45 protein-coding genes and 1 pseudogene (1 of these 46 only partly in view) are annotated in these 46060 nt (G+C 69.9%); 27 read left to right on the plus strand and 19 right to left on the minus strand.

What is annotated here, in order from left to right:
- The 3 genes in view from AQJ84_RS34470 to AQJ84_RS34480 are tightly spaced (at most 4 nt apart) and all read left to right on the plus strand, a layout consistent with a single transcriptional unit that may run on beyond the window.
- Nucleotides 1-413: the 3' portion of an adenylate kinase family protein gene (locus tag AQJ84_RS34470; protein ID WP_157874993.1), read on the plus strand. The gene continues 2080 nt to the left of window position 1, outside the view; the window shows 413 of its 2493 coding nt (coding positions 2081-2493); its start codon lies beyond the left edge, outside the window; it ends in the stop codon at nt 411-413.
- A gap of 4 nt (nt 414-417) precedes the next feature.
- Nucleotides 418-1716: a CHAT domain-containing protein gene (locus tag AQJ84_RS34475; protein ID WP_053192234.1), complete on the plus strand. Its 1299-nt coding sequence runs from the start codon at nt 418-420 to the stop codon at nt 1714-1716.
- The gene (locus tag AQJ84_RS34480; RefSeq protein WP_053192233.1) at nt 1713-2693 is read left to right on the plus strand and encodes a hypothetical protein; all 981 of its coding nucleotides are present in this window, start codon (nt 1713-1715) and stop codon (nt 2691-2693) included. Before AQJ84_RS34475 ends, AQJ84_RS34480 begins: the two co-directional genes overlap by 4 nt.
- A gap of 60 nt (nt 2694-2753) precedes the next feature.
- Here the strand turns inward: AQJ84_RS34480 and AQJ84_RS34485 are convergent, their stop codons facing one another.
- Complete coding sequence (locus AQJ84_RS34485; protein ID WP_051870204.1) at nt 2754-3041, minus strand: hypothetical protein; 288 nt, start codon at nt 3039-3041, stop codon at nt 2754-2756.
- Complete coding sequence (gene mca / locus AQJ84_RS34490) at nt 3034-3915, minus strand: mycothiol conjugate amidase Mca (RefSeq protein ID WP_078632338.1); 882 nt, start codon at nt 3913-3915, stop codon at nt 3034-3036. The genes AQJ84_RS34485 and mca overlap by 8 nt, the downstream gene beginning before the upstream one ends.
- A gap of 114 nt (nt 3916-4029) precedes the next feature.
- Here mca and AQJ84_RS34495 point away from each other — a divergent pair, with 114 nt between their 5' ends.
- Together AQJ84_RS34495 and greA are read left to right on the plus strand one after the other, a co-directional pair.
- Entirely contained in the window at nt 4030-4428 is a 399-nt protein-coding gene (locus AQJ84_RS34495; protein WP_030044120.1) for a DUF4307 domain-containing protein, read from the plus strand.
- Between the two features lie 187 nt (nt 4429-4615).
- Nucleotides 4616-5116 (plus strand): transcription elongation factor GreA, encoded by a 501-nt coding sequence (greA, locus tag AQJ84_RS34500; protein WP_030044121.1) that lies wholly within the window; start codon nt 4616-4618, stop codon nt 5114-5116.
- 58 nt (nt 5117-5174) lie between these two features.
- On the opposite strand, the gene AQJ84_RS34505 is transcribed toward greA, so the two are convergent.
- The 3 genes from AQJ84_RS34505 to ilvA all read right to left on the minus strand — a co-directional run bounded on the left by AQJ84_RS34505 (nt 5175) and on the right by ilvA (nt 8452).
- On the minus strand, nt 5175-6020 hold the full coding sequence (locus tag AQJ84_RS34505) for an ABC transporter permease (RefSeq protein WP_030044122.1): 846 nt from the start codon (nt 6018-6020) through the stop codon (nt 5175-5177).
- Nucleotides 6017-7027, minus strand: coding sequence for a daunorubicin resistance protein DrrA family ABC transporter ATP-binding protein (locus AQJ84_RS34510; RefSeq protein ID WP_030044123.1), 1011 nt, complete (start codon nt 7025-7027; stop codon nt 6017-6019). The genes AQJ84_RS34505 and AQJ84_RS34510 overlap by 4 nt, the downstream gene beginning before the upstream one ends.
- A 195-nt stretch (nt 7028-7222) precedes the next feature.
- On the minus strand, nt 7223-8452 hold the full coding sequence (gene ilvA, locus AQJ84_RS34515) for a threonine ammonia-lyase (RefSeq protein ID WP_030044124.1): 1230 nt from the start codon (nt 8450-8452) through the stop codon (nt 7223-7225).
- Nucleotides 8453-8615: 163 nt separating this feature from the next.
- Between ilvA and AQJ84_RS34520 the strand changes: the two genes are divergently transcribed.
- From AQJ84_RS34520 to AQJ84_RS34530, 3 genes are all read left to right on the plus strand, one after another.
- The gene (locus AQJ84_RS34520; RefSeq protein ID WP_030044125.1) at nt 8616-9122 is read left to right on the plus strand and encodes a MarR family winged helix-turn-helix transcriptional regulator; all 507 of its coding nucleotides are present in this window, start codon (nt 8616-8618) and stop codon (nt 9120-9122) included.
- A gap of 160 nt (nt 9123-9282) precedes the next feature.
- Nucleotides 9283-9786, plus strand: coding sequence for a sigma factor-like helix-turn-helix DNA-binding protein (locus AQJ84_RS34525; RefSeq protein ID WP_030044126.1), 504 nt, complete (start codon nt 9283-9285; stop codon nt 9784-9786).
- Between the two features lie 25 nt (nt 9787-9811).
- On the plus strand, nt 9812-10060 hold the full coding sequence (locus AQJ84_RS34530; RefSeq protein ID WP_030044127.1) for a hypothetical protein: 249 nt from the start codon (nt 9812-9814) through the stop codon (nt 10058-10060).
- Nucleotides 10061-10082: 22 nt separating this feature from the next.
- Here AQJ84_RS34530 and AQJ84_RS34535 read toward each other — a convergent pair whose 3' ends face one another.
- Nucleotides 10083-11237, minus strand: a complete 1155-nt coding sequence (locus tag AQJ84_RS34535) for a cystathionine gamma-synthase (RefSeq protein ID WP_053192230.1) — start codon at nt 11235-11237, stop codon at nt 10083-10085.
- A gap of 128 nt (nt 11238-11365) precedes the next feature.
- Here AQJ84_RS34535 and AQJ84_RS34540 point away from each other — a divergent pair, with 128 nt between their 5' ends.
- From AQJ84_RS34540 to AQJ84_RS34550, 3 genes are all read left to right on the plus strand, one after another.
- Nucleotides 11366-12484: a hypothetical protein gene (locus tag AQJ84_RS34540; protein WP_030044130.1), complete on the plus strand. Its 1119-nt coding sequence runs from the start codon at nt 11366-11368 to the stop codon at nt 12482-12484.
- Between the two features lie 404 nt (nt 12485-12888).
- Nucleotides 12889-14496: a M48 family metallopeptidase gene (locus tag AQJ84_RS34545; protein ID WP_053192228.1), complete on the plus strand. Its 1608-nt coding sequence runs from the start codon at nt 12889-12891 to the stop codon at nt 14494-14496.
- A 74-nt stretch (nt 14497-14570) separates the two neighbouring features.
- Nucleotides 14571-15683, plus strand: a complete 1113-nt coding sequence (locus AQJ84_RS34550) for a hypothetical protein (RefSeq protein ID WP_225877421.1) — start codon at nt 14571-14573, stop codon at nt 15681-15683.
- A 143-nt stretch (nt 15684-15826) separates the two neighbouring features.
- Here the strand turns inward: AQJ84_RS34550 and msrA are convergent, their stop codons facing one another.
- The gene (gene msrA, locus AQJ84_RS34555) at nt 15827-16339 is read right to left on the minus strand and encodes a peptide-methionine (S)-S-oxide reductase MsrA (RefSeq protein WP_030044134.1); all 513 of its coding nucleotides are present in this window, start codon (nt 16337-16339) and stop codon (nt 15827-15829) included.
- 320 nt (nt 16340-16659) lie between these two features.
- On the opposite strand from msrA, the gene AQJ84_RS34560 reads away from it, so the two are divergent.
- From AQJ84_RS34560 to AQJ84_RS34570, 5 genes are all read left to right on the plus strand, one after another.
- On the plus strand, nt 16660-17739 hold the full coding sequence (locus tag AQJ84_RS34560) for a toll/interleukin-1 receptor domain-containing protein (protein WP_051870205.1): 1080 nt from the start codon (nt 16660-16662) through the stop codon (nt 17737-17739).
- A gap of 31 nt (nt 17740-17770) precedes the next feature.
- Nucleotides 17771-18319, plus strand: a complete 549-nt coding sequence (locus AQJ84_RS43280) for an RNA polymerase sigma factor (RefSeq protein WP_128092370.1) — start codon at nt 17771-17773, stop codon at nt 18317-18319.
- A gap of 4 nt (nt 18320-18323) precedes the next feature.
- Nucleotides 18324-18893 carry a hypothetical protein gene (locus AQJ84_RS43285; protein ID WP_128092371.1) on the plus strand — a complete coding sequence of 190 codons (570 nt, stop codon included), beginning with the start codon at nt 18324-18326 and terminating at the stop codon, nt 18891-18893.
- A 9-nt stretch (nt 18894-18902) separates the two neighbouring features.
- Nucleotides 18903-20087, plus strand: a complete 1185-nt coding sequence (locus AQJ84_RS34565) for a hypothetical protein (RefSeq protein WP_051870206.1) — start codon at nt 18903-18905, stop codon at nt 20085-20087.
- Nucleotides 20088-20929: 842 nt separating this feature from the next.
- Nucleotides 20930-21622, plus strand: coding sequence for a DUF4389 domain-containing protein (locus AQJ84_RS34570; RefSeq protein ID WP_030044137.1), 693 nt, complete (start codon nt 20930-20932; stop codon nt 21620-21622).
- Between the two features lie 5 nt (nt 21623-21627).
- On the opposite strand, the gene AQJ84_RS34575 is transcribed toward AQJ84_RS34570, so the two are convergent.
- Nucleotides 21628-22485 carry an alpha/beta fold hydrolase gene (locus tag AQJ84_RS34575; RefSeq protein ID WP_030044138.1) on the minus strand — a complete coding sequence of 286 codons (858 nt, stop codon included), beginning with the start codon at nt 22483-22485 and terminating at the stop codon, nt 21628-21630.
- A 137-nt stretch (nt 22486-22622) separates the two neighbouring features.
- Between AQJ84_RS34575 and AQJ84_RS34580 the strand changes: the two genes are divergently transcribed.
- The 5 genes and pseudogenes from AQJ84_RS34580 to AQJ84_RS34600 all read left to right on the plus strand — a co-directional run bounded on the left by AQJ84_RS34580 (nt 22623) and on the right by AQJ84_RS34600 (nt 26224).
- On the plus strand, nt 22623-23219 hold the full coding sequence (locus AQJ84_RS34580) for a TetR/AcrR family transcriptional regulator (RefSeq protein ID WP_030044139.1): 597 nt from the start codon (nt 22623-22625) through the stop codon (nt 23217-23219).
- Between the two features lie 217 nt (nt 23220-23436).
- Nucleotides 23437-24207, plus strand: a complete 771-nt coding sequence (locus tag AQJ84_RS34585) for a hypothetical protein (RefSeq protein ID WP_157874992.1) — start codon at nt 23437-23439, stop codon at nt 24205-24207.
- Nucleotides 24208-24475: pseudogene (locus tag AQJ84_RS34590) on the plus strand (DUF4291 family protein); the annotation flags it as partial.
- Nucleotides 24476-24524: 49 nt separating this feature from the next.
- Nucleotides 24525-25631 (plus strand): EstA family serine hydrolase, encoded by a 1107-nt coding sequence (locus tag AQJ84_RS34595; RefSeq protein WP_030044141.1) that lies wholly within the window; start codon nt 24525-24527, stop codon nt 25629-25631.
- Nucleotides 25628-26224: a hypothetical protein gene (locus tag AQJ84_RS34600; RefSeq protein WP_053192224.1), complete on the plus strand. Its 597-nt coding sequence runs from the start codon at nt 25628-25630 to the stop codon at nt 26222-26224. The genes AQJ84_RS34595 and AQJ84_RS34600 overlap by 4 nt, the downstream gene beginning before the upstream one ends.
- A gap of 202 nt (nt 26225-26426) precedes the next feature.
- On the opposite strand, the gene AQJ84_RS34605 is transcribed toward AQJ84_RS34600, so the two are convergent.
- Entirely contained in the window at nt 26427-26810 is a 384-nt protein-coding gene (locus AQJ84_RS34605) for a VOC family protein (protein ID WP_030044143.1), read from the minus strand.
- Nucleotides 26811-26923: 113 nt separating this feature from the next.
- Between AQJ84_RS34605 and AQJ84_RS34610 the strand changes: the two genes are divergently transcribed.
- The 3 genes from AQJ84_RS34610 (at nt 26924) to AQJ84_RS34620 (ending at nt 30074) form a co-directional block, all read left to right on the plus strand.
- A complete protein-coding gene (locus AQJ84_RS34610; RefSeq protein WP_030044144.1) occupies nt 26924-27979 on the plus strand; it encodes an ABC transporter substrate-binding protein in 1056 nt (351 codons plus the stop codon).
- Complete coding sequence (locus AQJ84_RS34615) at nt 27976-28965, plus strand: FecCD family ABC transporter permease (protein ID WP_030044145.1); 990 nt, start codon at nt 27976-27978, stop codon at nt 28963-28965. Before AQJ84_RS34610 ends, AQJ84_RS34615 begins: the two co-directional genes overlap by 4 nt.
- Nucleotides 28966-29063: 98 nt before the next feature.
- Nucleotides 29064-30074 (plus strand): FecCD family ABC transporter permease, encoded by a 1011-nt coding sequence (locus tag AQJ84_RS34620; protein WP_051870208.1) that lies wholly within the window; start codon nt 29064-29066, stop codon nt 30072-30074.
- A gap of 141 nt (nt 30075-30215) precedes the next feature.
- Here the strand turns inward: AQJ84_RS34620 and AQJ84_RS34625 are convergent, their stop codons facing one another.
- Nucleotides 30216-31259, minus strand: coding sequence for an NAD(P)-dependent alcohol dehydrogenase (locus tag AQJ84_RS34625; RefSeq protein ID WP_030044147.1), 1044 nt, complete (start codon nt 31257-31259; stop codon nt 30216-30218).
- Nucleotides 31260-31428: 169 nt separating this feature from the next.
- Here AQJ84_RS34625 and AQJ84_RS34630 point away from each other — a divergent pair, with 169 nt between their 5' ends.
- Nucleotides 31429-32358, plus strand: a complete 930-nt coding sequence (locus AQJ84_RS34630) for a helix-turn-helix transcriptional regulator (RefSeq protein ID WP_030044148.1) — start codon at nt 31429-31431, stop codon at nt 32356-32358.
- Between the two features lie 178 nt (nt 32359-32536).
- Here the strand turns inward: AQJ84_RS34630 and AQJ84_RS34635 are convergent, their stop codons facing one another.
- The 7 genes from AQJ84_RS34635 to AQJ84_RS34665 form a co-directional block, all read right to left on the minus strand.
- A complete protein-coding gene (locus AQJ84_RS34635; protein WP_030044149.1) occupies nt 32537-33049 on the minus strand; it encodes a hypothetical protein in 513 nt (170 codons plus the stop codon).
- A gap of 63 nt (nt 33050-33112) precedes the next feature.
- Nucleotides 33113-33883 carry a group II truncated hemoglobin gene (locus AQJ84_RS34640; protein WP_030044150.1) on the minus strand — a complete coding sequence of 257 codons (771 nt, stop codon included), beginning with the start codon at nt 33881-33883 and terminating at the stop codon, nt 33113-33115.
- A 79-nt stretch (nt 33884-33962) separates the two neighbouring features.
- Nucleotides 33963-37277 carry a S8 family peptidase gene (locus AQJ84_RS34645; protein ID WP_030044151.1) on the minus strand — a complete coding sequence of 1105 codons (3315 nt, stop codon included), beginning with the start codon at nt 37275-37277 and terminating at the stop codon, nt 33963-33965.
- Nucleotides 37278-37517: 240 nt separating this feature from the next.
- Nucleotides 37518-38201, minus strand: coding sequence for an ABC transporter ATP-binding protein (locus AQJ84_RS34650; protein ID WP_030044152.1), 684 nt, complete (start codon nt 38199-38201; stop codon nt 37518-37520).
- A 44-nt stretch (nt 38202-38245) separates the two neighbouring features.
- The gene (locus AQJ84_RS34655; RefSeq protein WP_030044153.1) at nt 38246-39721 is read right to left on the minus strand and encodes an ABC transporter permease; all 1476 of its coding nucleotides are present in this window, start codon (nt 39719-39721) and stop codon (nt 38246-38248) included.
- A 141-nt stretch (nt 39722-39862) separates the two neighbouring features.
- Nucleotides 39863-41113: a L,D-transpeptidase gene (locus AQJ84_RS34660; RefSeq protein WP_030044154.1), complete on the minus strand. Its 1251-nt coding sequence runs from the start codon at nt 41111-41113 to the stop codon at nt 39863-39865.
- A gap of 220 nt (nt 41114-41333) precedes the next feature.
- Nucleotides 41334-41720: a hypothetical protein gene (locus AQJ84_RS34665; protein ID WP_051870209.1), complete on the minus strand. Its 387-nt coding sequence runs from the start codon at nt 41718-41720 to the stop codon at nt 41334-41336.
- 109 nt (nt 41721-41829) lie between these two features.
- Here AQJ84_RS34665 and AQJ84_RS34670 point away from each other — a divergent pair, with 109 nt between their 5' ends.
- Nucleotides 41830-42147: an LPXTG cell wall anchor domain-containing protein gene (locus AQJ84_RS34670; RefSeq protein ID WP_225877422.1), complete on the plus strand. Its 318-nt coding sequence runs from the start codon at nt 41830-41832 to the stop codon at nt 42145-42147.
- Nucleotides 42148-42189: 42 nt separating this feature from the next.
- Nucleotides 42190-42969 (plus strand): hypothetical protein, encoded by a 780-nt coding sequence (locus AQJ84_RS34675; RefSeq protein WP_030044157.1) that lies wholly within the window; start codon nt 42190-42192, stop codon nt 42967-42969.
- Nucleotides 42970-43026: 57 nt separating this feature from the next.
- On the opposite strand, the gene hutH is transcribed toward AQJ84_RS34675, so the two are convergent.
- Together hutH and AQJ84_RS34685 are read right to left on the minus strand one after the other, a co-directional pair.
- Complete coding sequence (gene hutH / locus AQJ84_RS34680) at nt 43027-44565, minus strand: histidine ammonia-lyase (RefSeq protein WP_030044158.1); 1539 nt, start codon at nt 44563-44565, stop codon at nt 43027-43029.
- Between the two features lie 82 nt (nt 44566-44647).
- A complete protein-coding gene (locus tag AQJ84_RS34685; protein WP_030044159.1) occupies nt 44648-45796 on the minus strand; it encodes a GGDEF domain-containing protein in 1149 nt (382 codons plus the stop codon).
- Nucleotides 45797-46060 lie beyond the last annotated feature (264 nt).

A 46060-nucleotide genomic window follows, 5' to 3' on the forward strand; every position in this document is an offset into this window, starting at 1 on the left:
GCCACCTCATCCTCGGGGCCGGCACCTACCCGTTCCACGAGGAGGCGCCCCAGCCCGCGGCCCACATCCGCCTCACGCTCCTCGACGACGCCCCCGTCCCCGACACGGCCGCCCGTATCGCGCTGCGCGTGGAGCCGGCGCCCGGGACGGACGCGCCCCTGCCCCGGCTGACCGCCCGCGCCACCCCGCTCACCCGCGCCGACATCGACCCGCCCCACTCCGTCCCGGTCCACGACACCGCCCTGTTCCTGCTCACGCCCCACGCACCCGGCCGGCACCGCGTCCGGTTCACGATCGAGGACGCCGTCTCCCTCACCGTCCTCCAGCAGGTGGAGACGGACATCGACGTCACGGGCCCCACCGGCGTCGCTCGCCTCGCCGCCCCGCAAGCCGAACCCGCCCGGAGGGCCTGAACCGGTGGCCCGTGAACTCCCCGTCCGTGTGGTCCAGGACCCGAGCCTCGGCTTCAGCCGGCTGCCGTCCGCCACCCCGCCGCCCGACCTGGTCGTCGGCTTCGACCTGTGGGGCGAGAACGGCATCCGGGCCCGGATGTACGGCCCGGCGCTGCCGACACTGCCGTACGAGCGGCAGATCCCGCTGGAGACGACACCGGGGGAGGTCCGTTTGCTGACGGCCCGGCTGCGCCGCCTGTGGAGGGAGGAGTTCGTCGGGCTGCAGCCACTCGACGCACAGGGCCGGCCCGCGCCCGGCCGCCCGGACTTCCCGTACGCCACGCTCGTCGACCTGACGGGCGAGCCGCGGCAGGAGTTGGTGGGCGCGGTGTCGGAGCTGACGAAGTACGGCGCCCACCTGCTCTTCGACGTCCTGCTCGGCAGGGGCGGCGGCGCCATCAAGCGTTTCCGCGAGGAACTCGTCACCGTGCTGCGCTGCGAACGGCCGCTGCGCGTGCGCTTCGACTCCGACTTCCCCATTCCCTGGCCGATGCTGTGTCTGCCGCCCGACTCCGGGGACGAGCCGGGGCCGGCCGGACTGTTCCACCGTTTCCTCGGGCACCGGCACCTCGTCGAGCACACGGGCAGCCACTACGCGGAGATCGGGGAGGACCAGGCCGGTCCGCCGCCTGCGGTGCCGTCCGTGAGCCTCAACCACGACACCGGGATCGACCGGCGCGGCCGGACCCGGGCCGCCGAGGTCGCCGAGGTCCTCGCCCGCGGCGGCACCCTGACCGAGCGCACGACGCGCCCGCAGCTGGAGCGGGCTCTCGCGGACGCCGGCCTCGACGAGCAGCTGATGTACTTCTGGTGCCACGGCCAGTTCCAGTCGGCCGACCCCGAACCGCCCCACCTCGTCGTGAGGCTGACCGACCAGCGCCCCATCGACGCCTACACCGTGCAGGCCCACCGCCCGCCCCGCCGCGCCTGCGTCCCGTTCCGGCCGTTCGTCCTGCTCAACGCCTGTTACGCGGGCCTGCCCGGCAACGCCGATCTCGCCTACCTCGGCCGCGCCCTCATCGAGACGGGCGCCCGGGGGGTCCTCGGTCCGCAGATAGAGATGCCTCAGGTGTTCGCGGCCGAGTACGCGCTGGAGTTCCTCACCCGCTATCTCGCCGGCGAAGGGACCGCGGGTGAGATCGCCCATGCCGTCGCCCGGCACTTCGCGGACGAACTGCACAACCCCCTGGGCTTCGCCTACGCCCTGCACTGCGGCATGGACGCCCGACTGGAACGAGCCGATCCCGCGGAGGCGCCCTCATGACCCGTGCCGATGTACGTGTCGTCGATCTCGGCTCGGACGGCCGGCTCCTGGAGGACACCGCCGGCGGTCTCCGCCCGGTCCCCGCGCACCGTCTCGCCGCCCACTTCGCCGAGGAGCTCGCCCCTCCGGCCTGGGCCACGGACCTGCTCGTCTACGTCCACGGCTGGCAGGCCACGCCGGACTCCGCGCTGACGGCCGTCCACCGGCTGCTCGCGCTGGCGGCGGCGCGATACGACGACACCCGCTACCCGCGGCTCCAGCCCTGGCGTCCGTGGACCGTGCTGATCCGCTGGCCCTCCCGCTCCCTGCCCTCCCTCGGCGGCTACCGCCGTATCCGCGACCGGGCGCACGTCATGGGCACGGACGGACACGCCGCGCGGGTCGTCGGGCGGCTGCTCGGTCACCTCGACGCTCACCGGGCCGATCCCGGGACGGCTCCGGTGCTGGCCAACCGGGACGGTCAGTACCTGCACCTGGTCGGGCACTCCTTCGGCTGCCGCTTCCTGTGCGAGGCCGTGCAGTGGGCGGCGGAGGAGGAGCCGCTGACGCTGGGGTGGAGCACGCCGGCGCCCCCGGGCCGGCCCTTCACCGTCGACTCGATGCTGCTGCTGCAGATGGCGGCCCCGCGTGACGTCTTCGCGACCGGGTTCCCCGCGCTGGCCCGGGCGCCCCTGCGCGGGCCGGTCGTCGCGACGTACTCGCAGCACGACCGGGCCACCGGCTTCTGGCATCTGCGGGCCGAGAAACGGGCGGGCGTCGGCTACGCGGGCATCGGTACCGCGCCCGCCCCGGTCTCCGCGATCCGGATGCTGCCGCCGGACACGCCGTACCCGCTGGCCACGCTCGACCACCGCTTCGTCAGTGTCGACGCGAGCGAGGTCTTCGTGCGCGGGAGCGGCCTGGCGGGCGCCCACTCGGACCATCTGCGGCCGGAGACCGCCCACCTGCTGCTGTCCCTGGCCGGCCACTGCCGGTGAGGAACCGCGTGGCCGGTCGCGCTGACCGCGGGCGGGCGGGCCCCGGTGGGGGCATCAGCCTCATTCGGCCTTGGAAGCGCCCTGGGAACCGGCGGCGGACTCGGCCCTGGAGCCGGCCGGGGCCTCGCCGGACCCGGCGGCGGCCGCGTCCGTGTCCGGTGCCTCCTTGAACTCGACCCTGCCCATGTGGCGGTTCATGGACTTCATCAGGGCCCACACGGCCAGGGCCATCGCCGCGAAGACGATGAAGCCGAGGACGCCGGGGGTGACCTTGTCCTCGTCGACCTCCTTGGCGAGGGTGGCGAGGTGCGTCATTGCCAGGCTTGCGCTTGCGCTCATGTCAGGCATTGTCGCGGATGCCCGCAAAGAGGTCGTCCTCGGGGAGGGAGGTATCGACGAGCGCCTTCGCGAGCTCGTACTCCTCGGTGGGCCAGACCTCCTTCTGGATCTCCATCGGGACGCGGAACCAGCCGCCGTCGGGGTCGATCTGCGTGGCGTGCGCGATCAGGGCCTTGTCGCGGATCTCGAAGAAGTCGGCGCACGGGATGTGCGTGGTCAGCGTGCGCTCGGTGCGCTCGAACTCGCTCCAGCGCTTGAGCCAGTCCGCGTACGGCGACTCCATGCCCCGCTCCAGCAGCGCGTTGTGCAGCGCCTCGGTGCGGGGACGGTTGAAGCCCTGGTTGTAGTAGAGCTTCTGCGGCTGGTACGCCGGTCCGAACTCGTCCTCCGGGTACTTCCCGGTGTCCGCCGCGCCCTCGAACGCCACCATCGAGATCTTGTGGGTCATGATGTGGTCGGGGTGCGGGTAGCCGCCGTTCTCGTCGTACGTCGTGATGACCTGCGGACGGAACGAGCGGATCTTCCGCACCAGCTCGCCGGCCGCGGTGTCGACGTCCTCCAGGGCGAAGCAGCCCTCGGGGAGCGGCGGCAGCGGGTCGCCCTCGGGGAGGCCGGAGTCGACGAAGCCGAGCCACTCCTGCTTCACGCCGAGGATCTCGCGGGCCTCGTCCATCTCCTTCTTGCGTACCTCGTGGATGTGCTCCTCGATGTACCTGTCGCCCTGCAACTTCGGATTGAGGATGGAACCGCGCTCCCCTCCCGTGCAGGTCACGACCAGCACGTCCACCCCCTCGGACACGTACTTCGCCATGGTGGCCGCGCCCTTGCTCGACTCGTCGTCGGGGTGGGCGTGCACGGCCATCAATCGCAGCTGGTCAGTCAAGACTCAATCCTCGTAAGTCGGCGCCCGGTGTGACCGGGTGCGATGGGCTGCTTCTATAGTGACCGAATCGGAGGGCCAATAATTCCGGGCCCCGGTCCCGCCGAGAGGACGATCATGAGTACGGCGAGCACGCGACTGCCCGAGGGCCGTTACGGCCGCTCCTCGGACGAACGCGCCGACCACAAGCTCAAGATCGTCGGTGCCGCCCTCGCCGCTCTGCTGCTCGCCCTCATCGGTTACTTCGCGTATCACTACGTCGGCCAGAACAAGATCAGCGCCGAGGTCATCACCTTCGAGCAGGGCAAGGACGCTGTGCGGGTGCACCTGGAGGTCCGCAAGGACTCCGGGGCCGACGGCTACTGCACGGTGCGCTCCCAGGCGGAGGACGGCGCCGAGGTGGGCCGGGCCGATTTCCACTTCGACGGCGACGCCACCCGCATCGACAAGGTCGTCACGCTCCGCACGACGGCCCCGGGCACGACGGCCGAGCTGCTCGGCTGTCACGCCGACTAGGACCTCCGTCGTAGTACGTAGACGCTCAGCAACCGAACGACGCTGACCTGCGGCGACGGAATTCTGAGGCTTATGTCCTCCCCCTTGGGCCGCTGAATTGTTAGGCTCGTGGTTTCGCCCTTCCGTGAAGGAACATTCTTCTGGGTAGGGCGATGCTTTGTATTCCCAGTACCTACGAGGAGCACCTGTGACCCAGACCAGCGAGAACGTCACCTGGCTGACCCAGGAGGCGTACAACCAGCTCAAGGCCGAGCTGGAGTACCTGTCTGGTCCTGCGCGCACGGAGATCGCCGCCAAGATCGCGGCCGCGCGCGAGGAGGGCGACCTGCGCGAGAACGGCGGGTACCACGCGGCCAAGGAGGAGCAGGGCAAGCAGGAGCTCCGCGTGCGCCAGCTGACCCAGCTCCTGGAGAACGCCAAGGTCGGTGAGGCGCCGGCCTCGGCCGACGGCACGGTGGCGCCCGGCATGGTCGTGACGATCGCCTTCGACGGCGACGAGGACGACACCGTGACCTTCCTGCTCGCCTCGCGCGAGTACGCGAGCGCCGATGTCGAGACGTACTCCCCGCAGTCCCCGCTGGGTTCCGGCGTGATCGGCCACAAGGTCGGCGAGGACGCGCAGTACGAGCTGCCCAACGGCAGGAAGGCCTCGGTGAAGATCCTCAAGGCCGAGCCCTACAGCGGCTGACCCAGCCCCCGCATGCCCTTGGCGAGCCCCCGGCGTCCCTCGGACGCCGGGGGCGTCGTCATGCCGTCGCCGATCGGTACTTGCGCACCGACAGGGTCCTGAAGATGACGATGATCAGGATCGAGTAGAGCAGGGAGGCCCAGACGGGGTGCTGCATCGGCCAGGCGTCGGAGGTCGAGACCCCCGGGTTGCCGAAGAGCACACGGCAGGCCTGGACGGTGGCGCTGAACGGGTTCCAGTCGGCGACATGGCGCAGCCAGGGCGTCATCCGGCTGGAGTCCACGAACGCGTTCGAGATGAAGGTGACCGGGAAGAGCCAGATCAGCCCGCCGGAGGTGGCCGCCTCGGGGGTGCGCACGGACAGGCCGATGAGCGCGCCGATCCAGGTGAACGCGTATCCCGCCAGGAGCAGCAGCCCGAAGGCTCCGAGCACCTCCACGGCGTTGGTGTGGGTCCGCCATCCGACCAGCAGGGCGACGACCGCCAGCACGAGCAGGGTGAGCGCGGTCTGCACCAGGTCGGCGAGCGTCCGCCCGGTCAGCACCGCGCCACGCGCCATGGGCAGTGAGCGGAACCGGTCGATGAGCCCCTTGTGCATGTCGTCGGCGATGCCCGCTCCGGCGCCCGCGGTGGCGAAGGTGACCGTCTGCGCGAAGATGCCCGCCATGAGGAACTCGCGGTAGACGGCGGGGTCGGTGGTGCCGCCGATGTTCATCGACCCGCCGAAGACATAGCTGAACAGCACCACGAACATGATCGGCTGGATGAGCCCGAAGATGACCATCTCCGGGATGCGGGACATCCTGATGAGGTTGCGCTTGGCGACGACCAGCGAGTCGCGGATGGACTGGGTGACGGGATTGCCGGGCGCCGTGATCCGCGCGGCGTCGGTGACGGCGCTCACTTGGCTGCCTCCTTCTTGTTCCGGCGGTCCTTGCCGTCCGCCGCGGCGCCGTTCTCCTCGTCCTTCGTCTCGGCGACATGGCCGGTCAGGGAGAGGAACACGTCGTCCAGGGTGGGGCGGCGCAGGCCGATGTCGTCTATCTCGATACCGCGGATGTCCAGTTCCCGGATGACCTCGGCGAGGAGCTTCGCGCCGCCGGTGACGGGCACGGTGAGCTTGCGGGTGTGTTCCTCGACGGTGGTCTCGCCCTTGCCGAAGCCGGCCAGCACCTCCCGGGCCGTGGGGACGTGCTCGCGTTCGTGCACCACGACCTCGACGCGTTCGCCGCCGGTGCGGGCCTTGAGCTGGTCGGAGGTACCGCGGGCGATGACCCGGCCGTGGTCGACCACGGCGATGTCGTGGGCGAGGTGATCGGCCTCTTCGAGGTACTGGGTGGTCAGCAGCAGCGTCGTGCCGCCCGAGACCAGCTGCTTGATGACCTCCCACAGCTGCTGGCGGTTGCGCGGGTCGAGGCCGGTCGTCGGCTCGTCCATGAACATCACGGGCGGGGACACGACGAGCGCGGCGGCCAGGTCGAGGCGGCGGCGCATGCCGCCGGAGTAGGTCTTGGCGGGGCGGTCGGCGGCGTCCGCGAGGTTGAACTGCTCGAGCAGTTCCTCGGCCCGGGCCTTCGCCGCCTTGGCCTTCATCTGGTAGAGCTGGCCGACCATCTGGATGTTCTCGCGGCCGGTCAGGTACTCGTCGACCGCGGCGAACTGGCCGGAGAGGCCGATGGAGCGTCGCACCTCGTTGGGCTGCTTCAGCACGTCGAGGCCGGCGACGACCGCCTTGCCGCTGTCGGGGCGCAGCAGGGTCGTCAGGCAGCGGACGGTGGTCGTCTTGCCCGCGCCGTTCGGCCCGAGCAGGCCCAGCACTGTGCCCTCGGGGACATCGAGGTCGACGCCGTCCAGAGCCCTTACGTCGCCGAAGGTCTTGACCAGGCCTTCGGCGTAGATGGCGCCTGGCATATGAGTCTCCACGTCATTGGGGAATCTTCGAAAAGCCTAGGTTTGCGCATTTTGTTCCACCCGGTGGAGGGCGGAGGGGTGACTGGCACGAGACACACCGTAACGCGATGTATCGCGTCTCTCAATGGAATTTCTCGAACGAGTGACAAGCGGGCCCCGTCGGAGCCCCTTCAACGCCCCGCCGACGCCCTGACCTCAGGCGATGACCGTGTAGCCCGCGTCGCGCAGGGCCTGGCCGACCTCGGCGCAGTGTGCCGGGCCCTTCGTCTCCAGGTGCAGCTCGACCTCCGCCTCCGTGAGCCCGAGCCGCGGATCGGTCCGGACGTGGCCCACATCGAGGACGTTAGCGTCCACCACTGACAACACCCCGAGAAGCGTAGCGAGGGCGCCCGGCCGGTCCGTCAGCCTGAGCCGTACGGCCAGGTAGCGGCCCTGCGCGGCCATGCCGTGGGTCAGGATCCGCTGCAGCAGCAACGGGTCGACGTTGCCGCCGGACAGCACCGCGACGACCGGCCCCTCGAAGGAACCGGGGTCACTCAGCAGCGCCGCGACCGGGCTCGCCCCGGCCGGTTCGACGACCAGCTTGGCCCGTTCCAGGCACAGCAGCAGCGCGGTGGACAGCTCGTCCTCCGTCACCGTGCGCACCTCGTCCACCAGATCGCCGACGATCCCGAACGGCACGTCGCCCGGCCGCCCGACCTTGATGCCGTCGGCCATCGTCGCCGGGTTCTCGATCGACACCGGGCGCCCCGCGGCCAGCGACGGAGGGTAGGCGGCCGCGCCCGCCGCCTGCACGCCCACGATCCGCACGTCGGGGCGCAGCGCCTTCACGGCGACCGCGATACCGGCCGCGAGTCCGCCGCCACCGACGCCCACGACGATCGTGCGCACCTCCGGGCACTGCTCCAGGATCTCCAGGCCGACCGTGCCCTGACCGGCGATGATGTCGGGGTGGTCGAACGGGTGGATGAACACCGCGCCGGTCGACTCCGCGTACTCCTGCGCGGCGGCCAGCGTCTCGTCGACCACCTGGCCGTGCAGCCGCACCTCGGCGCCGTAGTGCCGGGTGGCGCTGATCTTGGGCAGCGGGGCGCCCATCGGCATGAACACCGTCGAACGCACCCCGAGCAGCGACGACGCCAGTGCCACGCCCTGCGCGTGGTTGCCCGCGCTGGCGGCCACGACACCGGCGGCCCGCTCCTCGGGCAGCAGTCCGGCGATGCGGACGTACGCGCCACGCAGCTTGAACGATCCCGTCCGCTGGAGGTTCTCGCACTTGAAGTGGACCGGCGCGCCGACCAGCTGGGTCAGGTGCCGGCTGCCCTCCATCGCGGTCGCCCGCGCCACGCCCGAGAGCATCTTCTGGGCACCGCGCACGTCGTCGAGTGTCACCGGCGGCACGGAGGGGGCCTCACGGTAGTTCATGACTCGAGTCTCGCAGTTCACACGCGCTGACCGTCGCTGTGACCAACCTCCGAGACTGGTTTGCGCAGCCCCGGTACGGCCCGCCTTCCGGCCGCGTACCCTGTCCCCCAACCCAGCACCCCTTTCATGAAGTGAGCCCCCGGCCATGCCCACAACACCTGAAATGTCGATGGACATGACGACCGTCGGTGACAGCGGTCTCCTCGACACGCTGCAGCACGAGGTGGCGGTGTTCGCCCGCCGTGCCGAACAGACCCGGCTCGGCGGCGTGGGGCAGGTGCGCAACTCCATGGACCGCGCCGCGTACCTGCTGCTCAACCGGCTCGACAAGGAAGGACCGATGGGCGTCAAGGCGCTCGCCGCGAGCATGGGGATCGACTCGTCGACGGTCACCCGGCAGGTGGCTCCGCTCGTCGACACCGGGCTCGTCAAGCGGACCTCGCACCCCGAGGACGGCCGGGCGGTGGTGCTCCAGCTGTCCCCGCGCGGGCTGTCGCGCCTGGAGGAAGTGCGCTCGTCACGGCGTCAGTTGATGGCCGAGCTGACACACGACTGGGCGCCGGAGGAGCGCGAGGCGTTCTGCACGCTCCTCACGCGCTTCAACAGCGCCCTGTCCGCCCGGATGGCGGCTCAGGAAGTACCCGGGGCGGAGTCGCCCACGGCCTCCTGAGGGCCTCCCACGCGCGCGTGGCTCCGCATCGGCGGTGCGCGGCTCTTGACCGACACGCCGTGCCTGGCCTCAGATGAGACCGGGTCCCGGTCGTACGCCGTTTCGTATGCCGTACGTGTCCGGCCCCTTCCCTCACGATCGCCCTCAGGCGGGAGGCGCGGTGCGGCAACGGCAAGCGGCCCAGGGCGCCCGTCGGGCCCGGGAGTTCGAGGCGTTCGTCGCCGGAGCGGCCGGGCGGCTGCTGCACGCCGCCACGCTCCTCACGGCGGAGGCACCGCGCGACAACCCGCGCGCGCGGCGCCTGCTCACTCTGGCCCTCGCGCACACGTACGCGCACTGGGACGGGCTGCGCGGCGAGGACCCGTACGACCGTGCCCGCGAGTACCTGGCCACCCGTTTCGCGCGCGGCGTGTGGCACCGGTACGGCGGTTTCGGCCGGGCCCGTCGGCACCCCGCCGGCCCGCTGGCCCGGCTCACCCCGCAGGAACGTCTCATCCTCGTCCTGAGGCTGTACGAGGGTGTCGCCGAGGAACAGGCGGCGGCGCTCCTGGGCCTCCCCGTGGAACGCGTCCGGTCGATCTGCGACCGGGCCACCGCGACCCTGCTCCATCCGCCACGGGATCCCGCGCCGGCGGTCTCGGGGGCGAGGGTGGCGCCGTCATGAGGCGGCCCGACGACCGGAGGCCGCGGTGAACCGGGCCGAGCGGGAGGCCGCCGTGCGGCGGATCATGGACCGGACCGTGCCGTCCGTGCCCCCGGAACTGTACGGCGAGGCCGTCCGGCGCGGCGGCCGCATGCTGCGCCGCAGAAGGGCCGCCCGGTGCCTGATGTGGCTGCTGCTCATCGCCGCGAGCGTGGCCTTCCTCGTGTGGGCGCTGACGGTCCAGCCGTGGGTGGAGCCGCCGTCGGACACGACCCCACCCCTCACGGACTGGTGAGTCCGGCAGAACCCGCGGCCGGCTAGCCGAGGGCCTGCTTGAGGTCCTCCAGGAGATCCTCGACGTTCTCGATGCCCACGGACAGCCGGACCAGGTCGGCGGGCACCTCCAGGGCCGAACCGGCAGCGGAGGCGTGCGTCATGCGGCCGGGGTGTTCGATGAGCGACTCGACGCCGCCCAGGGACTCACCGAGCGTGAACACCTTGGCGCGGTTGCAGACCTCGACGGCCGCCTCCTCGCCGCCCTCCACCTGGAAGGAGACCATGCCGCCGAACGCCCGCATCTGCTTGGCGGCGACCTCGTGACCGGGATGCTCCGGCAGACCCGGGTAGAGAACCCGCGTCACGCGCGCGTGCCGGGTCAGCATGTCGGCCACCTTGGTGGCGTTCTCGCTGTGCCGGTCCATGCGCACCGACAGCGTCTTCGTGCCGCGCAGCACCAGCCACGAGTCGAAGGGGCCTGCGACCGCGCCCATCGCGTTCTGGTGGTACGCCAGCTCCTCGCCCAGCTCCGGGTCGCCGACCACGAGGGCACCGCCGACGACGTCCGAGTGGCCGCCCATGTACTTGGTCAGGGAGTGCACCACGACGTCCGCGCCGAGCGACAGCGGCTGCTGCAGGTACGGCGTGGCGAACGTGTTGTCGACGACGAGCTTGGCGCCGGCGTCCCGGGAGACCTGGGCGAGGGCGGCGATGTCGGTGATGCCGAGCAGCGGGTTGGAGGGGGTCTCCACCCACACGGCCTTGGTCTTCGGGGTGATGGCGGCCCGTACCGCCGCCGGGTCGCTGGTGTCGGCGACCGACCACTCCACGCCCCAGCGGGAGACGACCTTCGCGAAGAGGCGGAACGTACCGCCGTACGCGTCGTTGGGGATCACCACGTGGTCGCCGGGGCTGAGCAGCGTACGCAACAGGCAGTCCTCGGCCGCCAGTCCGGACGCGAACGCGAGGCCGCGGCGGCCGCCCTCCAGGGCCGCGAGGTTCTCCTCCAGGGCCGTCCTGGTCGGGTTGGCGCTGCGGCTGTACTCGTAGCCGCCGCGCAGACCGCCGACGCCGTCCTGCTTGTAGGTCGAGACCTGGTAGATCGGCGGGACGACCGCGCCGGTGAGGGGATCCGCGGTGTTGCCCGCGTGGATCGCGAGGGTCTCGAAGTGCTGACTGATGTGCCTGTCGCTCATGGGCACCGAGGGTAGTGCGCTCGCGCGTTCGGTGCCGGACGCAGAGGTCGGCGGGGGTCCGAGAAAGTTTTCCACAGGGTCGCCGACCGGGTTGGCCAATTGTCGGAGGCGTCTGGAACCCTTGAGGCATGGAAATTCTCTGGGTCCTGTTGGCGCTGGTCATGCTCGGCTTCGTGCTGCTCCCCTTCCTGCGGCGCAGGCGCGGCATGATCGAGCAGGTCCCGCCGGGCCACCCGGACGCCGCGGACCCGGCCGACTACGGCTTCGCGCAGCAGGAGGAGCTGGACGTCCGGATGCCCGGCCCCGACCAGGACCTGGTCGACGTCCTGGACCTGGTGCAGCGCACCCAGGACCACCGGGCGGCCGCGCAGCTCCTGGCCGGCACCCCGGCCGAGGGCGAGCAGCGCTGGCAGCGGGTGCAGGCCTTCGCGGGCGCCGCGTCCCTGGAGCTGCAGCAGCGGCCCGGCGGGGTCAGCGAGGCGCCGGGCGGACAGTGGCTCAGGGTGTGGCGGACGGAGGCTCCCAAGGACGCGGGCGGTGCGGCCGTCCAGGCGGAGTTCCTGGTCCAGCAGGCGTGGCGGACGTCGACGCCGGGCACGGACGAGTTCCGGATCATCATGGAGGAGGCCAGATCCGCGTGCGGCGACGCGGCGCTGCTGGCCCCCGGCGACCCCATCCCGTACCTCGTCGAGCTCTCCGTGGGGCGCGGACTGGCGTACTCGCAGGCGGAGTTCGAGCAGCTCTGGCTGAAGATCCTGGACCGCGCCCCGAACCACATGGGGGCCCATCTGGCCGCCCTGCACTACTGGTGCGAGAAGTGGCACGGCTCCCGCGAGCAGGCGTACGGCTTCGCGGAGGCCGCGGCCGCCCGGGCCCCCAGGGGCTCGCTCCTCGCCGCGATGCCGCTCTTCGCGGTCTTCGAGCACCTTCCCGAGGTGAACCTGGTCAGCGGCTTCTACCAGAGCGAGGTCGTCAGCAAGGCGATCCACGGCGCGCTGCACGCCGTCCACTCCGCGCGTGCAGACGACCCGATGCTGGCGCACGTCCGTCACCTGCTGGTGTTCTTCCTCGTCCGCGCCGAGCGCTGGGCGGAGGCGATGAGTCAGCTCGTCCACATCGACGGCCATGTCGGAGCCCTCCCCTGGACCCTGTCCCCCGACCCGGCCGCGGAGTTCGCGGTCTACCGGGCGCTGGCGGTGGCGGGCTACGAGGCGAACGGCGGGAGCCCGGCGACGCTGCCGCACTGAGACGACGAGACGGCGGCGCGTGGATCAGTGACGGCGGGTGGCTCCGACCACGAGCGGCCCGCCGCGACACCGGCCGCCTGACACGACTCCCCCACCCGCCACACATCCGGCCGCCTGACACGACTCCCCCACCCGCCACGCATCCGGCCGCCTGACACGACTCCCCCACCCGCCACGCATCCGGCGGCCACGCATCCGGCGGGCATGCAACCCGCCGGCCCGGGCAACCGCCGACATGGCCGGGCCTGACATGAACGCGCTTGCACGCCTACGCGCGAGTAAGCGATACTCCGCTTCCCCCCACACGCACCACGGTCACAGCCGGTCGCGACCCCACCTCCCGACCGCGTGACCGCGCACGTCACACGTTTTCCAGGCCTTTTCCCGTGGGGGGACCCTGCCCGATGGGCGCGACACTTCGCGCGCTGCGCGCTCTTCTGCTGCTCGCCGGCTTCTACCTGCTCGGCATCCTGCTGCTGGCGGCTCTCGCCGGCGTCGACTACCTGCTGTACCTGCACGCGCCGACGAGCCTGGCGCTGAAGCTGTTCCTCGTCTCCGGGCTCCTGGCGATCCCGCTGGTCCGCGGCCTGCTGATGCTGCGGACGCCGCCGGAGGAGGAGCTCACCGGACTGACCGTCACCCAGGCGGACGAGCCCGAACTCTGGCGCACCGTGCGGGAGCTGGCCGACGAGGTCGGCACCCGTGCCCCGTCCCGCGTCGTCCTCACCGCCGACGTCAACGCCGCCGTCGCCGAGGACGCCCGCCTGCTCGGCCTGCTGCCCGGCACGCGCCGGCTCTACCTCGGCGTACCCCTCATGCAGGGCCTGACCGAGTCCCAGCTACGGGCGGTGCTCGCGCACGAGCTCGGCCACTACTCCAACGCCGACACCCGCCTCGCCGCCATCACCGTGCGCGGCCGCGCCCAGGTCCTGCGCACCATCGAGCAGTTCGAGGAGCGCGCCCGGAGGACGGCGGCACGCGAAGAGGCCCGGCAGGAGAAGAAGAACGCCAAGGCGACGGCCAAGGGCAAGGAGGCCAGGGAGGTCGACGCCGGCCACTCGGGCATCACGTACCGGGCGATGGCACGGATCTACACCGCCTACGCCAGGTTCTACTTCCGTGCCACGCTGGCCGGTTCGCGCCGCCAGGAGTACGCCGCCGACGCGGCCGCCGCCCGGATCGCCGGACGGGACGCCACCGCGTCCGCGCTGCGCGAGATCCCGGTGCTGGACGCCGCGTTCGGGTTCTACACGCAGAGCTACGCCACGCTCGGCTCGAACGCGGAACTGCTGCCCCCGCGCGGCGAGGTGCTCGGCGGCTTCGGCCGCATGCTCAGCGCCCGCCAGCTGGAACTGGCCGGCCTGCGCACCGGCCTGCCCACCGAGCCCTCGTCGCGCTACGACTCGCACCCGCCCATCGCCGACCGCGTCCGGCGCGTCGAGTCCCTGGCGCCCGACGGCCGCGCGGAGGAGGGCAGGGGCGCCGCGCTCAGCCTCCTCACCGACCCGGAGCGCACCCTGACCGCCCTGGAGGACACGGTCCTCACGGACGCGGTACGGGGTTTCCGGCGCGCCCGCGACTGGCAGGAGCTGCTGGACGGTTCGATGGCCGAGGGCCTTGCCTCTTCCAGCACACCGCTGCACCTGGCGCTCGGCCAGTACACCAAGTCGGCCCCGACGCTGCCCGCCCTGATCCAGCTGATCGACGACGGCCAGCTGTGGCAGCTGGCCCGGCGGCTGCCGCTGTCCGAACAGGCCGCCGCGTCCAAGGGCCGGGCGTTCCGTGAGTTCGTACGGCCCACCCTGCACGAGTCCCTCGCCACGATGGCGCTGGCCGAGCTGAACGCGCGGTCGCTGGTGCGCTGGGAGTTCTCCTGGGAGCGGTCGGCCGTACCGCACCTGGCACCGGCCCCGGACGGCACGACACCCGACCTCGACGCCGTGATCGCCCCGGCACTCGCCGACCACCCGGACACCGGCCCGCTGCGCGCCCTGCTCACTCCTTCTGCCTGAGGCCCCGCCCCGGCCCGTCGTCTCCCGCCCCCGCCCCCGCCACGTCCCCGTCCGCCCTCTCCCCGAGGTCTGTTGTGATCATCCTCTGGATCGTCCTCGCCGTCATAGGCGTCCCACTCCTCCTGATCGGCCTGTACTTCGCGAAGGCCATCGTCCAGGGCGCCGCCGAGGGCTGGCGCGAGGGCAGCGAGGAGTCCACCGAGTACGAGCTGCCCGCCGAGGCCGCCGCCCTCGGGCTGCTGCCGCCGGAGCGCCAGAACACCGACACCGCGGCGCCGGTACCGGCCGACCTCGCGGCGGCCGTCGCCGCGGCCAAGGCAGGCGACTGGCAGCCGGCCGCGGCCCTGTTCGACGAGACCGCGTCGGTACGGGACTGGGAGCGCCGTACGTCCCACTGCGAGGCGCTCGCGGACGTCGCCGCCGAGGACGACACCTGGCTGCTGGCCTGGGAGGCGGCCCGCGTCGACGACCCCGGGGCGGCGTTGGTCCGGGCCCGCAGCACTGTGTTCCTCGCGTGGAACATCCGCGGCGGCAAGCGCGCCCAGTACACGACCGGTGAGCAGTTCGAGGGCTTCCACCGGGTGCTGGCCCAGTCCCGCGAGGAGCACGCCCGGGCCGCCGCGCTGGCCGTCGAGGGCGACCCGTCACCGTACGTCGGCGAGATCTGGACCGCGCTCGGTCTCGGCTACCCGAACTCGGAGATGGACCGTCTGTGGAAGGAGCTCACGGACCGCGCCCCGCACCACTACGAGGCGCACTTCTCGGCCCTCCAGTACTGGTGCAAGAAGTGGCGCGGCTCGGAGCGGCTGGCCCGTGACTTCGCCGCCCGCGCCGCCGAGCAGGCACCCCTGGGCAGCCTGATGACGGCGTTCCCGCTGATCGCGCACTTCGAGCACGACGAGTCGGACTCGGCGGAGGCGGACCGCACACCCGAGATGCGCTCCCTGGTCGACGCCGCCCTCACCGACGTGGCCGCCGCCGACCCCGCCCACCCGCGCCTCGCGGAGGTCCGGCACCTGCTGGCGTTCTACCTGTGCCTCCAGGACCGTGACGAGGCGGCGGTCGAACAGTTCCGTCTGGTCGACGGCTATGTGAACGCCCTCCCGTGGCGCTACCGCGGCGACAAGGCGGCGGAGTTCTGCCGGATGCGGGACCTGAGCCTGGCGAACGCGGCGGCGGCCAACTAGAACGGGAGCGGGAGGGCGAGGGCAGTCCGCTGCCCTCGCCCTCCCGTGGCTCACAGAGGGGCGCCCGAGACCGGTGGAGGCGTGCGCAGTCGGCGCAGGGGCCCGTCAGCCGGTCAGCCGTCAGTCCGCCGCCCGCCTCCTGGTCAGCCCTCGGCGCGGGCGGGCAACCGCCATCCCGGGCGCGGGAAGTGGCAGGTGTAGCCGTCCGGGTAGCGCTGCAGGTAGTCCTGGTGCTCGGGCTCGGCCTCCCAGAAGGGGCCCACCGGCTCCACCTCGGTGACGACCTTGCCCGGCCACAAGCCGGAGGCGTCCACATCCGCGATCGTGTCCTCGGCGATCCGCTTCTGCTCGTCGTCCACGTAGTAGATCGCCGAGCGGTAGCTGAGGCCGATGTCGTTGCCCTGGCGGTTCTTCGTGCTCGGGTCGTGGATCTGGAAGAAGAACTCCAGGAGCGCGCGGAAGTCGGTCTTCGCAGGGTCGAAAATGATCTCGATGGCCTCCGCGTGCGTGCCGTGGTTGCGGTACGTCGCGTTCGGCACGTCACCCCCGGTGTATCCCACCCGGGTCGCCGTCACGCCCGGAAGGCGGCGGATCAGCTCCTCCATCCCCCAGAAGCATCCGCCCGCCAGCACGGCCCTCTGTGTCTGCCCAGCCATTGCGGCCCTCCGATATCTCTCAGCTCGGTCACTCGGGCCACTCGGCTCGCACACCACCGGCACCCATACCCACCCCACTCAACGCGCGAGGGCTCCAGGCGATTCCGTACCCGTCCGACCTGCCATGCGGTCGGGCGGGCACCGGCCCTGCGGTCGGGTGAGCACCTGCCACCACCAGAGGCGCACCGACCTGATGCCGCGCCGGAGAGGCCGACGAGCGCTCATCGCTTTCGGGGTTGAGGACATGTAGCGGCTCAACTAAGGGAAGAATCAGGGCTGCCCGCACCACGCACCGTCCTCCAGCATGCGCAAGGAGCCGCGTGAAGAGAGTCGCCATGACGTCACAGGAAGTTGTCGCCGACTACGCGGCCGGCAGACGCGAATTCTATTACGCACAAATCGACGATGCCGAATTCCCTGAAGTCTCATTCCCGGACATCTGTTTCGATTACGCTACACTCCGTCGGGCAAACTTCCAGGGCGCTCTGCTCCTCAATGCACGGTTCAGGGGAGCCGACATCTCGAGGGCCGACTTCACCGGTGCTGCCCTTTCGGCTGCCGACCTGAGTTCGGCAGTTGCTTCAGAGGCCATCTTTCGGTCGTCGGACCTGACCAGAGCCTTCCTTGGCGGCACCACGTGCATTGGTACCGATCTCAGGGAGGCGAATCTAGGAATGGCACGGCTCGACAGTGCCGATTTGTCTGGGGCGCACCTAGACGGTGTGCATCTGGGCGGTACCGGCATCAACTCGCTCGATGCCAAGCCGTTCTGTGAAGCCAAGGGAATCCGGCACGAATCCCCCTCCCCTGTCGACTCACGCACAGTGGTGGCAACCTATCCACATCCGCAGCTCCAAAGGTTCATGACCGACTGCGGAGTTCCCGACATTTTCGCCACCTACATGATCGTCTGCGCTCACGCCCTGAACGAAGCGGACTTGAGGAGTCTGATGCAGAGTACTTTCATCAGCTACGGCGGACCCGACGAGCCATTTGCTCGCAAACTCTATGATTCCCTCCGGTCACACGGCGTCGCGACCTTCTTCTTTCCCGAGAACGCCACACTCGGGGAGAGAATCGACACCGAGGTTTACAACAACCTTCAGAAACACGATCGCATCGTCCTCATCTGCTCCGCAGCCTCACTCAATCGCCCGGGCGTCCTCCACGAAATCTGGGAGACACTGGGTCGTGAAGCTCGCGATGGAGGAGCTACGTACCTCCTCCCCATCACATTGGACGAGTACGTCTTCACGGACTGGAAGAAAAAGGAGCCAGTGCTCGCCGAAAGGGTCGGGCGTCGGATCGTAGGTGACTTCCGAGGAACAATCAATGACTCCGCCGTGTTCGACACGGCCGTGAAGCGCCTGATTGACGCCCTCATGAAGAAGCGACCCTGAACCTGCCAGAGGCCGGAGGGGGAAGGTGCCCTTGATTCAGCAGATACCCGAAGACGCACGAGCCCTCCTCAAACACCACTATGGCCGCTTGCGCAAATATCTCGCGGTACGAGGCTGCACCCCTGAGTTACTTGAGAAAAACGCAGCCGATGCGATTCTGATCGTGGTACACAGTTGGGGCCAATATCAATCAGATGGTCAATCGCCACTCGAATCCCTGTACACCGTGGCAACCACCCTGTGCCGCGAGCAGAACTCGAACTGCTGTCGAATCTTGGTATTGGAAGGCGAGATCCATGCAGAACCCGATTCGAAATCTACAAGTTTCGGAGATGCAGGTGACAGCACGGTCGGGAACTCAGAAGTAAAAGCTGCCGTTTGGTTGGCACTCGCGAAAACCGAGCTACCGCTGCGAGTGGTGCTTTGGCTGCGCCAGGTGGAGAAGTTTGACGTGAAGCAGACTGCAGACATTCTACAGATACCGGAGGGCACTGTACGGGCGCGAGAATATCATGGTGAAAGAATGTTCAAAGGCCTGTTACGTGCTACAAGAACTCCGCAAGCGAGAGAGCGGGCGTAGCGCAATGAATGAAGACGGCGAAGCTTATCAGGATTTCTCCCTGTACGATGCCTGTCGACTCACGCCCGAAGAGGAGCATGCGGCTTCGATACAGGCCTCTGACATTCTTTCTCTGTTCGAGAACAGCGAGTCGGAACAGCGTCGAATTTCAGAGTTGGCCGACGTCGTACATACCCGGACTTCCGCACGCGAAAAGGTACGCCGTTCGTCAGAAGCCCGGGCTCGCAGATTGGCAGCGGCAACGCCCGGAGGTGGACTTCCGGAAGGTCGGAGGGCAATCAAGGTCGGCCTGATCTTTCGCAGGCAACCGGATCGCTGGTTCAGCGAACTGGAGTTGTGCGAGGCGACAAAATCGGTACAGCCAGTCCTCTATCCGATCGTCCGCCAATTCGTCGAGGCAGGTTGGCTGCTTGAACGCTGGGAGACCGGAGCGCCCGAGGGTGAGCCCAGGATGAAATTCTACCGGGCGTCCGAGGAAGGATCATCAGCACTCGGACTCATGATCGCAAGCAACAGCACCGCAACGCCGAAATCTCGCTATCTATTCGGCTTCCTTCGCCCCAAAGGAGCGTGATCTCCGCCCATGCGATATATTGCCGTGACCTTCACGCTATTCTGGGTCACAAGTTTCCTCATCGCCATTTTGGGGGCGGCCAAATACTTCACGTCGAATGGGGATCCGGGAACCATCCGCTCAGCGAAGAGCACGGTGGTCTATGCGCTGGTCGTGAATGTTCTGACTGGCACCATCGCAACCGTTTCCATTATTTTCTCCTGGGGCGAATACAACACTACCGAGGTTTTCTGGGCCGTAGTAGGGACTGCGGTAGTCGCGGCCACCAGCCTTCTTCTGCTGCTCAAGGGGATGCTCGATCAGTCGCGCTCCCCCGCCACAGGAGGCGGCCGGCCCTCTGTCACAATGGGGGGTGGAATGGCCGGAATTTTCCTGTCCAGTGTCTTCATGGCGCCGGCCACCCTCGGTATGTGGATTTCTGGCAGGTTCGGGACTGCAGCAGCACTCGTAGTTGCCGTCGTTGCTCTTCTCTTCGCGATTAGCTTCCTCATGCTCATCTTCGCAGGACTGAGATACGTTACATCCGGCGGCGACAGTGGGACCGTAAGCTCCGCGAAGAACACAATGACATACGCCTTTATGGGCATCATTCAGTCCGTGGGCCTATTCCTGGCGCTTTGGGCCACTGCAGTATGGGGGGCCATTCCCGCTTTGGCCACGGCCACCACAATCACAGCAGTCGGCGTGGCCCTACTTACCTATGGTGTTCTGCTACGCAGATCACGCGGGGCGGAAAGTTCCACCGCGGACACTAACCTCTACATTCCATTCGGTACCTCTCTCGGGGCGTACGCCACTGTCGTGAGCTTGACTACGCTCCTGTTTCAGATCAGCCTGCAACGTCCCACGACCACGGAACTCACACTCGCCGGCACCGCCAGCACCCCGACTTTCCTTGCCATCCTCGCAACCACTATCCCCAAGGCATCCTCCAGAGCACTGCGGTCCGCAATGGACTCCGTCGCTCACATCGGTGCGGCCGGTCTCCCAGAGAATGAGCGCGCCGATTTCATCGAGAGCACCCGCGCCCTATTACACGGATGCAGGCGCCGCGATCGGTGGCGGCAAATGTACTTCATCGTCGTCAAGGGTCGCGAAATGGCGTCGTCGCGACGAGAGGTCCTGGCCCGCTTGGACGCGGCAGCAGAAGCAATTTTGATGGACGAAGTCGAGAAGTCTCTACAAAAGAGATAGCAATGACGGCCCTGATGTCACTCCTGATACTGGTGGCTACTTTCTCTCTTTTCTCCCTCACAGTATTGCGCGGCGCTCCTTTTCTCCCTACGCATCCTCGGCAGATCAGGGCCGCACTTGACCTTGTTCCCGAGCACTCAACGCTTCTTGATCTGGGAAGCGGAGACGGTTCGGTGCTGAGAGCCGCTCTGGCCAGAGGACACACCGTTTACGGGTTCGAAATCAATCCGCTCCTCTTCCTCATCTCTCGACTGCGCTGCCGGGGGGGCCGGCGACCGAGCGACGATTAGATGTCGGGACTTTCTCCTCACTCCCATTCCGACTGCAGTTGACACCGTGTATGTGTTCACGGCCGGACGTTACACAGAGCAGCTCGCTCGTAAACTGATGCAAGAGATGCAGAACCGCGATACCCCGTTGACAGTCATCAGTCACGGGTTCCCCATTCCTGGAGTGGCGCCTTTCCGCACCGCACAGGGTTTCTTTGTCTACAGATACCAGGCAACTCGCCAGAGTCGATGATTCTTGGTCGCCGAGGTCCAAGCTCCCCGTACGACTCCCGGCTGATCGACGCCAGGCACCGCCCAGACGCGGCAGAGGCTGTAGCCGGCAGTCCGCTTGCACGGACCCCCAAGCCAAGACCCCTGCGAAGCGTCCTCCGCCAGGATGCCCCCGCGGCTTGGCCTCCCCCCGCAGGCCCGCCAAGCCCCGGTCGCGGCCCGCCGCCCCCCGTGCGAGCCTGGATTCATGATCCGGAGAACACCTGGTCACCTGCCCGTTCGGGGGAGCTGACGGACGGTGGGCGCCAGGCCGAGGGGGAGGCTCGAAGGGAGTTGCGCCGCATGATTCCGGTCGCCGCGTCACCTGTGCGTCTCGAAGCGTTTCTCGATCCCCGGTTGTCCCGATGGATGTGGCTGGTGAAGTGGTTCCTGGCCATCCCGCACTACATCGTGCTGTTCTTCCTGTGGATCGCGTTCGTCTTCGTGACCGTCGTCGCGTTCTTCGCCATCCTGTTCACCGCCCGGTATCCGCGGTCCCTCTTCGATTTCAGTGTCGGCGTGATGCGCTGGAACTGGCGGGTCACCTACTACGCCCACACCGCGCTCGGCACCGACCGGTACCCGCCCTTCACCCTCGCCGACGTGGCCGACTACCCGGCGCATTTCGACGTCGCCTATCCCGAGCGCCTCTCCCGCGGCCTGGTCCTGGTGAAGTGGTGGCTGCTGGTGATCCCGCAGTACATCGTCGTCGGGATCCTCGTCGGTGAGTGGGGATGGGCCTGGGAGGGAGGAAGCGGCTGGCACGGCGGTGGCCTGGTCCCCTTCCTCTCCCTGGTCGCCGTGATCATCCTGGCGTTCACCGGCCGTTACCCGGTTCACCTCTTCGACTTCCTGCTCGGCCTGGCCCGCTGGGTCGCGCGGGTCACCGCATACGCCTCGCTGTTGACTGATCAGTACCCGCCGTTCCGCCTCGACATGGGCGGGCAGGACGACTCCCCGCTGACGAAGACCCCGGCGAGCGGTCCTGGGCGGTAGCGGGTTCAGCCGGTGCGCCGGACCGGGTCCGCTCCGGTCTCGACGAGGAAGTCGGTGAGGACTTCGGCGAGTTGTCCGGGCTGGTCCTCGGGGACAAGAGTGGACGAGTCGGCGATCTCGACCAGCCGGCCCTTCGGGTACAGCTCCGCGAGCCGGGGACCGTGCTCGCGCGGCATCAGTCGGTCCTCGGTCGCCCACACGACCAGTACAGGGCGGTCGAAGTCGCGTAGTCGCTCACTCCAGGCGAGCAACGTCTTCCGGTTGGGCGCCGAGGTGGCGAACTTGGCGAAGTCCCGGCGGATGGCTCTGCTCCGGGTAGCGGGCGCGAACCAGTCGTCCATGATCTCGTCCGGAATCCCGCGCAGGCTCATCCCGCCGTAGCCGTTGCGGTTGTGCCGGAACGCGGGGACGCGCATCAGCCGTGTCAGCAGCCGGACGCCGCCCGGGACCCTGCACACGGCGGCCGCCGCCTTGGCCGGTCCCGGGGGGAAGTTGTCGAACGCCTCGCAGGCCACCAGCACCAGCCGCGCGACCCGTCGGCCCTGCTCCTCCGACACGAGGAACTGGCCGCCACCCCAGTCGTTGAGGACGAGGGTCACGTCGTCCAGGCCGAGCCGTTCGATGAACTCGCCCAGCAGCCGTGCGACACCACGGTGGGACAGGTCGGCGTCAGGGTTCATCGGTCGGCGATGGCCGCCGAGGGGCAGCGTGGGCAGGACGCAGCGGTACCCGTCCAGCAGCGGTACCACCTTGCGCCACTGGGTCTCGTTCATCGGCAGACCGTGGCCGAACACCAGCACCGGCCCCGCACCGCCGGTGTCCTGGTAGTCGATCGGTCCGGACGACAGCTCGATCTCCGGCATCCTGCCCCCATTTGATAGATCGTTCTACTGTAATCTAGTGAAGGGCGACCGGCGCGCCAAGACCTCGGTGCGCGAGACCTCGGTGCGCGAGGGCGCGTCGCACCGGCGGGGAAGAGCGCGGAAGGCGGCGTACGGGCATGGCGCAGGGGCAGCCGGACACGCGGACCAGGATCGAGAGTGCGGCCACGGCGCTGTTCCGCCGCAACGGCTACTCGGGCACCGGCCTGAAGCGGATCGCGACGGAGGCGCAGGCGCCGTTCGGCTCGATCTACCACTTCTTCCCCGGCGGCAAGCAGCAGCTGGCCGAGGAGACGATCCGCACGTCCGGAGCCGCGTACGGCCGGATGGTGCTGGCCTTGCTGGAGAGCGTGCCGGACCCGGTCGAGTCCGTCGTCCACGCCTTCGAGGCGGCCGCGGACGACCTCGCCGCGACCGACTACGCCGACGCGTGCCCGATCGCGACGGTGGCCTTGGAGGTCGCCGGCACGAACGAGGTCCTGCGGATCGCGACGGCGGATGTCTTCGCCGGGTGGATCAGCGCCGGTGAGGAGTGGTTCGGCCGCTGGGTGACCGACCCGGACGAGGCTCGGGCCCTCGCCCACTCGATGATCATGATCCTGGAGGGGGCGTTCGTGCTCTCCCGGGCCGCCCGTGATCCGGAGCCGTTGCTGCTGGCCGGCCGGTCCATGGCCGCGCTGGTGCGCGCAGCCGTCGGGCGGGCCGGCGAGGGCTGATCGCCCGAAGGCCCGTGGCTGTCCGAAATCCAGTGGCCGTCCGCCCCCGCCGCCCTCACCCTGTGGCCCATGAACGAGCCCCAACGGGAGATCACAGCCTGTTCGGGGCAGGTGATCGCAGCAAGCGCTGGTTTGCCGACTCTCAGGTTCCCGAGCCGCAGAGGGCTGCCAGCCACCTACACTGCGTGCCATTCGACGTTCTGTGACGGGGGTCCGCATGTCGTTCGAACGAGGCCGTTGCTCCCTGGCGGTGGCTGGCGTCGGTGCCGTGCTGGTTCTCGCCGGAGGGTGTTCCTCAGCGACGGGCGATGTGAGTACCGAGCCCAAGACCCCGGCTTCTTCAAAGGCGCCGTCTGCGAGTGTGCAGCCGCTGAGCGGCGCCGAGTTGGTGGCGGCACTTCCCACAGAGGGAGCCTTGCCGGGCTACATCGTCACCGGCACGCCCAAGTCGAGCGCCGACGGCGGTACGTCCGATTCTGACGTGAGGCCCAAGGCATGCCGTTCGCTCTGGGGCGCTCGTGCCCGTGCTTCCACCGGGTCTGTTGCCAGTGCTTGGATCCCGATAGCCCGCTCCGGGTTCGCCCCTCCGACCGAGTTCCTCACCTTCGCCAGCTATGACTCTGGAGGTGCCAAGGCGCACCTGGCCTCCCTCGACACGGCTTTGAACACTTGCTCATCGCTGTCCTTCCTGGACAGCTACGGCACTCGCCATACGGCAGACGTCGAGCGAGTCGAGAACCAGACCGCGTTGGGAGACACGTCCGTGAGCTTCCGGATGCACTGGACGTACGATCAGGACGGGTTCAAGTCGGACACGTTCGTCCTGGTCACCACTGTCCGCCAGGGCGAGGCGACCGTCACCGACGTGGCGAACGCCAGCGTCGGCAGTCAGCTTTCGGCATCGAAGAAACGTGCGTTCATGCCGAAGGTGGACCCCGACATGCTCAATTCTCAGGTCGCCGCGCTCCGCGAAGCACAGGGTCACTGAGCGAGCGTCGCGGTCCAGTGGGACCCCGAACGCGACCTGCGCCTGAGGGCGCTGCCGTACCGCTCCCTGCAGCTCGGGTTGTCCGGTGAGGCCGTACGTCGCTACGCGGATTAGTGGACGGTTCGCCATCATCGACGTGACGCCGCCGGCCCGCGAGATCCGTGTGCTCGTCGGCGCCGGTGACCTCGCGTCGGCGGCCCGGCTGCTGCCGCGAGAGCGCCCCTACCCGGTCTCGGACGACCTCCTGCCGGCCCCCGTACGCGCCTGAGGGGTATTTCGGTTGCCTCCGGCGGCCCGGTGGGGGCTAGATACCGTGTATGGCCGATATCCAGGGCACGTACGACGATCTGTTCGCCGCGGTGCCCGGTGTGCTGGCCGCGTCCCTGGACGACGGCGACGCGGGCGCCTCGGTGGCGGTCTTCGTGGACGGCGAGCCGGTGGTGGACGTGTGGGGCGGGTTCGCGGACGCGGAGCGCACGACCCCCTGGCGGCGGGACACGATCGCCAACGTGTGGTCGGTCAGCAAGACGATGACGGCGCTGTGCGCGCTGGTCCTGGCCGACCGCGGGGAGCTCGACCCGGCCGCGCCGGTGGCCCGGTACTGGCCGGAGTTCGCCGCGGCGGGCAAGGAGGGGGTGCTCGTGCGGCACCTGCTCGCGCACACCGCGGGCCTGCCCGACTGGGACGGGCCCGTCGACGAGCTCTACGACTGGCCGGCCGCCACCGCGCGGCTGGCCGGGCTGACGCCGCAGTGGAAACCGGGCAGCGCGGCGGGCTACCACTCGCTCACCCAGGGGTTCCTCGTGGGCGAGGTCGTACGCCGGATCACCGGCCGCGGCATCGGGGACTTCTTCGCCGCCGAGGTGGCCGGACCGCTGGGCGCGGACTTCCATCTCGGGCTGCCCGCCGAGCACGACCACCGGGTGGCGCTCACGGTCCCGCCTCCCTCCCGCGACGAGGACTACACCGCGAGCGCGGCCGCGGGCGACGCGGCCCCGTCGGCCGGGACCGCGATCCGCGTCCGCGACGGCAACAGCGTGGCCTGGCGGCGGGCGCAGATCCCCGCGGCGAGCGGCTTCGGCAACGCCCGCTCGGTCGCCCTCGTCCAGTCGGTGATGGCCTGCGGGGGTTCGGTCGACGGCGTAAGGCTGCTGTCACCGGCGGGCTGTGACCGCGCGTGGGAGGAACAGTTCAGCGGCGAGGACCGTGTCCTGGGCATGCCGGTCAGCTGGGTCCTGGGGTACGGGCGGTTCGGCGGCACCTACGGGTGGGGCGGCTGGGGCGGCTCGCTGGTGATGATCGAACCCGAGGCCCGCCTGGTGGTGGCTTACGTGACCAACCAGATGCGGGAACCCGCGGACGACACCCGGGGGATGGACGTCGTGATGGCCGCGTACGACGGCGTGAAGGGGCTGGGAGCGTGACCTCACGGCCCCTCTCCGCCTACCAACTCGACCTGCGGGACCGGCTCCTCGCCGCTCCCGTGCTGCCGGCGCCCGAGCCCTGGCGGCCCGTCTTCCCGTCCTGCGCGGCCGTCGGCGGGCTGCTCGGGATCGGCTTCGCGACGCATCCCGACAACGGACACGACCTGGTGATGGTCGTCTCGCACGACGGTCACGGCCTCTTCGACGCCGTCACGGGAGAGAAGATCGCCCGCGACCGGGACCCCGACCTCGAGGACAGCACCCCTGACGAGGCCGCCGACCTCTCGTGCCCGGGGCTGGGACCGATCGCCGGCAGCCGGGTTCACGTCGCCGGGCTCTTCGGCGGCGGCCTGCACACCACCACGCGTGACGGGTGGCTGGTGGAGGTCGTCGCCCCGGCCTGGCCCAACGACCGCGTCCTGCTCTCCCGTGACGGCGGGATGCCCCACCGCGGTCCGCACGGCGAGAAGTGGTGGCACATCTTCCACGCGGACTACTCCGAACACCGGGCCACCGGCTTCTCCCCGTCCGGCCAGACCCTCGCCGTCGCGACGAGCAGCGACGTGACCCTGTGGACGCGTCGGGCCGCCTAGGCTTGGCTCAGGGGCCGCCGTCCAGGTGCCGGACACCTGGCGCGCCGGGAACTCGGCGCAGACGCCGGACACCTGGCGCAGGCGCCGGGCACCTGGCGGATGACGTGTTCGCGTGCCGACGCGAGGACAGGACCTTCGCCTCGACCGCCCTCGCCCCAGTCGCCCTCGGCCTCAACCGCTCTCGGCCTCAACCGCCCTCGCCTCAACCGCCGCTGCCGTACGGCCGCGTGAGGATCTCCAGGTTGTGGCCGTCCGGGTCGTCGAAGTATGCGCCGCGGCCGCCGTCGTTGTGGTTGATCTCCCCCGCGCGGTGATGGAACGGGTCGGCCCAGTAGGTGAGACCGCTGTCGCGGACGCGGGCGAAGATCGTGTCGAACTCGTCCTCGGAGACGAGGAAGGCGTAGTGCTGCGGCGTGATCGGGCCGGGGGTGTCGATGTAGTCGAGGGTCACGCCGTTGGGGATCTCGACCGGGATGAAGGGGCCGTACCGCGGGCTCACCTCCAGACCGAGGATGTCGGCGAGGAACCGGGCCGAGGCCTGGCTGTCGTGGGCGGTGACGATGGTGTGGTTCAGCTGAACGGTCATCGCGCGGCCTCCTCGTGCCGAGTGCGGGCCTCCTCGTCACGACCATACTCCGCAACCAGTTAAGGTAAGGCTTGCCTTAGCAAACCGAACCGCAATCGATCGTCGGAGCAGTCGTGCGTGCAGCAGCAGTGAAGGCCGTCCTGGTCTCGGCCGTCGTCGGAGGGCTGCTCGCCGGCTGCTCGTCATCGGACGGCGCCGGAGGGACGGAGAGCGCGGCCGGAGCCCGCAACCCCGTGATGGGCGCCTCGAAGGGGGCGACGACGGGACCGTCCGCCGCGCCGAGCACGCTGGCCGCCGGCATGGGCGCCGACACGGACACCGACGGAACGTTCCCGCGGACCGTGACCCACTTCCAGGGCAAGACGACCCTCGAGGCCGAACCGAGAAAGGTCGCGGTCCTCAGCACCGGCCAGCTCGACGACCTGCTGTCCTTGGGCGTCGTGCCGACGGCGACGACCCGCGCCGACAACGCCGGCCTCGTACCCGACTACCTCGCGGACGCCTTCCCGAAGTACGAAACACGGCTCGCCGCCATGACCGACGCGGGGACCCGCCAGGCGCCGAACCTGGAGTCCCTGGCCGCCGCCGAGCCGGACCTGATCCTCGCCAACGACTCGCTCGGCGAGCTCTACCCCAAGCTGTCGAAGATCGCGCCCACTGTGATCACCGCCGGGAACGGCATCAACTGGAAGCGCGACCTGCTGCTCGTCGGCGAGGCCCTCGGCAAGGGCGAGGCGGCCCAGGACCTGCTCGACGAGATCACCTCCGACGCCGCAGACCAGGGCGCGGGCCTCGGGGACCCCGCCGTCTCCATGGTCCGGTTCACACCCGACCGCACCCGCATGTTCGGCGTCTCCTCCTTCACCGGGTCCCTCGCCGTAGACATGGGGCTGTCCCGGCCCAAGTCGCAGCGGTTCCAGGCGATTTCCGAGGACATCGGCCCGGAGAGCGTCGACACCGCCGACGGCGACTGGATCTTCTACTCGGTCCAGGGCGACGCGTCCGAGACCGACGCGGCGAGCGTCCTGGCCGGTCCGCTGTGGAAGTCGATGAAGGCGGTGAAGGCGGGCCACGCCGTGAAGGTCGACGACGACCCCTGGTACCTCAACGCCGGTCCGACCGCCGCGCGTGTGGTGATACGACAGCTCGCCGAGCACCTCGGCACGTGAGCCCGAAACACCTCGCCTGGCCGGCGGCCCTCCTCACGGTGGCCGCCATCGGCATGCTCAGCCTCGCCGTCGGCACTCGTGCGGTACCGCTGTCGGCGGTGTTCGACGCCCTGCTGCACGGCGGGGGTTCGCCGGACGCGCTCGTCGTGCGGTCGCTGCGACTGCCGCGTACCGAGGTCGGCCTGACGGCGGGCGCGGCGCTCGGCGTCGCCGGGGCCGCGCTCCAGGCCGTCACCCGCAACCCGCTCGCCGACCCCGGCATCCTCGGACTCAGCCAGGGCGCGGCGGCCGGCGTCGTCCTCGCGATCGGCTTCGGACTGGCGAACGGCTTCGGCGGATACGTCTGGTACGCCTTCGCCGGCGCGGTCGTCGCCGCGTGCCTGGTGTACGCCGTCGCCGCGCGCGGCCGGGGCGGGGCGTCGCCGGTGAAGCTGGCGCTGGCGGGGACGGCACTCTCGGCGATGACCGCCGGCGCCACGACCGTCGTCCTCACCTCCAGCTCCGCCACCCTCGACCAGTTCCGGTTCTGGCAGGTGGGCGCGCTGAGCGGGCGGGACGCGGACACGGTCGTCCGCATGCTGCCGTTCCTGGTGGCCGGTGCGGTGCTCGTGCTCGCCTGCGCGCGGGGGCTGGACGCGCTGGCGCTGGGCGACGAGACGGCTCGGGCGCTGGGGCATCGGGTGCGGCTGGTGCGGGGTGCGGCGGCGCTGGGGGCGACCCTGCTGACGGCCGCCGCGGTCGCCGCGGCCGGGCCGATCGCGTTCGTCGGCCTCGCGGTGCCGCACCTCGCCCGCAGGCTGGTCTCCGGGGGACATCGCGCGGTCCTGCCCCTGTCCGCGCTGCTGGGCGCGGCCCTGCTGGTGGGCGCGGATGTGGCGGGCCGGGTGGTACGGGCTCCCGCGGAGGTGCCGGCCGGGGTGATGACCGCCTTGGTGGGGGTGCCGGTGCTGGTGGTGCTGGTACGGCGCAAGGGAGCGGTGGCGTGAAGACGGGGCGACGCCGGGCACCGGGTGGAGCGGCCGGGCTCGAAGGGGGCGCGGCCCCCGCCGGCCGCGGATCGGCGGTTCTCCGCCCTCACCCCCGCGTGTCCCTCCTCCTTCACCGCCGCTCCGCCGCGACCGCCGTCACCCTCCTCGTCCTCCTCGCCACCGTGATGCTCGCCTCCGCGTGCCTGGGGCAGACCTACGTCTCCCCCACCGAGGTCTGGCACACCCTGCGCACCGGGTCCGGGCCCCACGACCTGGTCGTCGGCGAGTTGCGGGTGCCGCGCATCGTGCTCGGGGCGTTGGTGGGGGCCGCGCTCGGGGTGGCCGGGGCACTCGTGCAGACCGTCACGCGCAATCCCCTGGCCAGTCCGGACGTGATCGGCGTAGGACACGGGGCCGCTGCCGCGACCGTGCTCGCCCTGGCGACCGGGGCCGTCTCGTCGCCCGGCGCGATGCCCGTCGTCTCCGTGGCCGGCGGACTCGGGGCCGCGGCGCTCGTCTACGTCCTCGCCTGGCGGCGCGGCATGCAGCCGAGCCGGTTCGTGCTCACCGGCGTGGGGATCGGCGTCGCGCTGTCGGCGGTCGTCCAGCTGTATCTCACCGACAGCGAGTTGGAGGCCGCCGAGCAGGTCAAGCTGTGGCTGACCGGCAGCCTCAACGGGCGGGGCTGGGAGCAGGCGGGCCCCCTGACGGCCGTCCTGCTGCTGTGTCTGCCCGCGCTGGTGTGGGCGAGCCGGGCGGTACGGCCGCTCGGGCTCGACCCGGACACGGCGGCCGCGCTCGGCGTACGCGTGGACCGCGCCCGGCTCGGCCTCACCGTGCTGGGCGTCGTCCTCGCCGCCACCGCGACCGGCGCGGCGGGACCGATCGGGTTCGTCGCCCTGACCGCGCCCCAACTGGCCCGCCGCATCACACGCACCCCCCAACTACCCCTGCTCTGCTCGGCGTTGACCGGCGCCGTCGTCCTGGTCACCGCCGACCTCGCGGCCCGCACGATGGTGCCGCCGTTGGAGATCCCGGTCGGGGCCCTGACGTCCCTGGTGGGCGGGCCGTATCTGCTGTGGCTGCTGGGACGGGGCGCAGCGACCTTCCGCCGAGGCGCACGATAGGTAAGCGGGTACGCGGGGCGCACGAAACCGCGGCACGCTCCCATCAGCCATGAAGGAGCAGCTGAGGAGCTCACTGAGCCGGGGCCGTGAGGGCCGACGCCGACCGGCATCGGCCCTCACGGCGCCACGGTCGGCGGACGATCAGATCGTCGCCGTGTCGATCACGAACCGGTAGCGCACATCGCTGTTGAGCACCCGCTCGTACGCCTCGTTGATCTCGGACGCGGCGATCAGCTCGATCTCGGCGCCGAGGCCGTGCTCGGCGCAGAAGTCCAGCATTTCCTGGGTCTCCTGGATGCCGCCGATGCCGGAGCCGGCGAGGGTCTTGCGGCCGGCGATCAGGGAGAACAGGTTGACGGAGATCGGCTCCTCGGGGGCTCCGACGTTGATCAGGGCGCCGTCCGTGCGCAGCAGGGACAGGAACGCGCCGAAGTCGAGGGGGGCCGAGACCGTCGAGACGATCAGGTCGAAGGTGCCGGCCAGCTCCTGGAAGGTCTTCGGGTCGCTGGTGGCGTAGTAGTGGTCCGCGCCCAGCTTGAGGCCGTCGTCCTGCTTGCGCAGGGACTGCGAGAGGACCGTCACCTCGGCGCCGAGGGCGTGGGCGAGCTTGACGGCCATGTGGCCGAGGCCGCCCATGCCGAGGACGGCGACCTTCTTGCCGGGGCCCGCGTTCCAGTGCTTCAGGGGCGAGTACGTGGTGATGCCGGCGCACAGCAGCGGGGCGGCCACGTCCAGCGACAGGCCGTCGGGGATGCGCACGACGTAGTTCTCGTCGACGACGATCTTCTGGGCGTAGCCGCCGTAGGTGGGCTCGCCGTCCTTGTCGAGGGCGTTGTACGTGCCGACCATGCCGCCACCCGTGCAGTACTGCTCGAGGCCGGCCTTGCAGTTGTCGCACTCGCGGCAGGAGTCGACCATGCAGCCGACGCCCACCCGGTCGCCGACCTTGTACTTGGTGACGCCGGGGCCGACCTCGGAGACGACGCCCGCGATCTCGTGACCCGGGACCATCGGGAAGATCGCCTCGCCCCAGCCCTCACGGACCTGGTGGATGTCGGAGTGGCAGATGCCGGCGAACTTGATGTCGATCAGCACATCGAACTCGCGCACCGCGCGGCGTTCGATGGTGGTGCGCTCCAGCGGTGCCTTGGCGGCGGGAGCGGCGTACGCAGCAACAGTGGTCATGCCGAGGGTTCTCCTAGCGTGGTTTCGCGCCCGGCTGCCTTCCACCGGGCACGCACCCCAGCCTGCCCGCCGAGCCGACATTCACCCAGGCCACGGTTCTGCGTACGTCCAGTGGTCCTACTACTGGCGGGGTCAGGCTGGTGGGCGTACGACCGTGAATACTGGACGTATGGACGATCAGGCCGAACCCGCACAGGGGCCCACGCCGGAGCACGGCGGGTCCCTGGACCGGCGTGCCGAGCTCAGCGAGTTCCTGCGGACCCGGCGGGCCCGGCTGAAGCCGGAGGACGTGGGGCTGCCGGACTTCGGGCGGCACCGCCGGGTGCCGGGGCTGCGCCGGGAGGAGCTGGCGCAGCTGGCCGGGGTGTCGGTGGCGTACTACACACGTCTGGAACAGGGAAACGGGCGGAACGTGTCGGCGGAGGTCCTCGACGCCATCGCCCACGCGCTGAGGCTGTCAGGGGCCGAGCACGCCCACCTCACGCATCTGGCGAAGCCCAAGCAGCACAAGAAGAAGCAGACCACCCGCCCCCAGCAGGTGCGGGGCGCGCTGCGGCAACTGCTGGACACGATGGACGGCATTCCCGCGTACGTGGTGGGCCGGCGCTCCGACATCCTCGTGTGGAACCGCATGGCCGCGGCGGTCTTCGGCGACTGGGCGCAGCTGCCGCCGCCGGAGCGGAACTGGGCACGGATGACGTTCCTGAAGCCGGAGTACCGCGAGCTGTTCAGCGAGTGGGAGCAGAAGGCCAGCGACATCGTCAGCTATCTGCGGATGGACGCGGGCTGCCATCCGGACGACCCGCGGCTGTCAGCGCTGGTGGGTGAGCTCTCCGTGAAGAGCGAGGAGTTCCGGCGGCTGTGGGCCACCCACGACGTCAAGGAGAAGAGCTACGGCGTCAAGCGGCTGCACCACCCGCTGGTCGGCGACCTCGACCTCTCCTTCGAGTCGTTCCGGATGATCGACGACCAGGAACAGACCCTGATCACCTACCACGCCGAGCCTGGCTCCCCGTCGGCGGACGCCCTGCGCCTGCTGGCGAGCTGGGGCACGGACGCGACCCGCGCGGGCACGTCGTCCGCAACACCTCAGGCCTGACCACCCGAGGCCGGCACGGCCCGTCGGCCGGACACGGCCCGTTCGGTTCCGCACGGCCCGTCGGCCCGGCGCGGCCGTTTCGCCCGGTGCGACCCCTCGGTGGGCGCGGACCTCGGTGCCGGGCACGGCCGTTCGGTTCGGCGCGACCGGCGCCGACCCTTCAGTCCGGCGGCGCCCTTCAGTCCCGCACGCCCAGGTCCTCCCGCATCAGCCGCCGCATCGTGCTCAGCCGGGGCTCGGCCTGCTTCAGGTCCAGCAGGGCCTGCTGTGCGCTCTCGCCCTCCCCGGCCCGGCCCCGGTCGAGCCGCTTGGCGACGGCGTCGATGCTCGCGAGCGCCGTGTTGAGGGACCGGGAGGCCTCCAGGATCCGCTCCGGCACCACCATCTGCGCCTCGGCGTACCGGTCGCGGTAGTAGCGGCGGGCCTCCTCCAGCTGCTCACGCTCATGGTCGCCGTAGACGTCGTCGCGCAGCCGGTGCAGGGCGTCCTTGAGCAGGGTGTGGAACTGGCGCGAGGCCCGGTTCATCGCGGTGTACGCGTCCCGCCGCTCCTCGAACGCCCGCCGCCTGTCGGCGAGTTCGCTCTCCTCGACGCGTTGCCGGGCGCTGAGCCGATGGGTGAGGACGGGCGCGAAGAGGGTCCCGAGAACGCCGACGACGGCGGTGATCGTGGTGGCGAGGGCGTCGGTCATGAGGGGATGCCAAGGGGCCCCACCCCCTTGGCACCACCCCCTCCTGACGCCTCAGGGGCCCCGTCAGCCCTGGTACGGCTGGGCCGCTCCCCAGTTCCACTTCGGCACCGGCTGCTCGGCCGGCGGCTTGGCGTCCGGGCCGGAGAAGTGCACGGCCAGCCGCGTGCCCCACTCCACGTAGGCGAGGAACGCGGAACGGAACTCGGCGTCCGTCGGCAGCCCCGCCTCGTCCGCCGCGTCCTGGATGAGGTTCACCCAGCGCCGGCGCTGCGGCTCGGTGATCCCCCGTCCCATGTGCTTGGCGACCATGTGGCCGTGCCCGCCCTGCGTCTCGGAGTAGGCGGGCGGACCGCCGAACACCTCGGCGAGCCAGAGCGCCACATGCTCGGCGTGCTCGGGGTCGAGCCCCGCGAAGAGGGGGGCGAGGAGGTCGTCCGTGACGACCTTCTCGTAGAACACCGACGTCAGCCGGGCGAAGGACTCCGCGCCGCCCGCCCACTCGTACAGCGTGGGGACGGCGGAGCCGGTGCCGCGCACGGTGGTCGGCTTGTAGTGGCGCATCTCGTCGATGTACGGGATGAACGGCCGGATCTCGGCCAGGAAGTCGGGAAACAGCTCCGACCCGCGGAAGCCTTCGAGGTGATCCTCGGTCGACGTCCAGAGGACGCGCAGGACGTAGTGCTCGAAGTCCTCCTCGCAGCGCGCCAGCTCGTATCCGACGCACTGCGGTGCCGCGGCCAGCAGGGCGGCGGCCTTGGTGTAGGCGGACAGGAACTCCGCGGACTGCTCCTCGGGGATGCGGTACCGGATGTATTCGACGGTCTCTGCGGTCATACGCCCACACAACACGAAAGACCTGCCGGAAGCAGTGCCTCCGGCAGGCCTTTCACTCAGCGCTCAACGCACCTGGGGGTTACTTCCCGTAGTAGGCGTTGTAGATCGAGACCGTCGACTTGTTGCCCTTCTTGTCGGCGATCTTGGCGTGGAAGGAGATGGCCTTGCCCTTCGCCGGGTTCTTCACGGTGATCTTGCCGTTCGAGACGGTGACCTTCTTCCAGGTCTTGCCGTAGTCGTACGACACGTACACCGCGAGCGACTTCAGGTTGGAGCCCTTGGCCGCGCCCTCGACGGTCACCGGGATCTTGACCGTCTTGTCGGCCGCGACCTTGCTGTCCAGACCCGTGGTCGCGCCGAAGCGAGCCATGGAGGCGGGCAGCTTGGCCATGTCGGCCGTCTTCTTGGAGCGGAACGTCCAGCTGGCGTCGATGCGGGTGGAGGCCGCCGCGACCTTGACGCTGCGCTTGACCGACGTGGTCAGCTTGTACTCGGCGCTGGCCGAGGGAACCTTGAACTGCTTCTCACCGAACAGCGGGTCGTCGTGGGTGCCGACCTTGGTGCCGTTGCGGTAGAGGGTCGTGGCGACCGAGGAGAACACCGAGGAACCCGCGTGCGTCTTGCCGTCGGCGAACAGCGGAAGCATCCCGTAGATGTCGTTGCCTTCACGGTAGAGACCGAAGTCCGCGTTCAGGTGCGGGCCGAAGACCGCCGTGTTGAAGGTCTTCGAGTAGCTCTGGCCGGCCTTGAAGGTCTGGGCGGCGCCGAGGACGTAGTACGCCTCGCTGAGCGGGAAGCCATCCGGGTCGACGCCACCGTACTGCTCGAAGGACATCTCCCACTTCACACCGGACGCGGTGGACAGGTGGAGGGTGCGGGTGCCGGGCAGCGTCTGTGGGAAGCCGATCGCGCTGGCGCCGGAGGTGCCGGGCAGCCAGCCCAGGGCGTTGAGCGCACCCTTCTTGCCGCTCGCCGCGGCGCCCATGCCGACCTTGACCTTGGCCAGTTCGCTCGCCTTGTAGTGCTTGGTGTAGCCGGTGGCGAGCTGCTTCACCTTGGAGCCGGCGACGGTGTTGTACTCCTCGTCGGCGCCCTTGACCCAGTGGCCGTCCCACTGCTGGCTCAGCGAGCCGTCGGTGACCTGCGGACCGAGGTGCGCGGTGCGGAAGCCCTCGTACGAGTCCAGCCACCAGCCGAAGGTCCAGCCGGAGTCAGCCGTCTCGACCGTGTAGGACGGGGAGGCGAACTCGGACTTCGCGGCCGCGTCCGGCACGGTGATGTCGACCGGCTTGGCCTTGCGCGCGTCCACCGTGATCGTGGTGTTCTTGGTGACGTTCAGCTTCGGCTGGGCGATCCAGTCTGCGCCCTTGGTGGCGTCATTCGGGTCCACGAAGAACGTGGAGTTGAAGATGTAGGAACCCTTGGGCACGCGAGCCGTGACGGTGCCGTCCGCGTCGTACGGCGTGTACCACTTGTCCTTGCCGAGGCCGGAGACACCGCTCAGGTGGGTGCCGTACTCCTTGGCCGGCTTGCCCTCACGGTCGATGAACTTCAGCGTGACGTCGTACGACTCGATCTCCCGCTGCACCGCCGCCGCCGTGCGGACGGTCTGGCCGCCGCCCGTCGCGGTCACGTACGCCGAGTACGCGCCGTCCAGGGTGCCGCCCAGCTTGGTGTTGACCGTCAGCGGGACGGACGCCTTGCCGCCCGCCGGGACCGTCACCGAGGTGGCGCCCAGCTTGAAGAAGCCGGCCGGGGCGGCCTGGCCCTTCGGGTTGGTGGCGGTCGACGTCAGCTTCAGCGTGACGTCGGTGGTACCGAGGTTGCGGTACGTGACCTGCTCGGTGGCCGGCTTGTCGTCGGTGTGCGGCCACTGCTGGATGCCGAAGCTGACCGAGGACGGGTCGGCGATCACCGTCTGCTTGACGGCCTTGTCGACCTGGATGCGGCCCGAGCCCTGCTGGAACGGCGTGTACTTGCCGCCCTTCGTGGAGGCCGTGAGCGCGCCCTTGAGCTCGGCGTACGTCCACTCCGGGTGCTGCTGCTTGAGGATCGCCGCCGCGCCCGCGACGTGCGGGGTCGCCATCGACGTACCGGAGATCGTCATGTAGCCGGCCGGCTTCTCGCCGACCTCCGCCGCGATCTGGTTACCCGGGGCCGAGGCCGCGGTGATGTCCACGCCGGGGGCGGTCACGTCGGGCTTGAGGGCGCCGTCGAGGCCGGGGCCGGTGCTGGAGAAGGAGGCCAGCTTGTCCTTGTCGTCGACCGCGCCGACGGTCAGGGCGGAGGCCGCGCTGCCCGGCGAACCGATGGTCTGGTCGCCGAAGTCGCCCTCGTTGCCGGCCGCGATGGCGAAGAGGATGCCCTTCTCGGCGGACAGCTTGTTGACCGCCGCCTCCAGCGGGTCGATCTCCGGGGTGTCCATGCCGCCGAGGCTGAGGTTGACGACGTCGGCGCCCTCCGCGGCCGCCCACTCCATGCCGGCGAGGATGCCGGAGTCGTCACCGAAGCCGTCGTCGCTGAGCACCTTGCCGTTGAGCAGCGTCGCGCCCGGGGCCACGCCCTTGTACTTGCCGCCGGACTTCGCGCCGCTGCCGGCCGCGATGGAGGCGACGTGGGTGCCGTGGCCGACCTTGTCGGTGGCGTCGGCGGAGGTGGAGAAGTTCTTCTCCGCGACCACCTGGCCCTTGAGGTCCGGGTGGGTGCCGTCGACACCGGTGTCCAGGACGGCGATCTTCACGCCCTTGCCGTCGTAGCCGGCCGCCCACGCCTTGGGGGCGCCGATCTGCGGCACGGACTTGTCGAGGCTGGCCTTGCGGACGCCGTCGAGCCAGACGTGCGCGATGCCGGAGGCCGTCTTGTCGCCGTTGGTGACCGCGTCCCACAGCTCGGGCGCGTCCTGCTTCGGCGTCTGGATCGCGTCCGCGTTCAGGGAGTTCAGGCTGCGGCGGAGCTTGCCCGCGTCACGGACGTCCGCCTTGGTGGTGGCCGCGCTGCCCTTGTAGCCGACGATCACCTTCAGTCCCTGCTTCTGGGACTTGCGGGTGGTGGCCTTGTTCAGCTCGGTGATGTCGAACAGGCGCTGGTCGAGCTTGCCTCCGGCGACCAGGCGGGCGACGTCGGCCGGGATCACGAAGGTGTGGCCGGCGGCCTTGCGGAGCTCGACGGGTATGTGCTCGCGGCCCTTCGCCGGCTCCAGGCCCACGACGCGCCCCTTGGCGTCGACGGCGACCCGGTCACCGGTGATCAGGGTGATGCGGTGCTTGGCTTCGGAGCCCGCCACCTTCGCGGTGGCGGCGATCTGCTCGGCTTCGGCCGACGCCGGGCTGGTCATGCCCGCCGCCAGGGCCACGGCGGCCGCCGTGGCGATCGTGGCCGCACATGCTCTTTTCACTTGTCTGCGCAAGTTTCCCCCTTGCAGAAGTACCGGGTGAATTCCCCGTTCACCCGGCCGGGGGGCCATCTCGCACACATGCGCGTGCGCCCCCCGGACCACGCAGTATGCCGGGGGGTGATCAGGCACCTCAATAGACAGGTGCCTGACATGCTTCTCTGTTACACGATCGTCGGGTAAGCGCGCGTCTTTGGCCGTCGCAAATGCGCCTGCGCCCCTGAGTACGCCCCAACTCGCATGCTATGAAGCGGCGTTCTCCTTCACCGTGATCTTTCCTTTGCGGATGGTCACCAGCCGCGGCGCCTTCTTCGCGAGGGAGGAGTCGTGGGTGACCATGATGAAGGTCAGTCCGAGCTCCTTCCACATGGTCTCGAGTACGTCCATGATCTCGTCGCGCATCGATTCGTCGAGGTTGCCGGTGGGCTCGTCGGCCAGCAGCACCTTCGGCTGCTTCACCAGAGCGCGGGCGATGGCGACGCGCTGCTGCTGGCCGCCGGACATCTCGTCCGGCAGATGTCCGAGCCGCTCGCCCAGACCGACCGACCTCAGGGCCTCGACGGCCCGTTCACGCCGCTCCTTCACCTTCACGCCGAGCGGTACGAGGGCGGTCTCGACGTTCTCCTGGGCGGTGAGCGTCGGGATCAGGTTGAAGCTCTGGAAGACGAAGCCGATGTTCTCGCTGCGCACCTTGGTCAGCCGTGCCTCGGACAGCCTGGCCATGTCGGTGCCGTCGAGCACGACCTCACCCGAGGTCGGCCGGTCGAGGCCGCCGAGCATCTGCAGCAGCGTGGACTTGCCGCCGCCGGTGGGGCCCTGGATCACGAGCCGGTCGCCGTCGGCGATCGTGAGGTCCACGCCGTCGAGGGCGTGGACGCTCTCCTTGCCTCGGGTGTAGCGCTTGGTGACGCCTCTGAGTTCGTACATGGGAACAACTCCTGTGTGGTGTTGGCGAGTTGGGGGCGCGCCTGTTACTCGACGCGGCGCAGCGCATCCGCCGGCCGCAGCCGGGAGGCCCGCCATCCGCCGAACGCGCCGGCGATCAGACCGCCCGCGACCGCGAGCCCGACCGCGACACCGATGGTCGTCAGGCTGACGGGTGCGGTGAGCGCGACGTCGAGGGTCCTGGAGGCGGTCTGCCGGGCGCCGCCGAACCCACCCCCGCCGGGGCCGCCGCCGAAGCCGCCACCCCCGCCCGTACCGCCGCCGCCCAACTGGGCCTGGAGCGTGGGACTGACCGCCGTGACGACGTACGCGCCCGCCAGGCCCAGCCCGATGCCCAGCGCACCGCCGACCAGGCCGTTGACCATCGCCTCGCCGACGACCTGTCGGGTCACCCGCCCCGACTTCCAGCCGAGCGCCTTCAGCGTGCCGAACTCTCGCACCCGGCGGGAGACCGCCGAGGAGGTCAGCAGGCCGGCGACCAGGAACGCGGCGATGAGCACCGCGATCGACAGCCACTTGCCGACGCTGGTGGCGAGGTCGGAGGCGGTGGACAGGGAGCCGGAGACGGTGTCCGCGAGGTCCGCGGAGGTCGTCACCGTCGTACCCGAGATGTTCTTCTGGATCTCCGACTTGACGCCGTCGATCTTCTGGGAGTCGGTCGCCTTGACGTAGATCGTGGTGACCTTGTTCTCGGAGTCGCTGATCGTCTGCGCCTGCTTGAGCGGGATGTACAGGTTGGCGGCCGCGTCACCGCTGTCGGCCGTGGCGACGCCGATCACCTTGTACTTGACGCTCTTGACGGTGACGGTGCTGCCGACCTTGAGCTTCTTCTCCTTGGCGTACGCCGAGTCGACGACGGCGACCTTGGCGTCGGACTCCGACGTCCTGAACGTACGACCGCTGGTGATCTTCGAGGAGGTCAGCGGACCGAGGGCCGGTTCGGTGACGTCGGTGCCGAACACGGAGTAGCTGTTGACGTCGAAGTTCGCACCGCCACCCTGCACTTCGCCCTGGGGCCGGCCGTTGCCGCCGCCCTGTCCGCCGGGGGCGTCCTGCCCGCTCCCGCCCTCGCCGTTCTGCTGGAACCGGCCGCGGGTGAACTCGCCGTCGACCTTGATGACCCGCAGGCTGAGGCCGCCCACCGCCTCCGAGACGTCGGTCTGCTCGCCGACCTCGGTGACGGTCGCGGTGGAGAGGGTCTGGAAGCCCTGCACCATCACGCGGTCGCTGCTCTGCGCCTGCCCGGAGTCGTCGTCCTGGGCGTCGAACCTGAAGCGCGGACGCTCGGAGGCGTCCGCCTGCGGCTGGGCCGCCTTGGTGACGGTCATGTCCGTGCCCAGTCCGTAGAGGGACTGGAGGACCTTGTCCTGGGCCTTGCCCATGCCGGCGGACACGGAGTTGACCACGATGACCAGCGCGATGCCGAGCGCGAGCCCGGAGGCGACGACGAGTGCCGCTTTTCTGCGGCGGCGCAGCTCGCGCCTCAGGTAGGTGAAGAACATGGCCGCAAGTTAGGTACGGCGCGTGATGAAGGGATAAGCCCGGAATAAGAGATGCATGAGAAGGCTGTGGACGCCCCCAAAAACACCGGTGCCGCCCCTGGGGGCGGCACCGGAAAGCTGTGAGTCGCGGAGGAAAAGGCGTCAGACCGCCGAACCGGCCTTCCAGTCGGCCCAGCTCATGTTCCAGCCGTTGAGGCCGTTGTCCGGGGCGACGGTCTTGTCGCCGGTGTTCTGGACGACCACCACGTCACCGAGGATCGAGTTGTTGTACATCCACGCGGCGGGCGTGTTCGGGTCGTTGGCGCCCTTGGTGTCCGACAGGCCCACGCAGCCGTGGCTGGTGTTCACGCTGCCGAAGATGGACTTGGCGCCCCAGTAGTTGCCGTGCATGAAGGTGCCGGAGCTCGTCAGACGGATGGCGTGCGGGACGTCCTTGATGTCGTACTCGCCCTTGCCGTCGTCGTCGGTGAAGCCCACGGTCGCGCCGTTCATGCGCGTCTCCTTGAACTTCTCCGACATCACCATGATGCCTTCGTAGGTCTTGTTGTCGGGCGAACCGGCCGAGATCGGGATGGTCTTGACGGTCTTGCCGTCCTGCGTGACCTTCATCTGCTTGGTCTTCGCGTCGACGTAGGAGACCTGGTTGCGGCCGATCTTGAAGGTGACCGTCTTCTGCTGGACGCCGTAGACGCCGTCCGCGCCCTCCACGCCGTCGAGCGCCAGCTTCAGCGTGACGGTGGAGTTCTCCTGCCAGTACTCGTCGGGCCGGCAGTCCATGCGGTTGGCGTTGAACCAGTGACAGACGACTTCCTGGCCGCTGGTGGTGGAGACGGTGATGCCCTTCTGGACGGCCGCCTTGTTGGTGATCGCCTTGTCGAAGTTGAGCGACACCGGCATGCCCACGCCGACGGTGGTGCCGTCGTCCGGCGTGAAGGTGCCGATGAAGCTGTTGGCCGGGGAGACCGTGGTGAACGAGGCGTTCTCGTGGGCGACCCGCCCGTCGGAGTCCTTGGCCTCGGCCGTCAGCTTGTAGGTGGTCGAACGCTCCAGCTGGGTGCTCGGCTTCCAGCTGGTCTTGTCCGCGGATATCGCGCCGCTGACCTCGGTGCCGTCGGAGGTCGTCATCGAGACGTCCGTGAGCGTGCCCTTGCTCACGGTGACCGCGGCGGAGTTGTTGATGGAGGCGTTGTCCGAGCCGTCCTTGGGCGTGATCTTGATCTGCGCCTCGGACGCCTTCTTCGCCGCGGCCTCGTCGACCTTGGCCTGTGAGGTGTCACCGCCGCCACTGCCGGAGGCGTTGTCGTCGCCACCGGAACACGCCGAGAGCACCAGCACACCGCCGAGCAGTGCGGACGCGACCGTCAGGCCCCTGCGCCGCCCACTGTTGGTCATCACACGCTTCTCCATCGTCGCCGAATCCCCAGAACCCCGAGAGTCCCCGTCAAGAACTTCCAACGCTACGACCGGTTCGTCCCGTTCCACATTCTCCGAAGGTGTGGGGCACACCACGTCCGCCGAGGCGAGTGGTGCGGGTGTCGGCCCGTGCGCCCCATGAGACGACGAAACCCCGGACGACGGTTTCCGTCCGGGGTCACGATTTCCCCAAGGAACGTCAGCCGACCCGCTCGTCCTCGTCGGCGGCCGCTTCGTCGCCGTCGTATGCGTCGTCCTCGTCGTCTTCTTCGTCGACATCATCCTCGTCGAGGTCCCAGTCAGGCGAATCGGGGTCATGGTCGATCTGCTCGCTGGACCAGGAGGCCTGGGCGAGCTCGACCCCCGGGATCTCGCTGACCAGGTCGAACGGGTCGACGAGGTACGCGAGGGCCTCCGCGGTGTCCTCCGTCACAGCGCTCTCGGCGTGTACCCGTTCCTCGGCCGGCATATCGGTGTCGTCCGCGATTCGTGTCAGTGCGGCCTCGGTGACGGCCCCGGAGTCGTCCACCTCGAGGACAAGCTCGACGCGAAGCCGGACAAAACGTGATGTCTCTGCAGTGCTCATGCCCGGAGCGTACGACCCCTGCCTCCCGTGACTTTCCCGTGACCCGCGCCTTTCACTAACATCGCCCCACACGGCCAATTCGCCAGCGCCACAAGGGGATCGATATTCCGTGTCATCAGCTCGCCGTCCGTTGCTGACCGCCACCGCCGCGGGGACCCTTCTGGCTGCCCTGTGGTTCGTCCCGTCCGCCAACGCGACCGGGGACCAGCCGGCCAGAACCGGCCCTTCGCCGACCCCGGCGTCGCAGGTCACGACCCAGGCACGGGCCACGACCACGGACACCTCCGGCATCACGTCCGAGGGCGCGCAGCTCGCCGACACCGGCAGCTTCGACACCACGCCGTACGTCGTCGGCGGCACCCTCTTCCTGACGCTGGGCGCCGGGTTCGTCGTCTACTCGGTTCGCCGGGAACGTCTCGGTTTTTGAACTCGCTTGACGCGTTCTTCAGAAAACCTTCATAGTCCGCCCATGAAGAGATCATCGGGCGCGCGCTTGAGCGCCACGGCTGCCGTGAGCGTTCTGTCGCTCGCCCTCATCACGGGTTGCTCCGACGAGGGGTCGGAGGACTCCGCGAAGTCGGGTTCCTCCTCCTCGCCGACCGCGGCCGCGAAGGCCTACAGCGCCGCCGAGCTGGAGAAGCTGCTGCTGGCGGACGGCGACATCGAGGGATACAAGGTCACCTCCGGCGACGACACGCTGCCGAAGTCCAAGAGCGTGCTGAAGATCGACAAGGCCGAGTGCGAGCCGTTCGCCCACGCCATGGCCGCGCTCCCGCCGGGCGACACGGACGCGAGCGCCAGCAACACGGTCACCCAGGCCGCCCCGTCGGGCGACGCCTCCAAGTCCCTGGAGGACCTGGCCGAGGGCGACTTCAGTGACGCCTTCAACATCAACGCGACCTACGTGGGCCTGTCCTCGTACGAGGGCGACGGCGCCGAGAAGGCCTTCAAGGCGGTCTCGGACGGCGGCACGGCGTGCGCCGGCGGGTTCGGCTACACCGCCGAGGGCACGGCCACCAAGGTCACCAAGATCACACCGGAGAAGGCCTCGGGCGCCGGCGACGAGTCCGTGGCGTACACCGTGGAGTCCGAGGCGGGGGGCGAGACGGGCACCGTCCACACCGAGGTGGTGCGGCACGGCAACACCATCGCCTCGTACTACACGGTGAACCTCGCCCTGATGGGGACCGGCAAGCCGTACGACGTCCCGGCCGAGGTGATCGACGGCCAGGCGGCCAAGCTCAAGTGATCCACCCGGGGCCCTGCCGGTCGGCGGACCGGCAGGGCCCCGTTGTGTCGTCGTGCCCTACCGCAGCGGCCCGGTGACCGCCTCCGCCGCCGCGACCAGCTGTCCGGTGCGTACGAACGTGTCCGCCGCGGCGAGGTCGGGCGCCAGGAAGCGGTCAGGACCGGGGCCCTGGACCCCCGCCTTCCGTACGGCGTCGATGACCGCCCGGGACGCCGGCGCCGGGGTCAGCCCCTCGCGCAGTTCGACGGCGCGGGTGGCGGCGTACAGCTCGACGGCGACGACCCGGGTCAGGTTGTCGACGGCGGTGCGCAGCTTGCGGGCGGCCGACCAGCCCATGGAGACGTGGTCCTCCTGCATCGCGGAGGACGGGATCGAGTCCGCCGAAGCCGGTACGGCCAGCCGCTTCATCTCGCTGACCAGCGCGGCCTGCGTGTACTGGGCGATCATCAGCCCGGAGTCGACACCCGCGTCGTCGGCGAGGAACGGCGGCAGCCCGTGGCTGCGGTTCTTGTCGAGCAGCCGGTCGGTGCGGCGCTCCGCGATGGAGGCGAGGTCGGCGGCGGCGATGGCCAGGAAGTCGAGGACGTAGGCGACCGGGGCGCCGTGGAAGTTGCCGTTGGACTCGACGCGTCCGTCGGGCAGTACGACGGGGTTGTCGACGGCGGAGGCCAGCTCCCGCTCGGCGACCAGGCGGGCGTGCGCCATGGTGTCCCGTCCGGCGCCGGCGACCTGCGGGGCGCAGCGCACCGAGTAGGCGTCCTGGACCCGGGGCGCGTCGTCCTGGTGGTGTCCGGTGAGCTCCGAACCCTTCAGTACGGCCAGCATGTTGGCGGCGCTGGCGCCCTGGCCGGGATGCGGGCGGATGGCGTGCAGCTCGGGGGCGAGGACCTGGTCGGTGCCGAGCAGACCCTCCAGTGACAGGGCCGCGGTGATGTCGGCCGACTTGTAGAGGGTGTCCAGGTCGGCGAGGGCCATGACCAGCATGCCGAGCATGCCGTCGGTGCCGTTGAGGAGGGCCAGGCCCTCCTTCTCGCGCAGCTCGACGGGGGCGATGCCGTGCTCGGCGAGGAGTTCGCCGGCGGGCCGCACGACGCCGTCCGGGCCCTCGGCGTCGCCCTCCCCCATGAGCGTCAGGGCGCAGTGCGACAGCGGGGCGAGGTCGCCGGAGCAGCCGAGGGAGCCGTACTCGTGGACGACCGGGGTGATACCGGCGTTGAGGACGTCGGCCATGGTCTGCGCGACCTCCGGCCGTACGCCGGTGTGTCCCGAGCAGACGGTCTTCAGCCGTAGGAACATCAGTGCCCGTACGACCTCCCGCTCGACCCGCGGACCCATGCCGGCGGCGTGCGAGCGGACGATGTTGCGCTGCAGCTGAGCCCGCAGCTCCGGGCTGATGTGCCGGGTCGCCAGGGCGCCGAAGCCGGTGCTCACGCCGTAGACGGGGTCGGGCTTCGCCGCGAGCTGGTCCACGATCGCGCGGGCCGCGGCGAGGGCGGCGACGGCCTCGCCAGAGAGCTCGACACGGGCGCCGGCGCGCGCCACGGCGAGGACGTCGGACGCGGTGACCCCGGACGTCCCCACCACCACAGTGTGCATATCCATATTCAGGAGCGTACGCAGTGAATTCCAGGATGTCACCAGTGGGGGACGGGTTCGCCCCTTACCGGTGCGTCACATCTCAGCCACGTCCGCGGAAGCGGCGGCGCTCGGCGGTCGGCTGCTCCGTCGAGGGCTCGTCGGCCAGTCGTACGACGGGGTCGTCGGGGCCGCCGCGCCCGGCGACGACCGGGCGGGTGGCCCGCTCGGCCTTGGCCTGGTACTGGGCGGCGTCCGCCAGCCGGAACAGCCGCCGGGCCGTGAGGACCGGCCCGATCGGGTCCTGGGTGGACGCGACCCCGCAGGCGACGCCCTCGCCCAGCTCCAGTTCCAGCGCCCGGCGGCAGAGTTCGCCGGCCGCCTTCACCACGTCGTCGGCGGGCGGTCCGACGGCGAGCAGACAGAACTCGTCACCGCCGAGGCGGGCGGCGAGCGCGCCGGGCAGCATGGCGCCGCACAGCGACAGCACGGACCCGAACCGCTCCAGCAGGCGGTCGCCGACGGCGTGGCCGCGGGTGTCGTTGACCCGCTTGAGCCCGTTGAGGTCGCAGACGACGAGGCTCACCACCGCCCCGTCCTTGCGGTGCCGCTCGACGGCCGCGTCCAGGCGGGCGTCCACGGACCGGCGGTTGGCGAGGCCGGTCAGCGCGTCGGTGAACGCCAGCCGCCGCACCTCCTCCAGCCGCTCGGTCTGGGCGATGCCGGCGGAGACCACGGAGGCCAGGACGGTGGCGAAGTCGGCGTCCTCGCGGTCGAAGACGAGGGCGCCGACGGGGCGGGCGACATACAGCTCGCCCCAGGCGCGGCCGTGCAGCACGATCGGGGCGACCACGCAGCAGCCGCGGCCGCGTCGGCGCAGGGCGGCGACGCGCTGATGGACGTATCCGGGGCGGCGGCCGGCGGCCGGGCCCTCCGCGGTCTCCACCCAGGCGTCGGGCTCGCCGCCGCCGGCCCACCGCTCGTGCAGGAACTCGGTGATCTCGGCGAACTGGTGCACGGGGTAGGACTCGTCGTCCGGGAACTCCTCCTCGTCCTCGGCCCGCTCGCCCACGTTCACGAGGACCCTGAGGCGGCCGAGCTCCCGCTCCCACACGGACAGCGCGGCGAAGCTGCCGCCGAGGGCGCGTGATGCGCCGTTCGCGGCGGCCCACCACACCTCCCGCGAGCTGTGTGCCGCGGCCATGCCCTGAGCCAACGCGACGACGCCCGCGAGCCGACTGTCCTCACCCATCACTCCAGGCTAGGGAGTTTCGGGACGAACCGGTCAGTTGATGCGGCGGTGGGGTGACCGGCCCCCGCCGAACACGACCGCCCCCGCCCGACACGGCCAAGAGGTAACCGCCCCTGGGGGCTCCGCCCCCAGCCCCCCCGGACCTTGCCCACCCGCCACCCGACTCGGTCGGCCAAAAGGTGACCGCCTCTGGGGGCTGCCGCCCCCAGACCCCCGCTTCGGCCCTGGACGGGCCTCGTCCTCAAACGCCGGACGGGCTGAAAA

Origin of the sequence: Streptomyces resistomycificus (genome assembly GCF_001514265.1) — a bacterium.
Lineage (GTDB): Bacteria > Actinomycetota > Actinomycetes > Streptomycetales > Streptomycetaceae > Streptomyces > Streptomyces resistomycificus.

Coding starts and splice junctions, on each gene's coding strand:
- AQJ84_RS34665 (WP_051870209.1), bottom strand. CDS start 41,720: ATGAGCACTGCAGAGACATCACGTTTTGTCCGGCTTCGCGTCGAGCTT.
- AQJ84_RS34650 (WP_030044152.1), bottom strand. CDS start 38,201: ATGTACGAACTCAGAGGCGTCACCAAGCGCTACACCCGAGGCAAGGAG.
- AQJ84_RS34485 (WP_051870204.1), bottom strand. CDS start 3,041: ATGCCTGACATGAGCGCAAGCGCAAGCCTGGCAATGACGCACCTCGCC.
- AQJ84_RS34595 (WP_030044141.1), top strand. CDS start 24,525: ATGGCCGATATCCAGGGCACGTACGACGATCTGTTCGCCGCGGTGCCC.
- AQJ84_RS34630 (WP_030044148.1), top strand. CDS start 31,429: ATGGACGATCAGGCCGAACCCGCACAGGGGCCCACGCCGGAGCACGGC.
- AQJ84_RS34660 (WP_030044154.1), bottom strand. CDS start 41,113: ATGACCAACAGTGGGCGGCGCAGGGGCCTGACGGTCGCGTCCGCACTG.
- AQJ84_RS34570 (WP_030044137.1), top strand. CDS start 20,930: ATGATTCCGGTCGCCGCGTCACCTGTGCGTCTCGAAGCGTTTCTCGAT.
- AQJ84_RS43285 (WP_128092371.1), top strand. CDS start 18,324: ATGAATGAAGACGGCGAAGCTTATCAGGATTTCTCCCTGTACGATGCC.
- AQJ84_RS34580 (WP_030044139.1), top strand. CDS start 22,623: ATGGCGCAGGGGCAGCCGGACACGCGGACCAGGATCGAGAGTGCGGCC.
- AQJ84_RS34685 (WP_030044159.1), bottom strand. CDS start 45,796: ATGGGTGAGGACAGTCGGCTCGCGGGCGTCGTCGCGTTGGCTCAGGGC.
- AQJ84_RS34495 (WP_030044120.1), top strand. CDS start 4,030: ATGAGTACGGCGAGCACGCGACTGCCCGAGGGCCGTTACGGCCGCTCC.
- AQJ84_RS34535 (WP_053192230.1), bottom strand. CDS start 11,237: ATGAGCGACAGGCACATCAGTCAGCACTTCGAGACCCTCGCGATCCAC.
- msrA (WP_030044134.1), bottom strand. CDS start 16,339: ATGGCTGGGCAGACACAGAGGGCCGTGCTGGCGGGCGGATGCTTCTGG.
- AQJ84_RS34540 (WP_030044130.1), top strand. CDS start 11,366: ATGGAAATTCTCTGGGTCCTGTTGGCGCTGGTCATGCTCGGCTTCGTG.
- AQJ84_RS34585 (WP_157874992.1), top strand. CDS start 23,437: ATGTCGTTCGAACGAGGCCGTTGCTCCCTGGCGGTGGCTGGCGTCGGT.
- AQJ84_RS34510 (WP_030044123.1), bottom strand. CDS start 7,027: ATGCCAGGCGCCATCTACGCCGAAGGCCTGGTCAAGACCTTCGGCGAC.
- AQJ84_RS34635 (WP_030044149.1), bottom strand. CDS start 33,049: ATGACCGACGCCCTCGCCACCACGATCACCGCCGTCGTCGGCGTTCTC.
- hutH (WP_030044158.1), bottom strand. CDS start 44,565: ATGCACACTGTGGTGGTGGGGACGTCCGGGGTCACCGCGTCCGACGTC.
- AQJ84_RS34480 (WP_053192233.1), top strand. CDS start 1,713: ATGACCCGTGCCGATGTACGTGTCGTCGATCTCGGCTCGGACGGCCGG.
- AQJ84_RS34605 (WP_030044143.1), bottom strand. CDS start 26,810: ATGACCGTTCAGCTGAACCACACCATCGTCACCGCCCACGACAGCCAG.
- AQJ84_RS34575 (WP_030044138.1), bottom strand. CDS start 22,485: ATGCCGGAGATCGAGCTGTCGTCCGGACCGATCGACTACCAGGACACC.
- AQJ84_RS34655 (WP_030044153.1), bottom strand. CDS start 39,721: ATGTTCTTCACCTACCTGAGGCGCGAGCTGCGCCGCCGCAGAAAAGCG.
- AQJ84_RS34520 (WP_030044125.1), top strand. CDS start 8,616: ATGTCGATGGACATGACGACCGTCGGTGACAGCGGTCTCCTCGACACG.
- AQJ84_RS34675 (WP_030044157.1), top strand. CDS start 42,190: ATGAAGAGATCATCGGGCGCGCGCTTGAGCGCCACGGCTGCCGTGAGC.
- AQJ84_RS34565 (WP_051870206.1), top strand. CDS start 18,903: ATGCGATATATTGCCGTGACCTTCACGCTATTCTGGGTCACAAGTTTC.
- AQJ84_RS34545 (WP_053192228.1), top strand. CDS start 12,889: ATGGGCGCGACACTTCGCGCGCTGCGCGCTCTTCTGCTGCTCGCCGGC.
- AQJ84_RS34640 (WP_030044150.1), bottom strand. CDS start 33,883: ATGACCGCAGAGACCGTCGAATACATCCGGTACCGCATCCCCGAGGAG.
- AQJ84_RS34625 (WP_030044147.1), bottom strand. CDS start 31,259: ATGACCACTGTTGCTGCGTACGCCGCTCCCGCCGCCAAGGCACCGCTG.
- ilvA (WP_030044124.1), bottom strand. CDS start 8,452: ATGAACTACCGTGAGGCCCCCTCCGTGCCGCCGGTGACACTCGACGAC.